The 43,905-nt window shown below is 69.3% G+C and carries 34 protein-coding genes; 21 read left to right on the top strand and 13 right to left on the bottom strand.

All coding sequences use genetic code 11. The features are described 5' to 3' along the window. Positions 1–151: 151 nt before the first annotated feature. Entirely contained in the window at positions 152–2,443 is a 2,292-nt protein-coding gene (locus tag KEG38_RS49535) for a glycoside hydrolase domain-containing protein (protein ID WP_272427938.1), read from the bottom strand. A gap of 141 nt (positions 2,444–2,584) precedes the next feature. Here KEG38_RS49535 and KEG38_RS49540 point away from each other — a divergent pair, with 141 nt between their 5' ends. Further along, positions 2,585–4,294 carry a M61 metallopeptidase family protein gene (locus tag KEG38_RS49540; protein WP_272427939.1) on the top strand — a complete coding sequence of 570 codons (1,710 nt, stop codon included), beginning with the start codon at positions 2,585–2,587 and terminating at the stop codon, positions 4,292–4,294. A gap of 48 nt (positions 4,295–4,342) precedes the next feature. Further along, complete coding sequence (locus KEG38_RS49545; RefSeq protein WP_272427940.1) at positions 4,343–5,890, top strand: hypothetical protein; 1,548 nt, start codon at positions 4,343–4,345, stop codon at positions 5,888–5,890. Between the two features lie 368 nt (positions 5,891–6,258). Here the strand turns inward: KEG38_RS49545 and KEG38_RS49550 are convergent, their stop codons facing one another. After that, the gene (locus KEG38_RS49550) at positions 6,259–8,937 is read right to left on the bottom strand and encodes a transglycosylase SLT domain-containing protein (RefSeq protein WP_272427941.1); all 2,679 of its coding nucleotides are present in this window, start codon (positions 8,935–8,937) and stop codon (positions 6,259–6,261) included. Positions 8,938–9,373: 436 nt separating this feature from the next. Between KEG38_RS49550 and KEG38_RS49555 the strand changes: the two genes are divergently transcribed. From KEG38_RS49555 to KEG38_RS49565, 3 genes are all read left to right on the top strand, one after another. Continuing rightward, complete coding sequence (locus KEG38_RS49555; protein WP_272427942.1) at positions 9,374–10,768, top strand: hypothetical protein; 1,395 nt, start codon at positions 9,374–9,376, stop codon at positions 10,766–10,768. Between the two features lie 515 nt (positions 10,769–11,283). After that, positions 11,284–11,646: a phage holin family protein gene (locus KEG38_RS49560; protein ID WP_272423051.1), complete on the top strand. Its 363-nt coding sequence runs from the start codon at positions 11,284–11,286 to the stop codon at positions 11,644–11,646. Between the two features lie 84 nt (positions 11,647–11,730). Further along, complete coding sequence (locus KEG38_RS49565; protein ID WP_272423050.1) at positions 11,731–12,015, top strand: hypothetical protein; 285 nt, start codon at positions 11,731–11,733, stop codon at positions 12,013–12,015. Positions 12,016–12,188: 173 nt separating this feature from the next. Here KEG38_RS49565 and KEG38_RS49570 read toward each other — a convergent pair whose 3' ends face one another. Next, entirely contained in the window at positions 12,189–12,341 is a 153-nt protein-coding gene (locus KEG38_RS49570) for a hypothetical protein (protein WP_272423049.1), read from the bottom strand. A 136-nt stretch (positions 12,342–12,477) separates the two neighbouring features. Between KEG38_RS49570 and KEG38_RS49575 the strand changes: the two genes are divergently transcribed. Next, positions 12,478–13,008, top strand: coding sequence for a hypothetical protein (locus tag KEG38_RS49575; protein ID WP_272423048.1), 531 nt, complete (start codon positions 12,478–12,480; stop codon positions 13,006–13,008). Between the two features lie 4 nt (positions 13,009–13,012). On the opposite strand, the gene KEG38_RS49580 is transcribed toward KEG38_RS49575, so the two are convergent. Continuing rightward, positions 13,013–13,399: a hypothetical protein gene (locus KEG38_RS49580; protein ID WP_272423047.1), complete on the bottom strand. Its 387-nt coding sequence runs from the start codon at positions 13,397–13,399 to the stop codon at positions 13,013–13,015. Between the two features lie 99 nt (positions 13,400–13,498). Here KEG38_RS49580 and KEG38_RS49585 point away from each other — a divergent pair, with 99 nt between their 5' ends. The 4 genes from KEG38_RS49585 (at position 13,499) to folD (ending at position 16,364) form a co-directional block, all read left to right on the top strand. Then, positions 13,499–13,984 (top strand): hypothetical protein, encoded by a 486-nt coding sequence (locus KEG38_RS49585; protein ID WP_272423046.1) that lies wholly within the window; start codon positions 13,499–13,501, stop codon positions 13,982–13,984. A gap of 70 nt (positions 13,985–14,054) precedes the next feature. Continuing rightward, positions 14,055–14,936 (top strand): hypothetical protein, encoded by an 882-nt coding sequence (locus tag KEG38_RS49590; protein ID WP_272423045.1) that lies wholly within the window; start codon positions 14,055–14,057, stop codon positions 14,934–14,936. 81 nt (positions 14,937–15,017) lie between these two features. Beyond that, positions 15,018–15,473 carry a thioredoxin gene (gene trxA / locus KEG38_RS49595; protein ID WP_272423044.1) on the top strand — a complete coding sequence of 152 codons (456 nt, stop codon included), beginning with the start codon at positions 15,018–15,020 and terminating at the stop codon, positions 15,471–15,473. Between the two features lie 27 nt (positions 15,474–15,500). After that, positions 15,501–16,364: a bifunctional methylenetetrahydrofolate dehydrogenase/methenyltetrahydrofolate cyclohydrolase FolD gene (gene folD / locus KEG38_RS49600; RefSeq protein WP_272423043.1), complete on the top strand. Its 864-nt coding sequence runs from the start codon at positions 15,501–15,503 to the stop codon at positions 16,362–16,364. Positions 16,365–16,672: 308 nt separating this feature from the next. Here the strand turns inward: folD and KEG38_RS49605 are convergent, their stop codons facing one another. Further along, the gene (locus KEG38_RS49605; protein ID WP_272423118.1) at positions 16,673–18,457 is read right to left on the bottom strand and encodes a serine/threonine protein kinase; all 1,785 of its coding nucleotides are present in this window, start codon (positions 18,455–18,457) and stop codon (positions 16,673–16,675) included. Between the two features lie 292 nt (positions 18,458–18,749). Between KEG38_RS49605 and KEG38_RS49610 the strand changes: the two genes are divergently transcribed. Further along, entirely contained in the window at positions 18,750–20,309 is a 1,560-nt protein-coding gene (locus KEG38_RS49610) for a hypothetical protein (protein ID WP_272423116.1), read from the top strand. A 21-nt stretch (positions 20,310–20,330) separates the two neighbouring features. Next, positions 20,331–20,879: a GNAT family N-acetyltransferase gene (locus KEG38_RS49615; RefSeq protein ID WP_272423114.1), complete on the top strand. Its 549-nt coding sequence runs from the start codon at positions 20,331–20,333 to the stop codon at positions 20,877–20,879. A gap of 458 nt (positions 20,880–21,337) precedes the next feature. Here KEG38_RS49615 and KEG38_RS49620 read toward each other — a convergent pair whose 3' ends face one another. From KEG38_RS49620 to KEG38_RS49645, 6 genes are all read right to left on the bottom strand, one after another. Continuing rightward, on the bottom strand, positions 21,338–22,702 hold the full coding sequence (locus KEG38_RS49620; protein WP_272423112.1) for an outer membrane protein assembly factor BamB family protein: 1,365 nt from the start codon (positions 22,700–22,702) through the stop codon (positions 21,338–21,340). Between the two features lie 11 nt (positions 22,703–22,713). After that, positions 22,714–24,042, bottom strand: coding sequence for a tetratricopeptide repeat protein (locus KEG38_RS49625; RefSeq protein ID WP_272423111.1), 1,329 nt, complete (start codon positions 24,040–24,042; stop codon positions 22,714–22,716). A gap of 123 nt (positions 24,043–24,165) precedes the next feature. After that, positions 24,166–27,507, bottom strand: coding sequence for a sulfatase-like hydrolase/transferase (locus KEG38_RS49630; RefSeq protein ID WP_272423108.1), 3,342 nt, complete (start codon positions 27,505–27,507; stop codon positions 24,166–24,168). Then, entirely contained in the window at positions 27,504–27,980 is a 477-nt protein-coding gene (greA, locus tag KEG38_RS49635) for a transcription elongation factor GreA (RefSeq protein WP_272423106.1), read from the bottom strand. Before greA ends, KEG38_RS49630 begins: the two co-directional genes overlap by 4 nt. Before the next feature lie 86 nt (positions 27,981–28,066). Next, positions 28,067–28,393 (bottom strand): hypothetical protein, encoded by a 327-nt coding sequence (locus tag KEG38_RS49640; RefSeq protein ID WP_272423104.1) that lies wholly within the window; start codon positions 28,391–28,393, stop codon positions 28,067–28,069. A gap of 5 nt (positions 28,394–28,398) precedes the next feature. Beyond that, positions 28,399–29,256 carry an outer membrane protein assembly factor BamD gene (locus KEG38_RS49645; protein WP_272423103.1) on the bottom strand — a complete coding sequence of 286 codons (858 nt, stop codon included), beginning with the start codon at positions 29,254–29,256 and terminating at the stop codon, positions 28,399–28,401. 79 nt (positions 29,257–29,335) lie between these two features. Here KEG38_RS49645 and KEG38_RS49650 point away from each other — a divergent pair, with 79 nt between their 5' ends. Next, complete coding sequence (locus KEG38_RS49650; RefSeq protein WP_272423102.1) at positions 29,336–30,844, top strand: sigma-54-dependent transcriptional regulator; 1,509 nt, start codon at positions 29,336–29,338, stop codon at positions 30,842–30,844. 321 nt (positions 30,845–31,165) lie between these two features. Here the strand turns inward: KEG38_RS49650 and KEG38_RS49655 are convergent, their stop codons facing one another. Continuing rightward, positions 31,166–32,437: a DUF4388 domain-containing protein gene (locus KEG38_RS49655; protein WP_272423101.1), complete on the bottom strand. Its 1,272-nt coding sequence runs from the start codon at positions 32,435–32,437 to the stop codon at positions 31,166–31,168. Positions 32,438–32,513: 76 nt separating this feature from the next. Here KEG38_RS49655 and KEG38_RS49660 point away from each other — a divergent pair, with 76 nt between their 5' ends. Both KEG38_RS49660 and KEG38_RS49665 read left to right on the top strand, forming a co-directional pair. Beyond that, entirely contained in the window at positions 32,514–33,449 is a 936-nt protein-coding gene (locus KEG38_RS49660; protein ID WP_272423099.1) for an AAA family ATPase, read from the top strand. A gap of 352 nt (positions 33,450–33,801) precedes the next feature. Then, complete coding sequence (locus KEG38_RS49665; RefSeq protein WP_272423097.1) at positions 33,802–34,653, top strand: hypothetical protein; 852 nt, start codon at positions 33,802–33,804, stop codon at positions 34,651–34,653. 318 nt (positions 34,654–34,971) lie between these two features. Here the strand turns inward: KEG38_RS49665 and dnaE are convergent, their stop codons facing one another. Next, on the bottom strand, positions 34,972–38,601 hold the full coding sequence (dnaE, locus tag KEG38_RS49670) for a DNA polymerase III subunit alpha (RefSeq protein ID WP_272423096.1): 3,630 nt from the start codon (positions 38,599–38,601) through the stop codon (positions 34,972–34,974). 281 nt (positions 38,602–38,882) lie between these two features. On the opposite strand from dnaE, the gene KEG38_RS49675 reads away from it, so the two are divergent. The 6 genes from KEG38_RS49675 to KEG38_RS49700 all read left to right on the top strand — a co-directional run bounded on the left by KEG38_RS49675 (position 38,883) and on the right by KEG38_RS49700 (position 43,686). After that, positions 38,883–39,965, top strand: a complete 1,083-nt coding sequence (locus KEG38_RS49675) for a hypothetical protein (RefSeq protein ID WP_272423095.1) — start codon at positions 38,883–38,885, stop codon at positions 39,963–39,965. Positions 39,966–40,389: 424 nt separating this feature from the next. Further along, the gene (locus KEG38_RS49680; RefSeq protein WP_272423093.1) at positions 40,390–41,004 is read left to right on the top strand and encodes an OmpA family protein; all 615 of its coding nucleotides are present in this window, start codon (positions 40,390–40,392) and stop codon (positions 41,002–41,004) included. Between the two features lie 119 nt (positions 41,005–41,123). Continuing rightward, on the top strand, positions 41,124–41,564 hold the full coding sequence (locus KEG38_RS49685) for a c-type cytochrome (protein WP_272423091.1): 441 nt from the start codon (positions 41,124–41,126) through the stop codon (positions 41,562–41,564). A gap of 13 nt (positions 41,565–41,577) precedes the next feature. After that, positions 41,578–42,051 carry a hypothetical protein gene (locus KEG38_RS49690; protein WP_272423090.1) on the top strand — a complete coding sequence of 158 codons (474 nt, stop codon included), beginning with the start codon at positions 41,578–41,580 and terminating at the stop codon, positions 42,049–42,051. Between the two features lie 338 nt (positions 42,052–42,389). Beyond that, on the top strand, positions 42,390–42,569 hold the full coding sequence (locus KEG38_RS49695) for a hypothetical protein (protein ID WP_272423088.1): 180 nt from the start codon (positions 42,390–42,392) through the stop codon (positions 42,567–42,569). Between the two features lie 34 nt (positions 42,570–42,603). Continuing rightward, entirely contained in the window at positions 42,604–43,686 is a 1,083-nt protein-coding gene (locus KEG38_RS49700; RefSeq protein ID WP_272423086.1) for a TIGR04552 family protein, read from the top strand. Positions 43,687–43,905: the final 219 nt, after the last annotated feature.

Here is a 43,905-nt window from a genome sequence, read left to right on the forward strand (position 1 = left end):
GGCTGTCTTGGCTGGCAGGGTCTGGCCTGTTCGATGAACTGCGCATCGCGCAGTTCATCGACCCCGGGTCCAGCCCCTGGCTGGTCCGGGTCCAGGGGCGGATAGCCCCTGGTGGGGCCTGGGGCAACGCCCCAGCGAAGCGCCTCAAATTTCACGGGACTGGCACGATGCTCATCCAGTTCAGCATGGTGTATTCGTCCTGCTGCCCGGCTTCCATCGTGACGTTGCCGTCGTTCACTTCGACGACGACCGAGCCGACGCGGTAGGGCTCGGCGGGCGTTGTGGCCACGGAGTCGAAGAGTGGTTGCCCCTCGATGACGACACGATGCTTCTCGTAGGTCCCATCGTACCAGCCGATCGAGACGGTGACCTCGTACTTGCCCTTCGCGATATCCCAGTTGAACGTGTCGGTGCGCCCGTAATCGTTGTAGATCACGCTCTTCTGCAGCTCGGAGACGGGCGCGTCCGCGAGGTATTTGTACAACATGATCCCCGGATCCCCGATGTGCGGACCGGACCAGCCGTAGCCTTTCTTCGCGTCGTAGGCCTCCCAGCCGATTTTGAGCCATTCGTGGCCGTCCACCACGAGCGGATTCTCGGCGGGCTGTCCGTTCGGGTCCTGGAAGTTGATGTAATAGGCGGCGCGTGGGTGGGCGCCTTCTGGGGTGGAGTCGAGTGTGGGGCAGCCGTTGACCTTGCCTTCGAGGTAGCGCCCGAGTTCGTCGCGCAGGTGCGCGAGGGCGGAGGCGTCACGCGTGAAGGACGTCGGCGACGAGACCGCGCTTGCGGCGGAGAGGTCGCAGCCCGCGGCTTCATCCGGCGTTGCGGGCATCGAGCCGCCGGCTGCGCGGAGCAGGTATTCGAAGTCCTCGGCGCCTTCCCGCAAAAGCTCCCAGCGAATGCTGCTCACGATTGCGCCGTCCTCGGGCGGATACAGGAGAAACCCGTCGCCGTTCTGGTTCGTGCCCTCGGGCCGCGGATTTTCGTACGGATTACTCCCCCAGCCCGTGACGGAGTAATAAGCGAACCCGCGGATCCGGTACTTCCAGGCGGCCCAGTGGGCGATACGCGTCTCGATGCCGGGGTGGTCGATCGTGATGGGGCTGAAATGTGGCGGGAGGTCGCCGTAGAGGAAGTACCACCACACGGTCTCGCCGAGCGCCTGGCGTGCCTTGGCGTAGTCGGGATCGAACTCGGAGAGGTTGGCCCACCAGAGATCGTAATGGCCGGATCCGATCGAGGCGTGCTCGGCGATCTCGAGCTTCGGCTCCTCGCTGATCGCGATCCGCAGGTTCGGCGCCGCCTTCTTGGCGAGGTTCGCGAGGAACGCGGCGACGTCGTAATCCTCCGGCCCCTGCGGCTCGTTCTGCACGTAGTAATAACCCTTGTCCTGCCAGCCTTTCGCTACGAGGTAGGCGTCGATCGCGGCGAGCAGCTTCTGCCATTCGGCGTTGTACTCGGGCGTGCCGAAGTGGTCCTCGCCGCGGTCCTTCCCGCAGAACGTCTGCGGCCGCGGCGTGGAGTTGTTGACGAACTGCATGATCTCGAACGAGGGAAACCCGATCCCGTTCCATCCGGCGCCGTCGATGTACGCGGGGCCGAGCTGGGAGAAGTCGTAGGGATTGTTCTCCTCCACGAACGATCCCGTCGCGCAATCGTAGTTGATGCCGCCGTTGTAATTGAGCCCGGCCGGCCAGGCGACGCCGGTCGGCACGAGGCGGTGCTCGTAGAAGAAGTTTTTCAGCGCGCGGACCTTGTCGAGGCTCTCGCTGCCGCCGAGGGCCTCGAAGCTCGTGTTCCAGTTGCCATCGAAGCCGAGCTTGTCCGGCAACTCGAAATCGTAGACGTGGAGCGTGACGGGCATGTCCTGCGTGGCGCCGGCGGTCGTGACGGTGAGCGTCGCGGTGTAATCCCCGGCGGCGGCCCCGGGCGGGACGCGGACGGTGATCCAGAACGGCTGGTTTTCCCCCGCGGCAAGGTCGTGCGAGGCGCCGAACGTCGTCGGGTGGAGCGGATCCGGGACGAACGGGCTCACGATCGCCGAGGGATCCGAGGGCTCCGTGATGCGGACGTACCCGACGCGGTGAATACGGACGTCGTCGAGCGTGCCCGGGCCGGTGAAGGGCGTGAGCGTGATCGAGGCTTTCCCGGCGGCGTCGGGGCGGACGACGATCTGAAACGGTTCGAGCTCGTTCTTGGCCGCGGAGATGCGGATGCCGTCGCCGGTGCGGGACGGCGGCGTGGCCTCGCGGAGGATCTTGTCCATGGGCGTCGCGGTCCAGAGCGTCGCGCCCGCGGGCGAGGGCAGGACGAAGGAGCGATCGCCGGACGGCGTGCAATCGGTGCAAGGCGGCAGCGGTGGCTTTCCATTGCCAGGCGGGCCGTCGGGAGAGCCGCAGGCGAGGAACGTGAGCGCGAGCAAGGCGAAGCGAAGGCGGGGCATCGGGACCTCCGCCCCCGATGGTAAGGCGGATCCACGGGAAAACGCGAGGGATCGGCGATCGCACGCCCGAGCGCGTTCCGCTCCCCGCCGGTCTCTGCTATCACCCTGCCCGCTCGCCCTGCCCGTTCCCTCCGGAGCGTCGTGCGTTTCATTCTGAAAAACCTTTCTCCTTTGGCGCTCGCCGCGGCGATCGCCGCCTGTGGCGATTCCGCCTCGGCGCCCGCGGACGCCGTCCCCGTGCGTCCTGCCGAGCCGCTCCCTCCCCTGCCCTCGCTCCCGGACGGCCTCACCGTGCGGCTCACGCCGCGGCCGGATCGCAGCGCGCTCGACGTCGAGGTCCATCTCGTCGGCCCCGCAGCCGCGCGCGCGAAGGAGCTCGCCATCGCGCGCGTGTGGGCCGGCATCGACGGCATGGCCGCGCTCCGCGGGATCCGCGTCCGCGACGGCGAGGGCTTGATCGCGACGCAACCAGGCCCGGACGAAGGCCCCGATCGCACGCTCGTGCTCGGCCGCGCCGCGACCTCGCACCTCGCGATCACCTATGGCGTCGCCTCCGCGCCCCGCGACGCCGCGCGCTTCGCGTTGCACCTCGATCGCGAGCGGCTTTCCGGCATCGGTCACACGTTCCTGCTCTTGCCCCGCACGAGCGAGGCGCTCGCCGTGCACGTGCAAATCCGCCCCGGCGCCCTCGCCCCCGGCGCCTCGGGCGCGAGCTCGTTCGGCGTCGGTGACGACATCGAGGATCACGCGACGCCCGCCGATCTCGCGAATGCCGTTTTCCTCGCGGGCCGGCTCCGCACGCTCGATTCGGCCGAAAACGAGCGACTCGTTCTCCTCGGACGTCCAGCCTTCGAACCCGAGGCCACGCTCACGACCATTTCCCGCGCCCACGCCGCGCTCGCGCGTCTCTTCGGCGGCGCTCCGCGATCCGGCGCGGCGAACACCGACGATTTTTCGTACCTGCTCGTCGCCGAACCCGGGCTCGGAAAAGGCCACGACGGCGCGCTCCTCGGGCGCTCGTTCGGACTGTGGATCGGCGACGACCGGCCCTTCGACGCCGCCGTCACGATCGCCGCGACGCACGAGCTTTCGCACCGCTGGATCGGCGGCGCCGTGCGCCTCGTCGCCGAGGGCCGCGAGCAGCTCTGGTTCTCGGAAGGGTTCGCCGTGCATTACGCCCGGAAGATTGCGCTCGCGGAGAAGCTCATCGGCGGGCGTGATTTCGCGGCGGATCTCGAACGCACGCTGGTGAACGCGGAGGCGGATCTGCCGGCGCACGCGCGCTCGCGGAAGGACTACCAGCGCGGCGCGCTCTACGCCGCGGCCCTCGACGCTGCGCTGCGGAAGGCTTCGGGTGGAGAGCGATCTCTCGACGATCTCGTGCGCGCTTTGCTCGAGCGCGCCGCGACCGAAAAGAACCCCGATCTCCCGGTCTCGGCGCTCGGAGAGCTCGTCGCGCGTGAGCTCGGCGCGGCGCGCGGCGAGGAGCTCGACTGGGTCATGGTGCGCGGTCATGGCGAAATCACCCTGGACGAAGGCGCCTTCGGGCCGTGTTTCCACCGAGCTCGTACGAAATCGAAGGTCTACGAGCTCGGCTTCGACGAGGCGAGCCTGCGCCGTACGCCCGCGATGATCCGCAGCCTCGTCCCAAGCTCCGCCGCCGCGCGCGCAGGCCTCGAAGAAGGCGCGCTCGTGCTTTCGTCGAAGGTGCCGGCCGGGCGCGACGAGGACACGGCCGAGCCCGTGGAGATCGTCGTCGCCGAGCGCGGACGCGGTCGCAAGATCCGGTTTCTGCCCGTGACCGAGCGTCAGGTCGTCCGCTGGGCAGAAAAACCGCGCTGCCGCGATTGAAGCACCCATCGACGGCGAACCCGGACCGGGCGTACCATCACGCCGGTCATGACAAACCCCGCTCCCGATGCATCGCCCCCGGAGGCGAACGCGTATGCTCCCCCCACGGCGCCGCTGCGTGAGCCGACCCCCGAGCGCGCGCCGCACGAGGTGACGCCCGCCCAGCGTATCGCCGGCGGCCTGCTCATCGTAAACGCCGCGCTCGTGCTCATCGAGGCGGTGGTCCTGCCACCCGATCCGAACCCGACGCCTCTCACGTCCCCAGGCCGGAGCATCCTGCCCGCGATCATCGACGTCGTGATCGGGATCTCTTTGCTCTCCAAGAACCGCAAGTTCTTGCCGTGGGCGATCGTGCGCGTGGCGTTCGGGCTCGTGGTGCTGACGGCGCTGCTCGCGTTCAAGGATCCGTTCCTCGCGGTGATGCAGGTCGTGGTGAGCGGATCGTTTTTGCTCCTGCTCGTCGGAGACGCCGGCAAACCGCGCATGGCCGTGGGCGGCGCGCTCTTCGGCATCTACGCGCTCATCAACGTGCTCGGTCTGTCGGCGACGCTCACCGGCTCGAACCCAATCGCCGCGCTCGTCTGGACCGCCCGCGGCGACGTCGAGAGCACCCCGGCGGGCGTGGTCACGGGCGAGGCATCCCATTACCGTCTCCGCGCGCCCTCGGATCGCTGGCGGCTGCGCAAGCCCGAGGCAGCAAAGAAGGACAACCCGCTCGCCGATCGCTGGATCTCGCGGCCCGATCTCGACGCGCACGTGCTCGTCATCGCCGAGAAAGCACCGGGCATGCTGGTGCTCCCGGACGCGCTCGCGGACGCGGTGATCCAGAACGGCAAGACCGCTGCGACAGCCTTCGAGCTCGTGGGTCGCGCGCCGCTGCGCACGCATCCGGAGAACGGACGGCTGGTCCACACGCGGTCGACGACGAGCGGGCTCGAGATCGAGTCGCTGACGGGCGTGGTGGCGACCTACGAGCGCGGCTACCAGATCCTCGCGTTCGCGCCGAAGAAGGCGTTCGCGGAGGCCGAGCCCGAGCTCCGCGCATTCGTGGAGTCGTTCGAGCTGCCGACAGACGAGAAGCCAGGCCTCCCGGCCGACGCCGAAGCCCTGCCGCCCGGGAAGCTCAAGGGCGTGGCCGCAGACTACAAGCTGACGCCGCCGAGCGAGGCATGGGCCCTGCGCAAGCCCGAGGCAGCGCAGAAGGACAACCCGCTCGCCGATCGCTGGATCGTTCGTCCGGACAAGGACGCACACGTCTTCGTGGTGGCCGAGCACGCGCCGGGCTCCGTGGTGGATCTCGAGAGGTACGTGGAAGCCGTGGCAAACACGATCGTCGAGCGGATGCACGGGACGATCGAGTCGCGCGAGCCGCTCCGCACAGACCCGAAGAACGCGCGTCTCGTCCGCGTCCGCGCCGAGGCAGAGGGCATGAAGCTCGACTATTACTACGGGCTCTTCGCGCGGGGTGATCGGGCCTTCCAGGTGATCGCATTCGCCCGGAGCGAGGTCTTCCCGAGCGTGAAGGACGAGCTCTTGAAGGCCGTCGAGACGTTCGAGATGCCGCCGGAAAACACGGCGGCGAGCGCCAAGCCTTGAAGGGGGGCGCGTGCGCGGGGCGTTGCCCCGCACCCCAGCAGGGGGCTGTCCGCCCCCTGCACCCCGGACCAGGCACGGCCTGGACCGAAGGCGGATAAACCGCGCGATGCGCGGTTTATCCGACGGGCCCGGGGCAAGACCACGGACGACCTTGCCAGCCAAGGCAGCAGCGCTGCCCCACCCTCCAGCAGAGACGTCCGCGCTGCGGTTTTGACTGGCAGGCCGTCGCCGGTCTTGCCACGACCTGTTCGATGAACTGCGCATCGCGCAGTTCATCGACCCCGGGTCCAGCGCTTGCGCTGGTCCGGGTCCAGGGGTGGACAACCCCTGGTCGGGGTCCGGGGTGAAACCCCGGCGCTACGTCACCATCACTTGGGCGCCGTCGTCACGACGACGCGGTGTCCACGCGCGAGCGTCTTGCGCAATGCGGTCCGCATCGTCTGCACGCTCATCTTGTCGAGCTCCTCGATCAGCGCCTCGGCGGCGCCTGGCGCGAGGGCCTCGCGGATCCGCGCGCTGTTTGCGAACTTTGGCGCGTTCTCCACGACGGGCCCGCGCTGGCTTGCGATCTCCTTCTTGAGCCCCGCCTTCAGGTGCGCGACCGCGTATGCGATCTCCACGGTCGTCGGACCTCCCTGGACGAAGGCGTCGATCTCCGCGTCGAGTCGCGGCTCCACTGCTGCGAGATCGTGGGGCACTGCGGGTACGACCTCGACCACGGCCACGCTTGCGCGGCTCCCCGCGTCGAGCATCGCGCGTACCTCGGAGGCATAGCCCTTCTCGACGAGTGCGCGATCGAGACGCCCGCCCTTCGAGCTTGAAAGGATCCACATCGCTACGCGCATCGCTGCGTGCTCGCGCACGTCTTGCTCGCCCGGTGCGATCCAGCCGTAGAGCGCCCGCGTCGCGGGGACCATTTGCTCCACGGTGAGCCGCTCCTCGCGCGGGTGCGGACCGATCGGCAGCGCGTCTTGCGCTGTGGGCAGCGTGGCGAAGACGCGCTTCGCGAGGTCCTCGATCCGCGCGCGCGTCACGTCGCCGATCACCGTGACCGATGCGCGCGTCGGGCTGCGCTCGGAGGCCATCGACTCTGCGAGGAGCAGATCCCGCGCCACGGCTGCGTCCTCGCGGGCGCCGAGCACGTAGCCTTCGAGCGGATGACCGGCTGGGAACAGCGCGTCACCGAGTGCGAGCCATGCCGGGCCGTATGGCTGTGATTCGAGCGCTCGCCGCCGCGGCAGCGCCGAGAAGCGCCGCAGGCTCGCGAGTTGCGCGCCCGAGCTCTCGCCGAGCAGGAGCCTCAGACGTCCCGCCGCGAGCTCGAGGCCGAGATCGAGATCCCGCTTCCCCACCGTGATCGTGTGCCGTGTCTCGCCCGCGCCTGCTTCGCCGGCTGGCTCGCTCGTGCCCGCGATCTTCCCCTCGTCCGGCGCGATGCGGATGGTGATCGCGATGCGCGGCGCCGAGGCGTCTTCGCGCACGCGCATGGCCACGCCGTTCGGCAGCACGAACCGCTGGAAGGGATCCGGCGGCGGCTCGATCCGTGTGGGCGGCGGGATGAAGCCGAGCTGCTTTTCCAGGGCCGCGCCGCCGACGCCCTTGGCGGATGCGGCCTGCGAGCGGCGCGCTTCGGAGGCGAAGACCGCGAGCGGATCGTCCGGACGATTCGGCTGCCAGCCGACGCCACCGCCGATCGAGACGAACGGCAATTTTGCACCCATCGGGCCGAGGGTCGCCATGCTCAGCGTGGCAGGGCCCTGGCCCGGAAGAACGAACTCGGGCAGGCGGTTTTTCCCGATCGGCGACGGGCGCGGCGGCAGCGGGCCGTCGTCGTCGTCGTCGCCCTCGTCCACGCCTGGGATCGTGGGCGCGCGCATCGCGCTCGCCTGCTCGGTGACGGGATCGGCGCCCGGATCGTCGACGCGTTCGTGCTCCAGGTACGCTGGGAACGCCGCGAGTGTTTGCTGCACGCGCTCGGCGGGCAGGTGGATGATGTAATCGCCGCCGAAGGGCGGCGTCCGATCGCGCAGGAGCTCGGGGTTGTACTCGCGGAGCAGGCGCGTGGGGATGCCGGCCGCGCGCGCGATCGTGCGCAGGCGCGTGCCCTCGGGCACGGCGATTTCGCCCATTTCCATCGAGGGATCGGCGTGGAAGGCGTCGAGCCCGAAGCGCGCGCGGTTGTTCGCGACGATCGCGAAGGCCACGATCTGCGGCACGTAATTCGCAGTCTCCTCCGGCAGGAGCTTCTGTTGCGCGAGCTCCGCGAAGCCGATGGGCGTCTGCGGCGCGCCGGGCGGGCGTGTCTCGGCGACGCGCGCCATGCCCCGGAGCACGGTCTCGATCCCCGCGTTGTACGCTGCGAGCGCGAGATCCCAGCGGCCAAAGCGCTCGTAGAGGTCACGCAGGTGCGCGACGGCGGCGACCGTGGAGCGCCGGAGGCTCCGGCGCTCGTCGACCCACTGCGATTGATCCAGCCCGTAAAGCGCGCCCGTCTCGGGCATGAACTGGAAGAGCCCGGCCGCGCCCGCGGGCGAGACGGCGCGCGGATCGAAGCCACTCTCGACCGCCGCGAGCCACGCGAGATCCTCGGGCAAACCGGCCTCGCGCAGGCTGTGCTCGATCATCGGGCGGTAGCGCCCGCTCCGCTGGTACCGGTCCCCGAAGAGCGCCCGGCCGCCGTCGGTCTTCGCGAAGAACCGGACGAAGCGCATGGTGCGGCGGGTGACGGGGATCTTCAGGTCCGGCATCGCCAGCGTGGCGAGCGCCGCGCCTTCGGGATCGTCGAGGTCGCCGTCGTTCGCCTTCTCGAAGTCCTTGGCGATGGCCGCGTCGAGGAGCCGGCTCTCCTCCTCGCCCGGCATGCGTCGGGGCACGGGCGCCTCGGGATCTTCGGCTGCGGGCTTGTCGAGGAGCGTGGGATCGCGGAAGGCGCGGTATCCCGCGGAGATCGAGGCGCGCATCGAGGGCGAGGCGAGCGCGCCGAGGATCCCGGCCACGCCGAGGAGGGCCCCGGAGAGCAAGAGCGCTCGCCTGACGCGCGGCTTCATCGGCGCCATTCTTCGCCAAGTCCGGGCCTGAGGGAAGACCCGTTTGGTGGAGCCGGCCTGGTCACTCGCGTGATCCGTTCGGATCACCCCCGTTCGAGCTTGGACTCCAGCTCCTTCACGCGCTTCGCCCTCTCTGCAGCCTCCTTGCGCGCAGCCTCGAGCGCGCCGCGGTTCTCCTCCCTCGACTGCTTCCTCACGGCCTCGACCAGCTCTTTGTCGAGGGCCGCCTTGGGTCCGCCTCCAGGGCTTTGCGGAGGGCATTCAAACTGGATCGCCAATGGTGTGTAAATTTTGGCTGTTGTCGCAATTAGGTGGGAAATACGCGCACCTCTTTATTGGAAAAGTCCGCTCTCGGGCTCTGAGGTCGCGTGCTCGCGCGGCGAGTTGGTGCGCGGGGCTTTACGTCGCGCATCGAGGCTTGCTACTGGGGCAAGCCATGGAACAAACAAGATTTTTTCCGGACCGTCCTCGAGCCATCACCGCTCTCGCCTTTGCGCTCGGCATAGCTGCGGTGGTGGTGGGCTGCTCCGATGACAACAATTCATCGACGCCGACCAGCAGCTCTTCCTCGAGCTCGAGTAGCAGCACCGGGACGGGCGGAGATGGCGGCGCCGGAGGCGGAGTCGGGGGTGCGGGCGGCGTGGGCGGCGTAGGCGGTACGGGCGGTACGGGCGGTACGGGCGGTACGGGTGGCGCGGGTGGCGCGGGCGGCACAGGCGGTACGGGCGGCACGGGTGGCGCGGGTGGCGCCGGTGGCGCCGGTGGCGCGGGCGGCCAGGCACCGATGAAGCCTGCGGACTGCGTGGACCTCCCGCTCGCGGGCATCGAGCTCCTGAGTCAGCAGGAGGACACGTTCAACACATCGGCCCCTGTGCCCGTCATCCGGACGCCGAGCTCGCTCGCAAACATCTCCGGAGACGCCGCGCTTTCCGACCGGCTCCGGTTCCTCTTCGACGGCGACCTCGGCGTCGGTGTCCACACGATGGACGGCGACCCGACCCAAGCGCTCCCCGACTTCAAGACGAAGTTCGTCCCGAACTGCAACGCGTGCGCCGTGTTCCAGGAGGACCTCGGGTCGGGGAACGCGTATCTCAAGACCTTCGCAGCCAAGTCGGGTCAGCTCGAGATCACCGCTCTCGTGACGCCGCACCAGACGGCCGGCGTCGCTCGGTATGTCGAGCTGCGTGAGGTCGTCAAGGACGCGACGACCGGCGCGTATAGCTGGGTCGAGGGCGGCCAATGCTACTGGATCCAGGAGGCCTCCTATGACGGTCGCCGTCCCAAGGGCTGCGTCCCCTACACGCCGAACGCCTGTCCCGCCGACCAGTTCTGCATGCCCACCAACGCGGTCGGGACCGACGGCGAGTGCGTGACCGGCGGAGCGAAGCTCGAAGGCGAGGCATGCACGCGGGTGAGCGACACGCAGTGGGACTCGGACTGCACGCTCGGCCTGCGGTGTCTCGACTCCGGCATGGGCGCCATCTGCCGGAAGGTCTGCGATCTGCATGCGGCCGCGCCCGGCTGTCCGGTCGGGACACACTGCGGCGGCGGCTACAACCTTTGCATGGACGTCGCGGGCCTTCAGCAGAGCGGCATCGACGATGCGACCCTGGGGCAGACCTGCGCTACGAACCCGAAAGCGCTCTACTGCGGCGGGGCTGGGCAGCCGGGGACGTGCTGGGACGACGACGGCGACGACGGCCCGATGGCCCCGATCTGCATCCCGTTCGCCTCCGCGCCATCGCAGTGCGTCGCCCCCAGGACGGCGGGATACATCGCCTACAAGAGCGGGATCGACCAGTCGACGCTGTTCTGCATCCCCCCTCCCTGAGCAACGGAGCATTGGTCTCATCACGAGGCGTTGCGCCGGGGCGCTGCCCCGGGCCCCGCGGGGGCTGTTCGCCCCTCGACCCGAACCAGGGCAAGCCCTGGACCATTTGGGGAAGAACTGCGCGATGCGCAGTTCTTCCCACAGGCCGGTGGCAAGACCATGGAGGTGCGTTCCACGCTGGCGACGGGCGCGTGGCCCGTTGAACCGTCAACGCCGCGGTCTTGGCAGGCAGGATCGTCGCCGGTCTTGACCTGGCCTGTTCGATGAACTGCGCATCGCGCAGTTCATCGACCCCGGGTCCAGCGCTTGCGCTGGTCCGGGTCCCGGGGCGGATAGCCCCGGGTGGGGCCTGGGGCAAAGCCCCAGCGCAGCGCCACCCAGATGAGACCAATGCTCAGCCCTGAGCAAGACCCCCACGGCGATCGTTGGGTTGTGCAGGACGCGCATGTGCGCCAAGAAGAAGGTCGGGACGGGCCTGCTCGACGGAGTGGTGACCGGCCCCTTTCGAGGTGCCCATGTTGAAGACGTTCCTCAGTCAAGCCATCGCGGCGGCGCTCGCGGTCCTGGTCGCAAGCAAGATCATGCCCGGGGTTCGGGTCCGCAAGGGCAACACGGCGATCGGCATCGCTGTCGCGTTCGCGGTGCTCAACCTGTTCTTCGGGTGGCTCTTGCGGGCCGTGCTCGCCGTCGTGCTCCTGCCCGCCGCCGTGCTCACGTTCGGCTTGCCCTACCTCGTGCTCGGCCTGCTCGTGAACGCGATATTGCTCTACATCACCGACAAGTTCATCGACGATTTCGAGATCAAGGGCTTCTGGCCGCTCGTCGGGACGGCCGGGCTGATCTCCGTCGCCGCGTGGCTTTTGCCGCGCATCTTTTGAGGACGCCCCTACGAAAGTGCGGGACGGCGCGCGCAATCGACGGATCGCGCGACGCCGCCCGCTGGCATCCTTGACGTGTTCAGGATGGCCCTCCACCACGCGGCTCAAACGGACGACGTCGCGCTGCTCGATGCGCTCCTGCATGCGTTCGACAGCAACGCGGAAATCGTCGACTTGCTCCTCGAGCGTTGCGCGGATCCGAACGCCAGGACGCTGAGCCAGCGCAGGTGGCAGGTCGGCAGGCAATACGTCATCGGCGCCGGAGCGAGCCCGCTCGACCTCGCGCTCGTCAATCGCCACGATGCCGTGGCAGCGCGTATCGTCGCCGCCGGCGGCGTTCGGACGACAGCGCAGGTCGAGCGATACTGACGCCCGCATCTCATTCCAACGCCCTCGCACCATTCAGGGCGGATCGTGGGGGCTCCCGCGACGAACCAATGAGGTCCACGTCGCCGGGGACAAACGGAAGGGCCACGCGGCCAACGTCCTCCATTATGCTGAGTATGGCATTCCCGAATACTTCATTTTCGATCGGGGACGCCTCACACTTCACGGCTACCGCGTGCCGTCGCCCAAGGCGCGCCGATGAGGAGCGCGCCCGCGCCGACCGCGCCGAGGTCGAGCTCGCGGCCGTGCGGGCCGAGCTCGAGCGTTTTCGTCGCTCCTGAACCCTGCCATCGCGCCTCTGCCGTCATCGACGGCTCGGCCCTTCATCGCAAAACGCCCCGGTCGGCCGCTCCCCTCGCCTCTTCGTCGACGCGCTTGCCCGGGTTGCGACGCGGCGCGGCGGGAGTACAGATTCCCTCGTCACGCGTCACGTCGGAGGGGGGCATGGCGTACCGGATGGAGGACCTGATCCGCGGGTCCATGCGTGGTGGGCTCATTTTCGGGTATGTCCCCGCGTCGCCGGAGCACGCATCTCCCGCGATGTACAAATCGGCCCTGAGCGCCGAGCTCGACCGCATGAAGGCCGCGGGGCTCGCGGCCGATGCGTGCATTTCGAGCGAGCTCGAGGAGCTCGACGAGGCGCGCTTCTCGCCCGGCATCACGCTCTGCGGCCTCGTCCCGGATCGCGTCGGGCCGCAGGATCTCGAGCGGATCCTGCGCTGCGTGAAGAGCGACGACCGTCCCTACTTCTCGAAGCGCTTTCGCGCCGATCCCGCAAAGCACCGAAAAAAGCCGCCCTCGCTCGCTCCGCAGCAACGGTCGAGCCTGTTCGAGCTCTTCCCCGAGGTGCACCAGGATTTCGTCCTGTTCATCTCGCACGAGCCACGCGTGGCCGAGCTCTTGCGGCTCTCCGCGCACGCAAGCTCACCGCTCTTCGATTACCGGCACCACTACCGGATCCTCGATCTGCCCTGAGCATTCAGCGGATCATGCACATCTCGTCCGCGGCGATGCAGGTGCCGAGCTGGGCACCGCTCGCGCCGCAACAGTTGCCCGTCAAACAATCGTCGTAGGTGAGGCAGCCGGAGCCCTTGGAGCACTTGAATCCGAGCATGCCGCAGGTCGGGCCGCCACAATCGACGCCGGTCTCGTCCCCGTTGGCGAGGCCGTCCATGCAATCGGGCGCCGCGCCGCCGGTGCCGCTCGTGCTTCCGCCGGTGCCGGTGCCGCCGCCGCCACCGGTTCCGCTCGCACTTCCGCCGCCGCTACCGCCGCCGCCTCCGCTTCCGATGTCGTCTCCGTCCGCCGTGCATGCGGCCGCGGTGACGAGGAGCGCTGCGAGGCCCCACCCGAACGCCTTGCCCATTTCCGAACCTCTCCAGTCCTGATCGCCGCGGACGGAAACGCGCGGCAGAGCCTATCACGGGGCTCTGTTCGCGGGCCGTTTTCATGAGAGAATCAAGCGATGGACGAAACGTTCCGCCAGCATGTCCGTGCCATCGCGGCGGAGGGCAAGGGTGAGCCTTTCGGAGGGCGCACCTTCCTCCCGCTCGTGACGCTCGACTCGGGCGCGCGTGTGGGCGTCGACGGCGATGGGACGTTCGTGCTCGCGAGCGCGGAAGGCGACACGATCACTCCGTACAGTACGGAAGACGCGCATGTTTTCCACGAGGTGCTGGAGTGGAAACGCGACGCCTTCGATGACAAGCTCGAAGAAGCCGGACGCGCGCTGGGGTTGCCGGAGCTTGCGGCCTCCCTCGCCTTCCCCGCGTTCGGCATCGTTCGCGCCGTGCTCGCGAAGAACATGCACTACACGACTCGCCTGGCGCTGTCGTGGCTCCTGCCGTCGGAGCTCCGCCAGGTGCAGGACGACATCCGCCGCGTGGCCGAGGACAGACAGTTGCCCACGGCCCTGCGGGATTTCGCGCGCAGGCTCCTGGTATCGCCCTGACGAACTTTTCGTTCCGGGACGAGCCCGACCGCGCTACACAGGTTCAGCGTTCGTGAAGGAAAGGAACCCCATGCCCGAGCCGTCTACGCCCCCGCCTCCGGGCCTGATCAGCGAGCAGGACGTGGAGCAGGAAATCCAGCGCCTCTTCCTCGCCCAGGCCGGATCGGGTCTCGTCATCCGCGTCTACGGCGAGGAGGGCGGGACGGCCGAGAACCTCGAAGCCTTCCGCGAGATGCTCACGTCGCTCCGCATGTACGACTACGGCTCCGCCGCCGGCGACGTACTCGTGGACGCGCCGAACCGTCAGATCCTGACGCGCGCACTCTCCGTCCTCGCTCGCGAGCAACACCAGAAGCGCATCCTCGATCACGTCCTCACGACGTTCGGTCGGCACCTCATCGATCCGCTCGCGCTGATCCTCGACACGAACCCCGAAGGCACGCTCATCTCACGTCTCAGCGTGCTCCGGGACATGTTCCTCGCGCAGATCGCAGAGCTCAAGCTGACGCAGGAGTCGCAGAGCATGCTCTCCGACGACCTCCGTAAGCTCCTGACGGACGAGTACCTGTCGATGGTCGCCGAGCACGAGGAGCGGGTGCAAAGGCCGCGCGTGCGGCGTCTGGCGCAGCAAAGTTTGCGCCTCGTCGGCTCGACGTTCCACAAGGCGCTCCGCGGCTGGCCCGAGCACGCCGAGCGCATCGCCTCGATGGTCGCACGTCGGATACACGGCAAAGTGCAACTCCGCGAGGTGCCCACGCTGATCCGCGATCAGATTTGCAACGCGATCGAGGAATTTTTGTGGGTCGAGACGGCGAACGAGATCGAGGGCGCGCTGACCTCGCTGTTCTCCGAGCACCGCGGCGTGATGAGCGAGCCGCTACGCGAGCTCGATCGTTCGCTCTACCAAGAGTTCGCCCAAGCCTGCTGGGAGATCATCGCGGAGTACTGCTAGGCGCCGGCACGGCCTTCGCATGGCGCGGGGCAACGAGCGTGCTGTCCATGCGCGCCCGTCCGCTCGACGTCGAGGTACCCCGTGATCCGCACTTGTCCGTCTTGCCAGACGAAGAATCGAATCCCCCCCGAGCGTCTGAGCGACACCGGTCGCTGCGGCGCCTGCAAATCCCCACTCCCGCCGCTCGCCGAGGCCCTGGAGGTCGACGCCCGGGAGTTCGGAGACATCGTCCGCACCGCGAAAGTGCCCGTCCTGGTGGATTTCTGGGCCCCCTGGTGCGGTCCGTGCCGGATGGCGACCCCCGAGGTCGCCCGCGCCGCCGCCCAGCGAGCAGGCAAGGCGATCGTGCTGAAGGTGAACACCGACGAGCACCCTGAGCTCGCCAGTCGCTACGGTGTCCGCGGCATCCCGCATTTCGTGGTGCTGCGCGGCGGCGAGCCAGTCGTGTCGCAAGCCGGGCTCGTCCGAGCCGCGCAGCTCATCGACTGGATCGACCGCGCAGCCGGGACCCCTCCCCGGCGCGCACACGTGGCCTAGCCCAGATTTCTGCCTAGACTCCGCCGCATGAGTGGAGCCCTCCTCGACGGGAAAGCCCTGGCGCAAAAGGTGCGTGACGAGGTGCGCGCAGACGTCGCGCAGTTCGTGGAAAAGCACGGTCGTCCGCCCGGTCTCGACGTGATCCTCGTGGGTGAAGACCCGGCCAGCGTCGTCTACACGCGCAACAAGGAAAAAGCCTCGAACGAGGTCGGGATGCGCGGAAGGCTCCATCGGCTGCCCGCCGAGACGAGCGAGGCCGAGCTGCTCGATCAAATCGCAGCCCTGAACGCAGACGAGTCCGTCGACGGCATCCTCGTTCAGCTCCCGCTGCCGAAGCACATCCGCGAAGATCGCGTGATCGATGCCGTGTCGCCAGCAAAGGACGTGGACGGCTTCCACCCGATCAACGCAGGGCACCTGGCCACAGGCAAAGCCGCACTCGTGCCATGCACGCCGACAGGTTGCATGCGGCTGATCGCGGAGACGGGTCGTTCGCTCGAAGGAGCACGCGCCGTCGTCGTGGGGCGGAGCAACATCGTGGGCAAACCGATGGCAATGCTGCTGCTCGGAGCAAACGCAACCGTGACGATGGCGCACTCCCGCACGAAGGATCTGCCCGCCGTATGCCGCGAAGCCGACGTGCTGGTCGTGGCCGTGGGGCGCGCGCGCATGGTGAAACGCGACTGGATCAAGGAAGGCGCCGTCGTGATCGACGTGGGCATGAACCGCGACGAAGTCGGCAAGCTCTGCGGCGACGTCGACACGGACGGCGCCCGAGAACGCGCCTCGTTCGTGACACCCGTGCCAGGCGGCGTCGGGCCCATGACCATCGCATGCCTGCTGCAAAACACAGCGCGCGCAGCGTGGGCACGGAAGGTGGCTGCCGGCTGAGGCGTGGCGCCCCGGGGTTTCACCCCGGACCCCAGCGGGGGCTGTCCGCCCCCTGCACCCCGGACCAGGCACGGCCTGGACCGAGGGCGGATAAACCGCGCGATGCGCGGTTTATCCGACGGGCCCGTGGCAAGACCACGAGCGGCGTTGCCGACCAAGACAGCAGCGCTGCCCTACGTGCTGGGAACGTCTTCCCTGTCGACAGCGCGCATCGCGCGCTGTCGCCCCGCGTCCAGGGCTTGCCCTGGTCCGGGTGCAGGGGCGGATAGCCCCTGCTCGGGTCCGGGGTGAAACCCCGGCGCTACGCGCTAGTCGCCGTACGGATCGTTCGGGTCGACCTTGGGCGCCGGGGCCGTCGGGGCTCCGCCCGGCAGGCGTGACGGCGGCCTCCACCACGGGGGCGGATACCAGAGGCCGTCGATGCGCTTCCAGCCGCCACCGGGGTTCGGCGGGAGAAACCTGTAGCCGCCGCCGTCGGGCAAGCCGCCGTCGAGAGCGTCGGAGCCTGCGTCGCCTGCGTCGGAGCCTGCATCACCCGCGTCGCTCCCGGCGTCGCCTGCGTCGGATCCCGCGTCGCTCGGCGCGCCTGCATCGAGGGCCAGCGCTTCGTCGCTCGGCGCGCTCGCGGAAGGTGCGGCGCTCGCGCTCGTCATGGCGGTCGGCGCGGGCACGACACTCGCAGGCGGCGGAGGTGGCGCGGGCGCGGGCGCGGTCTTCGGCGGAGGCAAAAGCCAGCGAAGCGCCGGTGGGACGAGCGGCTCGGCCCAGGGCAAGTGGCCGAGGCGCAGCGCAGCGCCCGCGCCGCCGAGCGCTGCGACGAGGGTGAGGCCGAGCCATGGCCAGACCGATCGCTTGCGCTTCGACGTGACGAGCGCTGGCGCCGCAGACGGCGGGGGAGGGGGCACGCTCGGGACGACGATCGCGGGCGGTGGAGGCGGCACGGACTCGCCGTCGTCGAGCGAGATCGGGATGATGCCTTCGAGCGAAGCGCCACGCGACGACGGCGTGCCGCCGCGCGACGACGGCGTGCCGCTGCGCTTTCGCGACACAGGCCCTTCGGCCCGCCGCGACGCAGGCGCCTCTGCGGCTTCGAGCCCGCGCGCATCCGCGGCCTGGATCGCGGCGGCGAGCTCGGCGCGGCGCTGCGACGACCGCTCGCCCATCAGTTTGCTCACGAACGAAGACACGTCGCCGTCGGTCACGGCCGCGCCGATGGCGTTCGTGATCTGATCGAGCGCGCGTTGCATCTCGGCGCAGTCGGTCCAGCGATCCTCGACGCGCTTCGCGAGGGCGCGCATGACCACGGCTTCGAGATCGGGGCGCACCGAGGGCACGAGCTCGTGGACCGGGACGGGCTCGGTGCCGACGATGTTGTCCATCGTCTGCTTGTCCGTGGTCGCCTTGAACGGGTGACGCCCGGTGATCATCACGTACATGAGGATCCCGAGCGAGAAGATGTCCGAGCGACGATCGAGCCGCTCGCCGCGGATCTGCTCGGGCGACATGTAGTGCGCTTTGCCCTTCATCATGCCGGGCACGCGCGTGATGGTGACGCTCGCCGTGGCCTTCGCGACGCCGAAGTCGACGATCTTCACGATCCCGTCGTACGAGACCATGACGTTCGCGGGGTTCACGTCGCGGTGCACGAGGCCGAGAGGGCGGCCGTCGTCGTCGCGCATCTCGTGTGCGGCGTGCAGGCCCGCGCAGGCGCTCGAGAGCATGCGCAGGAGCAAGGGGAGGGGGAAGCCGCCTTGGTCCTTGGCGTTGCGGTTGATCACGAAGAGCGACTCTCCGTTGATCCACTCCATCACGATGTAGAGCACGCCGTTCTCGTCGCCGAGGTCGAGGATCTCGGCGACGTGCGGGTGCCGGATGCGCGCCGCGAGCCGCGCCTCGTCGAGGAACATCGCCTCGAACTCGGGATCTTCCGAGAGGCCCGGCAGCATCGTCTTGATGGCGACGATCTTCTGGAAGCCGCGCGAGCCGACCATGCGAGCGGCCCACACGGCGGCCATCCCGCCCTGCGCCACGGGCATGAGGATCTCGTAGCGTCCTAGCGTGACGCCGGGCTTGAGATCTCGGTTATGAAGCAACAACGAGGATCCTCTGGGATGCGTCGTCCTCGGCAGCGGGACCGCGAAGGACAAGGGGAGCGAAGGCTACCGCGCATGGGAGGGTGTCACGATCGCCGCTCACGGCTCAAGAGGAAGCAGCGGAATCGCCATGCGAAGGCAATTGCGCGCACGGCGAGGAGGGCGAGCGAGGAAAATGCGAGCGGTTTCCGGCAGGGCCGCAGTGCGTCAGGGCGGGCCCGTGCGCGGCGGGAGACGGCGCGAGGAGAGTCGTGGTATTGGGCAAACTGCGAGGCAAACGAGCGCGACGACCATGGTTGATAGCCCGATCCCGCCCCCGAAAGACGACGACGACGAGGATGTCCACTGGGCGCTGTCGACGGCCTCCGCGCTGTGGGGCCGCGGGGAGCGAGCCGAAGCGCTGCGCTGGCTGAAGCGCGCCGCCGAGCAGGCCTCGGACGCGGACAAGGACATGCGTTCGCTCGAGCTCTTCAAAGCGGCCGCGGACATCGCGCCCATGCTTGCCGCGGCGCCCGCGCCCGCCCCGCAAGCTGCGCCCGCGCCTGCGCCGCAAGCTGCGCCTGCGCCGGAGCCGGCCCCCGCGCCGCCACCCGCGCCTGCGCCGCAATCGGCGCCTGCGCCGCAGGCTGCGCCCGCGCCGGAGCCGGCTCCGCAGGCCGCGCCCGCGCCGCTCCGCTCGACGCCACCGCCGCCGCCGGGGCGTCCGGGTCCGCCGCCGCTCCCGCCTGGGCGTGGGGTCCCTGGGTCTGCGCCCGCGCCGCGCGCGCCGCTCGTGACCCAGCCACCGGTCGCGCAAGCGCCGGCCCCGCATGCGCCCGTGACACGGAGCGCGCCGCCTCCTCCCTTGCCGCGCGGGGCGCGTCCTCCTGCCGTGCCGACGGCGGCGACGCCCGCGCCTCCCTCGGTCGGGCCGCAGAGCCACGTGCGGCCGAATACGGGTGGTCCCGTGCTTCCCGCGGGGGTCGCGCCGCGCGTGCCCGCTCCCGCGCCGGTCGCCGCCGCGCCTCCGCCCGCGCCTGCCGAGGCGCCCGCCGCGCCGCAGCCTGGCAAGGCGCCTGGCGCGCCGGGACCCCGCAAGCGGCTCCCGTCACGCACCGGCGCACGCAAGAGCGCCACCAACATGGCCGCGGTCGCGGATCCCACGCGTGCAAGCGCCCGCCCGCCGGCCCCGGCCGTGCCCGCGGCGCCGCCGGTCATCGCGGTAGCTCCCGCGCCTGCCACGGCCGCGCCGAAACGCGCCACCCCGAAGACGACCGTCATCGATCAGGCGTGGGGCGACTTCGGGCCCTCGGCGCCGCCGGTCGCGCCGCCGCCGCCGCCCCTCGAGGAAGAGATCACCGCCTCGCAGGCCCGCGGCGAGTTCGACATTCCGGTCGATGACCTCGACGGCGAGACGGCCGTGCTTTCGGGCAAGGACCTCGGCCGCATCCCGGTGGCGCAGGAGCCCGCCGCCGCACCTGCGCCTGCTCCGGTGGCCGCGCCTGCGCCCGCGCCCGTGGCTGCTCCGGTCGCTCCTGCCGCGCCCGCTCCGGCGCCCGTCGCGGCGGTCACGCCAACGCCGGCCCGGGTCGCTCCTGTCGGGCCCGCTCCGGTGCGCCCCGTGGCTCCCGCCATCGCAGCGGTTCCGGCCGCCGCGCCTGCGGCTGCACCCGCGCCTGCCCCCGCCGCTCCGATGGCCCCTCGCGTGGCGCTGGTCGTCGCGGTTCGGGTCGCGGTCGTCGGTCGGGAAGGGGAAATCCGGGTCGTCCCGCTCGCGCCGGGTCAGGCCCCGCCGCCTGGCACGGCCACGGCCCTGCTCGTTCCCACGGCAGACGAGGATGCCGCCGTGATCGGCCGCCTCGTGGGTCTCTAGACGCTCGAAAGGGGATCGCCCATGACGGACGCATCGGAACGAGTGAGGCCGCAACGCATCCGCATCACGAAGCTGCAGGAGACGCAGGTCAGCGACCTCGTCGAGCTCGAGAAGGCCTGCACGGCGATGTACCACGACCTCGGCTTCGACGCGGCCGAGGTGCCGCCGCGAACCTGGAACGACATCGCGCACCTGCCGCGGCACCACAACGTCTTCGTCGCCGAGGCTGATCACGAGGTCGCCGGTTACCTGGCCTGGCGCGACGAGTCGCCGGGCGTCGCGTACCTCGAAGAGCTCTCGGTCCATCCGCGGTTCCAGCGCTTCGGCGTGGGGACGCGGCTGCTCCAGCGGTTCGAGGAGGACGCTCTGAATTGTGAGCGATATGACGTGATCGCGCGGATGTTCGAGAAGGCCACGTGGGCGCAGGCGTTTTACGCGCACCATGGCTTCGCGCAGCTCGGCGACCAGGCGTCGCGGAAGGTGCTCGGGTGGCGGGAGGAGCGCTCGGGTGGGCGTCCGCTGACGAGGCCGGGCGAGGTCCTGATCTGGAAGTCGTTCCGGGCGCAGTGACGTCCGGTCGGTAGGTCGGGACGGCGCCGCGCGAGGGGCGGGGTGCGCGAGGAGGACGCGCCGAGGGAGACGTGTGTCTTCCGGGCGAGGTCGGCGGGTCGGAGTCTGGGGCTGCTGCGTGGAGCTCGGCCGGGGCTCGGGTTGGTCCGCGGCCGGGTCCGGGAGGCGTCCGTCGCCAGGTCCGGCTCCGCGTCCACACCTGTCCTGAGGCGGATCGCGCAAGTTGACATAATGTATCTTATGCGAAATTTAGATGAGCCCGGAGGAGGGGGATCCGAGCCGAAAACCGGCCTGAAACCAGGCGTTCATCGGGTTCGTCTGGACACACGGCGGCCCCGCGACGCGCGCGTGCACCTCGGCCGCGTGGCGCGATCGTCAACTGCGCCCGTTCCGTCCCCGCCGTTCAGGCTTCGGGCGTCGACATCCCCCCGGACGCCCCTCCGCCCCCCGCGAGCTCGTCAGCCGCCCTTCACGCCGAGCCAGCTCATCGTCGTCTGCGCCGGTGCCGGCGTCGGCGGCATGACCTGGACGCCGAGGAACGATCCCCCGTTGCCCACCACGAACGCCCGCACGCCGTACGCGGCCGGCGTCATCGCGAAGCTGCCGCCCGGCAGGAGCCCGTCGATGAGCCCACCCGTCACGGGCGAAAACAGGAACAAGCCGTACCGCGTCGTCCCCACGAGCAGCGCGCCGGCCACCGGAACCGGCGCCGTGATCCCGCCCTCCGGCAGGTTCCGCCGCCAGAGCGTCCGCCCGTCGTTCGGATCGAGCGCCCAGAGACCTGTGAGCCCGCTCGCAGCGAACAGGATCCGCTGCCCAGGCACGGACGGGGGTTTGGGGGCGTAGCTCGGCTCGTCCGAGCGCAGCCCCCGAGCGTTGACGAGCGGCCCGGTCCGCGGCGCATGCTCCGGCTGCTCCCACAAAACGAGCTCCGTCACCCCGACGGCCTTCTCGTTCACCCACGCCCGCGTGCCGTTCTCCGCGTCGAGCGCGTACAGGCCGCCCGCGTAGCTGCCCACGAACACGACCTCACCCGAGGTGATCCGTGCCACCAACGGCGTCGTGTCGACGTCCAGATAACGCGGCGCATCACCGCCGGTCTGCTGCTCCGCCTCGGCCGCGAGATCCACGGCCGGCCACTGCTCCGAGCCGTCCTCGAGGTCGTACGCGAGCACCACGCCGTCCGAGAACGCCGTGTAGACCTTGTCCCGCCCGAGCGCCGGACCCGCGTACCCGGCGACCTCCATGCCGAACGCCGGCGTCCGGTGCTGGTGCCACTTGAGCGCCCCGGTCGCCGCGTTCATCGCGATCAGCGTGTCGTTGGCGTTGGTGACGTAAATCACGCCGTTTCGGAGAACCGGCTTCCGGCTCACCTCGGCGTTCGTCGAGAACCGCCAGAGCATGCGGCCGTCGCTCGCGTTCACCTTGTAAACCGCGCCGTCGTTCGAGCCGAAGTAGACGACGTTCTCGTCGGCGTCGAAGAGCGGCTCGCTCTGGACCGGCCCCATCGTCTCGAAGCGCCAGATCGTCGAGCCGTCCTCGACCCGAAGCGCGTAGAGGCCGTTGTCGCTCGACGGGACGAAGACGCGCCGGCCCGCGACGTCGATCGCGGGCTTGCCGCGCTCGTAGACCTCGGCTTGCTGGCGCGACTCGGCCGTCAGCGGCCGTCGATACGTGATCGACAGCGTGCCGCCCGGGTGGTGCAGCCACGTCGGGACCTGCGGCGTCGCCGGGATGCTCAGGCTCTCGCAGCCGAAGAGCGGGAGCGCGAGGGCCGCGGCGGCCGCGAGAACGCCACGGGAGATCGCGACGGGAGCCCTCACGCGTCCTTCGATCACGGCGTCCCGCCCTGCTGCTGGGCCGCCTTCTTCTGGGCTTCCTCGACCAAGCGCCGCGCCTTTTCCTGGATGTCGGCCGGCATCGGCGCAGGCGCGCCGCCCCCGCCGAACGCAGGCATCTGCGCGGCCGCGGCGGTCGGATCGATCTGGACCATCAGATCATGCACCGCGCTCTTGAGGTACTCGAGCGGCTCGGGCTCCTTGCTGGGCAGCGCGAGTTTGTCCTCGAGTGGCTTCAGGATCTCCTTCGCCTTGTCCTTGTTGCCCTTGGCGAAGAGGAGGCGCGCCTCGTGGTAGGTCGCGAGGTCCTTGTATCCCTTGACGTCGATGCTCGCGAGCTCCTTGAAGCTCGCCATCGCGCCGTCGAGATCACCCTTGCCCTCCTTGGCGTACCCGATGCCCTCGGTGGCGCGGCCCTTCACGTCGGGATCCGCGGCCGCGAGCGGCGACGAAAGCACGGACGCGTAGGCTTCGATCGCCTTGTCCCACTCACGTTTTTCGAGGTACGTGCCGCCCTGGCCGAGCCGCGCGAGCAGCGCCGCGCCCGTGCCCGCGTACTTGTCGATGACCTTGCCGTACGCGTCGAGCGCGGCCTGCGACTTCTCGGCCTCGTTCTTGAAGACGCGCGTCGGATCGAGCTCTTTCTGATCGTCGGGGCGCTTGTCCTCTTCCATCACGAGCCCGCGATTCGCAGCCACGCCCGAGAAGAGATCCGCCGAGGCGTCGCCGAGCTTCTTGTCGACGCGCGACGACCAGAACGCATACCCGCCCGCGCCGACGAGCGCCGCGAGGACCACCCACTGGAGGACCCCGACGTTCGCCTTGAGCCACTTCGTGAGGGCCGAGGCACTCCGCGCCAGCGCGTCGTCGACCATCTCGCCCGCGTCGAGCGAGCTCGCGACGGGGCGGCGCTCGGCCGCGTCCGCTTGCTCGCGGCGTCGCTTCAGGAGCTCCTTGGCGCGCGCGTTCTTGTCGCGAGGCAGCGCCGCGTCGTCCTCCGCAGCCGCCGCGCCACCCACGCGCTTCTTGCGCCGCGCGAGTGCATCCTCGCGCCTGCGCGCCGCGCGGTTCGGCTTCGCAGCCTCTTGCTTCTCGTCCTCGTCGGGCTCCGCAGCCGCGTCTCCGCCCTCGATCGAGGCGTCTTCTTCGCCCGCGACGCCGAGCGCGGCGGCGACGCGCTGCGCGGCCTCGTCCGGCGCTTCCTCTTCGGACCCCGACGCGCGCGCCTTCGAAGGCTCGTCGTCCCCCGCGCCCTCCGCCTCGCGCGCGTCCTCGTCCTCGCGCTTCGCGCGGCCCTCTTCCGACTGCTTGTCCTCTCGCGACACGCCCGGGACTCTAGCCGCGCCGCCCCCGGCGTCAATCGGCCTCATCGCGGTTTCCGCGGGACTTCGCGTGCCGTTCCAGGGCCGCGCGGAGCGCCTCCGTCCCCTGCCCGTTCGTGACAAAAGTCACGGATTTTGCGGAGGATCTCCGTCGGTCGAGCCCTCGCCGCCCTTCTCGGGCGTCCACGGCTCGGGCGGCGGCGGAGGTAGCTCGGCGACGAGCGGGACGACCGCGCAGGCCGAGAGCTCCACGTTCTGCGTCGCGTAAACGACGAACTCGCCGTGTTGACCGGGGCGCACCTTCACCGCCGCGGGTAGCGGCGCGAAGACCTCCTGGGGCTTGTCGCCCGGCGGGACGTAGAGCGTCGCCGCGGTGCGCGCATCGAGCTCGGGCGCGCGCTTGGGAACGAGGCCGCCCGTCTCGCGATCGCCGCTGCTCACGAGGCGCCGCGTCCCCACGCCGAAGCGGATCTCGCCGGGCCGGTCGTCGTTCGAGCGCGCGCGGCAGAGGACCCGCAGCGCGTCGCCGCTGCCGTCGGACTTCGGCACGACCATGCCGACCGAGACGCCGCTCCGCCCGAATCGCCTGAGCTTCTCCAGGTCGCGATCGCGCGGGCCGCCGACGAGCTCGAGCACGTCCGCCTGGAGCGCGATCCGGAGACCGTTCGGGAGCGGATCGGGCACGCCGAGCAGGCGGATGAGCGGGGCGCGGAGCTCGGGGCCGGCGCCGAGCGCGACGAGCGCCTCGGAGAGCGCCACGCGCGCGTGCTGGTAGCGCTCGGTCGCGAGGTGCTCGGCGAGCGCGGGGCGGGCCGCGTCCTGGCCGATCGCGGCGAGCGCTTCGGCCACATGCGGGCGCAGGCGTACGTCGTCGAGGGCCGCGATGAGCACGGGCAGCGCGGATTTGGCGCGGATCTTCGCGAGCGCCGCGACGATCTCCTTCGCCCGCTCGAACGAGAGGACCTCGCGCTTGTCCGCGCGCTTGCCGTACGCCTCGCGGAACCACGCCACGAGATCGTCCTCGCCGCGGCCGTCGCCGCCCTCGGCGAGCGCGAGCGCCGCGAGGCGCCGCCACTTGGGATCACGATCCTCGAGCAGCTCGCGCGTGCGCGGCGCGCCCTCGCCGAGCCTCGTCAGCGTGAGCGCCGACCAGCGCCGCACCTCGTCGTCCTCGTCCCGCACGAGCGCGAGCCGCATCGTCGGCGAGACCTCGGGCCGTTGGAGGTCAAACAACACCTCGGCGGCCTTGCGCCGGATGAGCACGTCCGCGTCGTCGAGCAGCGCGGCGACGTCGAGCGCCGCGTCCGCATCCCCCGCGATCCCGCGCCGCAGCGCCTCGGGCCAACCCTTGCCCTCGCTGCGCAGACCGGCGATCTCGTACCGCCCGTGCGAGGCCTCCACGCCGCGGAGCTCGTTCCGCATGTCGGCCATGTCCGCCGCGCGCGCGCCCGAAAGATCCCGCGTCTCGGCCGGATCCCGCTCCACGTCGTAGAGCGCGCAGGCGCCGATCCTTCGAGCACAAACGAGCCGGAGCGAACCACGCGCCAGCATGGTCATCGTCTCGGTTTCGGCGAACGCGAAGCCTCGCGCGTCCTCCGGGCTCGTGGCGGTGCCCGCGAGCGCGCGCCCGAGATCCGCGCCGCGCACGCGCGCCGGCCGCGGGATGTCGAGCCCCGAGAGCACGGTCGGCAAGAGATCGACGAGCTGCACGGGAGCCGTCACGCGCCGCGGCGCGAAGAGCCCCGGCGCGTGCACCACGAGCGGGACGCGGACCTGCTCCTCGTACACCGTGGTGCCGTGGTAGCGGCCGCCGTGATCCTGGAACTCCTCACCGTGATCGGCGCTCACGATCACCACCGCGTTCGGCCGGCGCGCGCGCACCGTGGCGAGGATCGAGCCGAGCCCCGCGTCCGCCGCGGCGATCTCGGCGTCGTAGCGATCGATGTCACGATCGCCGAACGGGTGCTCGGGGTGCGTCTCGTAGGGCTCGTGCGGCTCGAAGAGGTGCACCCACAAGAAGACGCGGGCGTTCTTGTCGACGCCGTCGAGGTACGTCTCGACCTGCTTGGCGCGGCGATCGGCGCTCGCGAACTCGACCTTGCGGTACTCGAAGTCGAGGCCGCGCTCGCGGATCGGGCCGAAGCGCTCGGCATCGATGAAGAAGACCGCCGGCGGGAAGAAGGCCGCGGTCTTGTAGCCGTAGCGGCGGAGTTGACCGGCCCACGTCTCGGAGTCGGCGCCAAGGCCCTGGAGCACGAGCGGGCGGATGTACTTGCCCGTCATGAGCGAGGTGACGGCGTACGAGGTGTGCGGCGTCGGCGTGTACGCCCGCTCGAAGACCACGCCCTCGGCCGCGAGCGCGTCGATCGTCGGCGTGGTCTTGCGGCCGTAGCCGTACGCGCCGACGTGATCGGCGCGCAGCGCGTCGATCGTGACGAGCACGATGTCGCGGCCCGCGAGATCCACCGCGCGCCCCGCCTGCCCTTGGTTCACGACGAGCGGCGTGTCGTCGAGCGGCGGCGGCGGCGAGAGCGCGGCCGCGATCTCCACGGCGTTCGCGAGCACCGGCGCGCGCGTCAGGTACACGAGCCGCACGTTGTCCGCAGGCGCGAGCCGCTCGGCCGCCGAGGGCGCGACCGCCGCCGACAGCGCGAACAAACCGAGCGCGAGCGCCGCACGCGCGAGCTTCATGCCGAAGGGCGCGATCGCTCCTTCCGCATCGTCCGTGGCCCCAGGCCGTACGCGTCGCGGCGCATCCCAGGCGACCGGGACGAAGGGCGCGAGCAAGAGCACGAGCAGCGCGAGGCCACGATGAAACGCCGGATAGAGGCGCGGCAGGACGAGCAGGTTGACGAGCTCGACCGCGAACATCAGCGCGATCACGCCGAGGAAGACGCCCAGGCTGAACGTGCGTCGCGGCTTCGGCGCGAGCGCCCGCGCGACGAGCGGCCCGAGCACGAACGCGCCCGCGAACGCGACCCCCGCGACGATGCCCACGAACGGCGCGCGGAGAGGCCCTGACAGAAGGCGCCCCGTGGACACGCCAAACGCCACGGCGCCGGCAAATCCCGCCGCGGAGAGCGCGAGACCGATCCGACCCCATCGCCCTTCCGCGTGGCGTGCGCACTCGACGATCACCCCGCCGATCGCCGCGGCCGGCGCCGCCGCCGCGAACGCGATCGGCCAGAGCTTCCAGAACGCGAGCGTGAGTTCGTGGAGCCCGACGAGCTCACGCCGGAAGACGAGCCCGACGACGACCAGCTCGACCAGCAGGAACACGCCGATCGCGAGGTAGCCGTCGGCGATGCGCCATCCGAGCGGAAGATCTCCCGTCCGCGCGCGCGGCCGCACCACGCTCGCGCCGTCCCGGTCCGGCTTGGGTGCCGAGACCGCGAGCCGACCCTTTGCGCGGCTCGGTCGGGGCGCGGCGGGCGGGACGTGTGCGCCCTCCCCGCCGCGGTTCGTCATGCGTAGGTGATCTCGAGGATCTCGTAGGTACGCGGCCCGGCCGGCATGACGACGCGGACCTCCTCGCCGACCTCGCGGCCGATGAGCGCGCGCGCGAGCGGCGAGGACACCGAGATGCGGTTCTGCTTGATGTCGGCCTCTTCGGGCCCGACGATCTGGTAGACGACTTCCTCGTCCGTATCGACGTTCACGAGCTTCACGCGCGCGCCGAACTGGATCTTGTTGCCGCTCAGCTTGCTCGGGTCGATGACCTCGGCGCGGCTCAACGTCTGCTCGATGAACGAGATGCGCGCGACGATGAGGCCCTGACGCTCCTTCGCGGCGTGGTACTCGGCGTTCTCCGACAGGTCGCCGTGATCGCGGGCCACGCTGATGTCCTTGACCACCTGCGGGAGCTCGATCTTCTTGAGCCGCTCGAGCTCCTCGCGCAGCCGAGCTTGCCCTTCGGGCGTCATGGGCACCTTTTCAGACATCGCAACACCTCGACAAAGACGCTCGGACATGCCGAGCCGAACCTTGGATCCCCTTTAGCATGTTCACGCCGAAGCCGCGCCCACCGTCAGGTGGGGCCACGCCAGCGCACGATCCGCCGCGGCATCGCCCGCCCGGCGTCACGCGCCGCGCGCAGAGCCGCCTTGACCAACGCGGCGCCTGCTTTCTCCAGACCCGCGACGTCCACCCCAACGGCTGCGCCCTCGATCCGCGCCGTCACGTTCGCCCGCCCCTCGGCGCCGCCCTCGCTCGTTTGCTCGACACGAACTTCGAGCGGCAGGTCCGCATCGGGCAGGTGCGCAAACCCCCGGTACGTCGCGCCTGATTCTTCCTCGGCCGCGCGTTCCAGCGCGTACCGCACGCCCGCCGTGGGGCGCCTCTGCGACGCGTCCATCCGCTCTAGGTTCCCTGCTTGTTCGCCGCTTTTTGCGCGTCGAGCTCCGAGAGGAACCGCTTCGCCGTCACGGCGAAGGGCCCGCCATACTCGTCGAGCACCTTCTTGAAGACGACGCGCGCCTCGTCGGGCTTGTTCATCCGCATGAGCGTCTCGCCCTTGAGCACGAGCGCCTCGGGCTCGAGCGCCGATCCGGGGAAGAGCTTCAGCGCGTGATCGATCCGCGCGATCGTCGCCGGGTAGACGTCCTGCCGCAGGTAGAAGCGCGCCACGTAGAGCTCGTGCCGCATGAGCCGACCTTGCACGGCGTCGTGCATCTTGCGCACGTCCTCCGCGTAGCGGCTCCGCGGGTTGTCGCGCAGGAACGCGCCGAGCTCGCGGTAGGCTTCGAGCGCCGTGCCTTGATCACGCTCCTCCTGCGGCGGCAGGAGGAACGTGTCGTCGATGTCGCGGAAGAGCGACTTCGCGATGCGGTAACGCGCGTACTCGACGTCGCGATCCGTGCGGTGGTTCTGGATGAACTCGCGGTACGCCGAGACCGCGTCCGCGTACTTCTCCTGCTCGAACTCGACGTCCGCGATGCGCAGCTCCGCGAGCGTCGCGTACCGGCTGTACGGAAAGAGCTTGCGCACCTCGGCGAACAGGGCGCGCGCGTCTTCCCAGGCCTTGCTGCGGTAGGAGCGCATCGCCTCTTCGTAGGCGGAGCGCGCGTCGTCCGTGTAGGTCAGGGTCGCCTTGCGTCCGTCGCCGACCTGGAGATCACACCCCGCGGCCGCGAGGAGAAGCAGAGGCGCGACGAGGCCGAGGGCCCGGGCGAGCCTCGCCGAGGGCCTCGAAGACGTCGAACCGCAGACCTTGCCCATCCCGCGCTCCGTAGCCCTTTCGCGGCCGGCGCGCCAGTGCTTCCTGCCCCGCCGAGAGGCAGGTATGGATAGGTGCGGCATGGAAAGCTCGTTCGTTACGCCCCAGGCGCCCCCCGGCGAGGCCCTGGGAGCCGCGGTCGCCCCCACCGTCCTCGTCGTCGACGACGAGCGGAACATCCGTCGCACCCTGGATCTCGTCCTGCGCGGCGAAGGCTACGAGGTCATCGAAGCCGAGAGCGGCGAGCAAGCCCTGGAGATCCTCGCGAACGGCGGAAGGCCCGTCGACCTCGCGATCATCGATCTGCTCCTGCCCGGCATGGGCGGCCTCGAGCTGCTCGAGCGCATCCGGCGCGACGAAGCCACGAAGAGCCTGCCAGTCGTCGCGATCAGCGGCCACGCGACGGTCCACGACGCGGTGAAGGCCATCAAGCTCGGCGCGGGCGACTTCTTCGAAAAACCCGTGAGCCGCGAGCGCGTGCTCGTCAGCGTCAAGAACGCGCTCTACTCGTCGGAGCTCGCGCGCAAGGTGCGAGATCTCGAGGCGGAGCTGCTCGCGCGTTACGAGATGATCGGTCGCGCGCCGGTGATGCAGAAGCTCTACAAGGAGATCGATCGCGTCGCGCCAACGAAGGCGAGCGTGCTGATCACGGGCGAGAGCGGCACGGGCAAGGAACTCGTGAGCCGCGCGATCCACCGTCTCTCGCCGCGCATCGCGGGCCCCTTCGTCAAGGTGAACTGCGCGGCAATCCCGCGCGAGCTCATCGAGAGCGAGCTCTTCGGTCACGAGCGCGGCGCCTTCACAGGCGCGCAGTCGCGCAAGCGCGGCTTTTTCGAACAAGCGCACGGCGGCACGTTGTTCCTCGACGAGATCGGCGACATGGAGCCCTCGGCCCAGGCGAAGGTGTTACGCGCGCTGCAATCCGGCGAGATCAGCCGCCTCGGCAGCGAGCGGACGCTGCAAGTCGACGTGCGCGTGCTCGCAGCAACGAACAAAGATCTCAGCCGCGAGGTTTCGGCCGGCCGTTTCCGCGAGGACCTCTTCTTCCGTCTCGCAGTCTTCCCCATCCGCGTGCCCTCGCTACGCGAGCGCAACGAGGACATCCGTCCCCTCGCCGAAGCCTTCATGGCCTCGTTCTGCAAGGAGAACGGGCTCAAGACGAAGCGCATGGATCCAGCCGTCCACGCCGCGCTCGAACGTCGCAGTTTCCCCGGCAACGTGCGCGAGCTGAAGAACGCCATCGAGCGCGCAGCCATCCTCTCGGGCGACACAGTCACGATCGCCGACCTGCCCGAAGATCCGCACGCAAGCCCATTCGACGACGATCTCCAAACCCCCGAAGCGCAGGATCCAAGCGAGCCCATACGCACGCCCCCAGGCCCGCTCCCGTCTTCGATCGAGAACATCCCGCGCACAGAAGGCGGTCGCCGGCTGACGCTACGCGAGTTCCGCGATCAGGCCGAGCGTCGCTACATCATCGAGGTGCTGCAGAGTCTCGACTGGAACATCTCGCGCGCCGCGATCGTCCTCGGCGTCGAGCGCACAAACCTCCACAAGAAGATCCGCGCCTACGACATCCGGCGAGGATGACCAGAGCGTAGCGCCGGGGTTTCACCCCGGACCCGAGCAGGGGCTGTCCGCCCCTGCACCCGGACCAGGGCAAGCCCTGGACCTCAGGGGGAAGAACTGCGCGATGCGCAGTTCTTCCCACAGGCCGGTGGCAAGACCAGGCAGCAGCGTTGCCAGTTGAAGCCGTCTTGTTTGGCAGGGCCTTCGCCGGTCTTGCCTCGGCCTGTTCGATGAACTGCGCATCGCGCAGTTCATCGACGAAAGGTCCAGCGCTTGCGCTGGTCCGGGTCGAGGGGCGGACAGCCCCCGCGGGGTCCGGGGCAGCGCCCCGGCGCGGCGGCCTCAGGGCCGACCGGCGCCCCCCACCACGAGCGGCGCGATGATGTCGGCGACGCTCTTCGCGAGCAGCGGCGCCCCTGCTCCGCTCCGCGTCGACGCCTCGCGCAGGACGGGCTCCGCGATGAAGATCGCGAACGAGACGTAGTCGTAGAGCCACTGCGCGAGCATTGCTTCCGCTTGATCGGGGCCCACGAGCATCGCCACGTTCTCGATGATCTGTCCGTCGTCGAGCGTCCCGTCCGGCTTCGGTCCTGCACGCATGAAGAGCGCGTCGTAGATGCCCGCACCCGTCGCGAACGAGGTGAGGTGCTGCCGGACCTCGTCGCCGCGCTTCACGGCGTCGACCTCGCGCATCACCATCGACATCGCCTCGTTGAAGAGCGCGACGATCGCGGCCGGCCCGGTGGGCCGTGGCGCGCGCACCGTCACGCAGCCTCCTTGCACGAGCTGGAAGATCTGCCGCGTGACCTCGAACTCCCCCTGCCCCACCGCGCGGCAGATGTCCGCCACCGATCGCACGCCGTCGATCGCTCGGTAGACCTGCGCGAAATCGCCGTCGTTCGGCGGAGGCCGATCCGGCACGCGATCCGGCACGTGCTCGGCCGACGGGATGCGCTCGCGGAAGTAGCGCATCTCGTCCATGCGCCGCACCGCTTCCATCAGGAGGCCACTCACGGGCACGTTCTGTCGCGACGTCAGCCGCGCCTCGTCGAAACGATCGAGGAAGTAGAACATCCCGCTCTCGGCGCGGATCACCGCGTAGACGATCTCCTCGACCTGCCGGCCCATGAGCTGGAACAACGTCTCGCGCGAGATGTGCCCCATGCGCACGGCCATCTCGCCGAAGCGCACGTCGCCCGTCACGGCCTTCGCCACCTCCTGGAGCTGCTCCAGCGAGAGCGCGCCGTACCGATAGAGCACCTCGCCGAGCCGCTCTCCTTCAGCGCTCGAGTACGCGCCCACCACCGCGCCGTGCTCGAAGAAGATGCTCCGGTTCGTCGCGCCGTCGTAGATCGCGAGCTCGCCGGTCCACGCGCTCTGGCCGATCATCGACACGATGTCGCAGAGCGCGCTCGCGCTCGTGATCTCGCCGCAGAGCCGGAGGCTCCCTGCTTCGGGCGCGTCCGCGCGACGCATGACGACCACGTGCGCGGGTGCCGGCATCAGTCGGAACGCGCCTTGTCGCGCGCGCATCCGCTGGCTTGCCAGCTTGCCGACTGGGTGCGCCGTACCCGTGCCGTCCACGCGCACGAGATCGTGGCCGTCCTCGCCCATCTGCTCGGTTTATAGCAGGACACGAGCGGAACATGCCTCGGCTTTCCGCGGGGATGGCCATGCTACCGTGCTCCCCGTGACCGCCTCCCCCGATCCGATCGCCTCTCCCCAGGCGCTCTCGGCTGCCCTTGGCGGGGCGCGCTACCTCTGCGACCCGGCCACGGCCCTCTCCCTGTGGCTCGCCCTCCGCATGGAGCGCCCGCTCATGCTCGAAGGACCCGCGGGAGTCGGCAAGACCGACCTCGCCCGCGCCGCCGCCCAGGCCCTCGGCCGACCGCTCGTCCGGCTCCAGTGTTACGAGGGCCTCGACGAGGCCAAGGCCCTCTACGAGTGGGACTACGCCAAGCAAATGCTCTACACGCAGCTCTTGCGTGACGCGATCGCCGCGGAGACACACGGCGCAACCATCGCTGGGGCCGCGCAGATCGTGGCCAAGAGCGAAGCCTCCTTCTTCACCGAGCACTTCCTCCTCTCCCGCCCGCTGCTCGCCGCGATCCGCAACGATGCGCCCGTCGTCCTGCTCATCGACGAGGTCGATCGCGCCGATCCCGAGTTCGAGGCCTTCCTCCTCGAAATCCTCTCCGAGCTGCAGGTCACCATCCCCGAGCTCGGCACCTTCCGCGCCAAGCACCCACCACTCGTGCTGCTCACGACGAACGCCACGCGCGAGATGACCGAGGCGCTCCGCAGGCGTTGCCTGCACGCCTTCCTCGACTACCCATCCTCGTCACGCGAGCTCGCGATCCTCGAGCTCGTCGTCCCCGGCATCGATCGCACGCTCGCCTCGCACCTCGTCGCGTTCATCGGCGAGCTGCGCAAGATGGACCTCCGCAAAGCGCCCGCCGTGAGCGAGACCCTCGACTGGGCGCGCGCGCTCGTCCTGCTCGGCAAGAGCAAGCTCGATCCGGACCTCGTCCAGGGCACGCTCGGCCTCTTGCTCAAGCACCAGGAAGACAAGGTCTCCGTCGAGCCGCGCCTCGAATCGCTGCTGACGCGCGCGTCGGAAGGGTGACGTCTCGCCGGGGCGCTGCCCCGGGCCCCGCGGGGGCTACGCGCCCCTCGACCCGCGCCAGGGCAAGCCCTGGACCATTTGGGGAAGAACTGCGCGATGCGCAGTTCTTCCCACAGGCCGGTGCAAGACCAGGGACGGCGTTGCCAGTCGCGGCGGTCTTGCTTGGCAGCGTTGCTCGCCGGTCTTGCCTCGACCTGTTCGATGAACTGCGCATCGCGCAGTTCATCGACCACGGGTCCAGCGCTTGCGCTGGTCCGGGTCCAGGGGCGGATAGCCCCTGGTCGGGTCCGGGGTGAAACCCCGGCGCGACGCCCCTTACGATCCACTGCGCCCCTCGGGTACCTTCGGGCCCATGACATCCGCGCCGGCGACCTACACCTGGTCCTACCTTCTCCAGGTGGTCCCCTTGCCTACCCCGGAACAGGCTGCCCTCTACGCGATCGATGTTCCGCCGGGCGAGCTCATCGAGCGCGGCACGCGTATTCGGAGCGAGAAGATTCTCACGGATCTCGTGCGTATTGGCGGCATCGCGGCGGAGTTCTGGCCCAAGACCACGCTGGCGCAGAGAAAGCTCCTCCTCGGGTTCTCCGATGCGCTCCTGCGTGTCTTCGTGCATGCGGGCAAGAAGCTCGCGGATCTCGTGGAGCAACGGAACCTCTCCGTCGAGGGACGCGAGCGGAACCGCGCTGCTGCTGTTGCGATTGCCGAGACGACTTATGCCGAGGGGATGGCTGAGCGGGAGCGCCTTGCGACCACGCTCGAGGGCGTCGCGGACCATGCGCCTGGCCTCGCCGAGCGGGTGGACAAGGCGCGGAGCCGCGTCGTCGATGCGCAGACCCTTGCTACCTCGCTCGCTGCGCTCGTCGCGCTCGCGCGTGATCTCGTTGCCGAGGGAGGGTCCAAGGTGGCGCTTCAACTCTTTGATGGGGGGCTCACGGCTGAGGACCTCGATGAGAGCGAGGCGCTTGCTGGCCGCGTGAAGTCGACCAGCGAGAAGGCTGCCGGCGCGCGCACGCAGGGCGGCGTCACGCAGGCGGAGCTCGATCTGCAGGATGGGATTTGCCTGGCGTACATGGAGCGGGTGATGAAGGTGTGGAATCGCGCGCACGAACAGGATCCTTCGATCCCGCAGCTCTTGCCGATCACCACGCGGCGGCTGCTTGGCACGACGCGGCGGCGGGCTGCTCCGACAGAGCCGGCCTGACGCACGGTCACACTGTCGCGGGTCATGGCGGACCTGTCGCGAGCCATGGCGGACGCGTCGCAGGTCATGGCGCATACGTCGCGAGCCATGGCGGACCCGTCGCGAGCCATGGCGGACGCGTCGCAGGTCATGGCGCATACGTCGCGAGCCATGGCGGACGCGTCGTGAGCCATGGCGGAACTGTCGCGAGCCATGGCGGACGCGTCCCGAGCCATGGCGGACGCGTCCCGAGCCATGGTGGACGTGTCCCGAGCCATGGCGGATCCATCGCCAGGCCATGGCGGATCTGTCCCGAGCCATGGCGGATCTGCCGGCGACCTAACGCAGCTCCGCGACCTTCTCCCCGAACAGCTTCTCCAGGCGCGCGAGCATCTCGTCGCTCGGCGTCACCGTGAGATCACGCCCGAGCGCGAGCACTGCCTCGGCTCCGTCGTCGAGCTGGATCAAGAGGTGCACCGGGCAAACGCCGCGGCTCGACGCCAGCACGTCCCGCAGTTTGCCGATGTGATCCCGCGTCGCCTTCCGCGCCTGCACGCGGATGCGCACGCTCTTCGTCTCCGCGCGGATCGCGTCCGCGAGCAGCACGACCTCGTCGAGCATCAGCGTCGGCTCCCGCGGCGCCGCCTGCTCGTCCTCGGCGCCCTCCTCCACTTGCGGAAAGCTCACCTTGCCCGACACGAGCACTGGCTCGTTGCCTTGCAGGAGCGTGCCATACGCCTCGATCTGCTTGTCGCGCACCTTCACCTCGACGCGACCGCTCGTGTCTTCGAGGTGGAAGAACGCGACCTTGCCGCCGCCGCCCTTGAAGATGCGCTCGCGATAGCCCTCGACCATTCCGGCCACGCGCACCTTCGACCACGGATCTTTGTGCGGGAGTGCGCTCGCCGCGATCACCTCGAAGCGACTGAGCTCCGTGCCGTATCGATCGAGCGGATGCCCCGAGACGTAGAAGCCGAGCGACTGCTTCTCGCGCACCAGCATCTCGCGCAGATCCCACGGCTCGCATTGCGGGTACTCGTCGAGCTTCTGCTCCGTCGTGGGCGCCGCCTTCGCGAAGAGACTGAAGAGCGACCCTTGCCCGCGCTCACGATCCTTGCTCGCGCTCCGCGCGCGCTCGAGCGCCTGGTCCAGCGCGGCGAACGCGCGCGCCCTCGTGATCCCGCGCGGCACGAGCGTCGCGTCGAACGCCCCCGACTGCGTGAGCGCTTCGAGCACGCCCTTGTTCACGCGCCGCGCGTCGACGCGCTGGGCGAAGTCGAACAGATCGGCGAACGCGCCGCCCGAGGTGCGCACTTCGAGCACCGCCTCCAGCGCCGACTCGCCCACGCCGCGGATCGCGCCGAGGCCGAAGCGGATCTTCGGATCGTACGGATCGGCGTCCTTGATCTTGCTCGGCGCCTTCCGGCCGACCTTCTTCGTGGCCTTGCCCGGCTCGCTGTAGACGACCGAGAAGTCGATGTTCGACTCGTTGATGTCGGGCGGGAGGATGTCGACGCCCCAGGCGCGGCCCTCCGCGATGATCCGCACGACCTTCTCGATCTTGTCGCGATCCGCGGTCATCAGCGCGCAGAGGAACTCCACGGGGTAATGACGCTTGAGGTACGCGGTCTGGTACGTGATCAACGCGTACGCGGCCGAGTGGCTCTTGTTGAAGCCGTAGCCCGCGAAGAACTCGAGCAGACCGAAGATGCGATCGGCGTCCTCGGCGGACACGCCCTTCTTCAAGGAGCCCTCGACGAAGATGGACTTCTGCTTGGCCATCTCCTCGGGCTTCTTCTTGCCCATCGCGCGGCGGAGCAGGTCGGCGCCGCCGAGCGTGTAGCCGGCGAGCTGCTGCGCGATCTGCATGACCTGCTCCTGGTAGACGATGACGCCGTAGGTCGGCTTGAGCAGATCGTCGACGAGGTCGTGCATCTTCGCGATGGGCTTTCGCCCGTGCTTGCAGTCGACGAAGTCCTTCACCATGCCCGTGCCGAGCGGGCCGGGGCGGTAGAGCGCGACGGCGGCGACGATGTCTTCGAAGTTCGTCGGGCGCAGGTCCTTGAAGAGCTGCTGCATGCCGCTCGATTCGAGCTGGAACACGCCCGTCGTCTCGCCCGATTGCAGGAGGTGGAACGTCTCCTCGTCATCGAGCGAGATCGCGTTGATGTCGAACACCTCCGCGCCTGCCTTGCCCTTCTGATCCGGTCGCGCGTGGATCAGCCGCACCGCGATGTCGATCACGGTGAGCGTCTTCAGGCCGAGGAAGTCGAACTTGACGAGGCCCGCCTGCTCGACGTCGTCCTTGTAGTACTGCGTGACGAGCGCTTCGCCGTTCCGGAAGCACGGCACGTGGTCCCAGAGCGGACCCTCGCTGATCACGATGCCGGCCGCGTGCATGCCGGCGTGCCGCGTGAGCCCCTCGAGCTTCTGCGCCTGCGTGAGCAGCTCGCGCACCGAGGGATCACTCTCCATGTGCGCCTTGAGCTTCGGCTCGATCTCGATCGACTCGGGGATCGTGTACGTCTGCCCCGGCCCCTTCTGCGGGATCAGGTTCGCGATCTTCTGCGCCTCGGCCGGCGGGAAGCTCATCGCGCGGGCCACGTCCTTGATGACGCTCTTCGCCTTGAGCTCGTGGAACGTCGCGATCTGCCCGACGCTATCCTTGCCGTACTTCTCGGCGACGTACCGGATCACCTCGTCGCGCCGATCCATGCAGAAGTCGACGTCGAAGTCCGGCATGCTCACGCGCTCCGGGTTCAGGAAGCGCTCGAAGAGCAGGTTGTACGGGATCGGATCGAGATCCGTGATGCGCAGCGCGTACGCCACGAGCGAGCCCGCGCCCGAGCCGCGGCCCGGGCCCACCGGGATCCCCATCTCCTTCGCCTGCCGGATGAAGTCCCAGACGATCAGGAAGTAGCCGGGGAACTTCATCCCGATGATGACGTCGAGCTCCATGTCGAGGCGCTTGCGGTACGCCTCCTGGTCGACCGTCTTGCCCCCGCGGCCGAACTCCTCGAAGCGCTTCGTCAGCCCCTCGTGCGAGACGTGCCGGAAGTACGAGTTCGTATCGAACCCCTCCGGCAGCGCGAACGTCGGCAGCATCGGCTGGCCGAGCTTCAGCTTGAGCCCCGCGCACCGCTCGGCGATCTCCAGCGTGCTCTTGATGGCCTCCGGGTGGTCGCGGAAGACGTGCGCCATCTCGTCCGGCGACTTGAGGAACATCTCGAAGCTCTGGTGATGCGCCGCGAACGCGTCCGCATACGAGCGGTTCGCCGCGATGCACGAGAGGTAGAGGTGCCCTTCGCCGTCGTCGCGGCTGCCGAAGTGCGCGTCGTTCGTCGCGACGATCGGCAGGCCCCGATCCTTCGCGAGGCGCGTGAGGATCCCGTTCAGCACCGGCTGCTCGACAAGCCCGTGATCCTGCAGCTCCACGTACAGGCTGCCCGGCTCGAACGCCTCGACGAGCCGACCCATCGCCGCGCGCCCTTCGTCCTCGCCCTCCTCGAGCACGCGCTGCGCGAGCACGCCGCCCATGCAGCCGGAAAGGCCGATCAGGCCCTTGTTGTTCTGCGCGATGAAGTCGAGCGACACGCTCGGCGCGGCGCCGCTCATGGGCGTCACGTGGCCCTCGGACACGATCCGAACGAGGCTCTTGTAGCCCTCGAGGTTCGACGCGAGCAGCACCAGGTGATCGACCGGCGTGTCGTCCGTCTTGCCGCTCGGCACATCGTTTCGCGCAGTGCGCGGCCGCGCGACGTTCACCTCGCAGCCGAGGATGGCGCCTACCTGTGCGTCCTTGCACGCCTTGTAGAGCTGGATCGCGCCGAACATGTTGCCGTGGTCGGTCAGCGCCACGGCGCGCATTCCGAGCGCCTTCGTCTTGCCGACGAGGTCCTTGATCTTGAGGGCCCCGTCGAGCAGCGAGTACTGCGAGTGGACGTGGAGATGAACGAACTCGGCTGCCACGATCGATCTTGCCTCGGCGTTGCTTTCGGCTCGGGCGAGCTCGCTTCAGGATAGGCGCGCGTCACCCAAACGAGGCGCCTGTTCGTGATGCTTCGCGTCGCTGGTGAAGCTGCATCGTACGGCTTCACTCTGGCCGTGTGCGGTGCGTCGCGCCCCGGGATCGCCCTTGCTGAAAAGGCAACGGCATGGCTAGCATGCGCCCCGTCCACGGGCACTCGACTGGCTGCCGTGCGCTTTGCGAACGACCCGGGTTCGGGTTCGGGAAAGTGAGTCAGGTTTCTATGCTTCGCACTCGTCTTCTCACTGCGGTTTTCACGGCGACTTCGCTCGCGGTTCTCGGGGGCTGTGGCTCCGACACGGTCTCGGAAAAACCCCCGGCGCCGCCGCCCGAGGATCCCGTGGGGCTCGCGCCTCCGGAGGAGCCCGCTGGTCTGTCCGCGTGCGAGGGGCCGGGCAAGGTCATGGCGATGAGCCAGATCTTCCTCGGCGACACGAAGCGTGACGGCACGCCGGATCCCACGGGTGGCTGGAAGGCGTTCGGCTACGACCTCGACGGTCGCGCCTCGACGAAGGCGTCGGTCGGCCTCTGCAAGCCGCGCGCAGGCGGCTCGCCGGCGGTCGTGTATCCGGATGGCGACGAGGGCCGGGACAACTCGTTCGGCAAGAACATCCTGCCGGTCATCCTCGGCCTCGCGTCGGACATCAGCGCGCAGGCGAACGAGGCGATCGCGAACGGCGAGTTCACGATCATGCTCGACATGGCGACGCTCGGCACGTCGTCGGACTGCAACAGCCTGACGTCGAAGCTCTACGGCGGCGCGGACCTCGGCGCTCCGCCGAAGTGGGACGGCACCGACCAGTGGCCGCTCATCCCCGAGCTGCTGAGCAACGAAATGGATCCGACCTCGGCGAAGATCGTCTTCCCGAAGAGCTACGTCGTGAAGGACACGTGGGTCTCGGGCACGAAGGGCACGGTCAAGCTCTCGCTCTCGATCAGCGGGTTCACGATCGCGCTCGACATCAACAGCGCGGTCATCACGGTGGACCTCAACGCGGAGCGCAACGGCGGCACGAACGGCACGATCGCCGGCGTCATCGAGACCGAGGCGCTGATCACGGAGATCTCGAAGGTCGCGGCGGCGTTCGACGAGTCGTTCTGCGATAAGGACTCGCCCACGCTGCAGAGCATCCTGAACCAGATCCGCCAGGCGTCCGACATCATGAAGAACGGCACGCAGGATCCGGCCGTGGAGTGTGACGGCATCTCGATCGGCCTCGGCTTCGACGCGAAGGCCGTGCAGCTCGGACCGGTGGCGCCGAAGGGCGAGCCCCCGCCGGATCCCTGCGCGATGCCGATGCCGTGAAGGCTCACGTCGGACACGAGGGGCCGGCCCACGGGGTCTGCCCCTCGTGGCCCGACGTTGCAGGACGGAGGGCGCATTCGGCGCACGCCAGCGGGGGGGAATGCGTGTGCTTCGGCGGCGCGCGCCCTACAGTTTGTCATGGGGGGATCGTGTTGAAGGGGGACCGGGCGTGTGGACGGCGGGAACGTGCCCGGGTGAGCCGTTTGGCCCGCGAGAAACGTCGAGGGGCAAGAAGCGGGGGCGCGTAAGGCGTCCGCATGCTGCGACGTTGGGTGGGGGATCGAGCGGTGGAAAGAAAAACTCCAAACCGCCTGAAGAAACCTGATAGAAGCGCGTCCAAGACCCGTTCGGCTCGACGGCTGCCTGCACGCCGGTGAACCATGGCTTGGCCGCGGCCCGTGCTTCTCGGAGGAGATCAATCTCTATGCAAAAGTTCCTGGCTCCCGTTCTGTGCACCGTGCTGATGGTCGGCGCCCTCGGCGCGATGACTGGCTGCACGGCCTCTGCGTCCGTGGGTAGTGGTGCGGAGACGCCGCCGCCCCCGCCGCCGCCCCCGCCGCCCCCGCCGCCCCCGCCGCCCCCGCCGGCCGCGCCGCCCGCGGCGGAGCTCAAGACGGAGGGCAACAAGCTCGTTCTCCCCGGCGCCATCGTCTACAAGACGGGCAGCGCGGAGCTCGAGCCGGTCAGCTTCCCGATCCTCGATCAGGTCAAGACGTACCTCGACTCGAAGCCGAACGTGACGCTGCTCCGCATCGAGGGCCATACGGACGCGGACGGCGACGCGGCGAAGAACCTCGACCTCTCCGCGCGGCGCGCGCAGTCGGCGGCGAAGTACCTCGTGGGCAAGGGCGTCGATTGCAAGCGCCTCATCGCGGTCGGGTTCGGCGTGACGAAGCCCGTCGCCGACAACAAGACGGCCGAGGGCAAGGCCCAGAACCGCCGCACCGACTTCATCAACGCGGCGCTCAACGGCAAGCCCATCATGAAGATGCCGGTCGACGGCGGCGCGCCCAAGGTCCTCGACGCCTGCGCGCCCTGACGATCCCGCGTCTCCCCTCCTCTCCCACCGTCCTTCCCCTCCCCTCCCGAACCCCGGGGTGAGGCGAGACCAGCCGCCGAAAAACGCTGGCCAATCCGCCCCGGGCCCATCATCCCTTCATGGCCATGCGCCCGCTCGTCCTCACGTCGCTGCTCCTCGGCTCGTCGCTCGTCTTCGCGGCGGGGTGTGACTCCTCCTCGCGCGACGTGCGCGAGTGGAAGCCGACGGATCACGATCAGCCCCTCGGTCAACAGCCCGGGCAGGTCGCCGCGCGTCCTCGCAACTCCGCGGAGCAGGGGCCCGATCAGAGCCTCGTGGAGATCGCCTGGCAGCGCAACTGCGCGAGCTGTCACGGTCAGCGCGGCAAGGGCGACGGGCCGCAAGGTCCGATGGTGCGCGCGCCCGATCTCACACGATCGGACTGGCAGGCGCAGGTGACGGACGATCAGGTCGCCGAGGTCATCCGCAAAGGTCGCAACCGGATGCCGCCGTTCAGCAACCTGCCCGATCAAGTCATCATGGGCCTCGTCGGCCGCATCCGCGCGAACCGCTCGCCTTGATCCGCGCCTCACGTTGACTTCCCCTCTCCTGCTCGTCACGTTGCGGCCGATGCAGCGGGAGACGACGACGGACGAGGAAACGCAGCCGCAGGCCGAAGGACCGGCGAAGCCCTTGTTCACGCCTTCGCCGCGGCGGCGACGGCTCCTGTCGTTGCTCCTGCTCGCGGGCGGCGGCGCGGCGTTCCTGTCGCTTTCGCCGCACTGGCCCAAGGAGCGCTCGGTCGATTTTCGTCTCGACGGCGAGACCGGCACGGTCGTCGGCTTCGATGTGACATGGTCGCGGGCCGGCGGGGAGGCGGAGGCCGTCAGCGGCAGCTCGTTCCACTTCGAGCCCGGGCGCGCGCCGAAAATCGTCCACACGTCCGTGCACTTGCCGGATGGTTCGTATGCACTGGACATCCGCATCGACCGCGCGGATCGCAGCGACTCGATGCAGCGCACGCTGACACTCGGAGACGCCGAGCAGATCACCGTGCCGCTTCGCTGAGGCAGAGAGCGTCCTTCAAGCATCGCCTGCGTCTCGCGGGACACGGTTCGCGGGTCGAGAAACGACCTGCAAATCAGCCATCAAGCGTACGAATTCGCTCGGTATTTCTCCGTTCGTGCCGGTGAGGCTTCGTGCGGGAACGGAACGTGTGACGAATTCGCTTGATGCGGCGCCCCAGACACCGCTACTTCTTGGCCCGTTGGCTTGGGGTGTGGCAGCTTATCCTACATGCTCTTATCTGTCGCCGATGAGCGCACCCTGTCGTTCCTGGACAGGGGCCGCGTCGCGGCGCCGGAGGGCGACCCGAGGGACGGGTCGCCTGCACTGATGGAGGACCGATGAAGATCACGCCCTGGTACCTGGCCGCTCTCGCTCCCTTCGCCGCGATTGGGTGCAGTGGTGCATATCTCGGGCACGCGGCCGTCGTCGTTCTGACGATCGGTATCTTCTTTGGCACGCTCTCGCTCGGCCGGACGCCGAACGCTCCCCCGCCCTCGCCGCCGAACGCGCGTGCGTGAACGCGCGTCGGTTCGGCACTGTTAACCTCGGGTCATGACGTACGACACCGTCGGCTCTCTCAAGGGCCTGGACGAGTTCTCCTTGATGGACCTCGAGGCGGTGCGTCTCATCCTGCGAGGCGACTCCGTCGTCGACTGGCACAGGCTCCACGTTCGCGACGAGGAAGAGGCGCGCACGCTCCTGCGAGCGCAGGAGTTCCGGCCCGAAGAGCCCGCAGATCGCGCGCGGCTCGAGGCGATCAAGAACGAAGCGATCGCCTATCTACGTCGGCACTTCGAGTTCCCGATCCCCAAGCCCGTCGCTCGCTGCTCCGTGGAGGAGCTCTTGGTGCTCGCCTCGGGCAAGGGTCACAGGCAGCTCTGCGCCTGCACGATCCTGAAGGCGATGCACATCATCCATCACCTCGAAGGGCGCGAGCTGCTCTTCTCGATCCCGATGTCCGACCAGGATGTTTTTCACCTGGTGGAGGAGAAGGTCTATCGGATCGTGGGCGGGATGCTCGCGGCCGGCTTCCCCATCACGGAGTTCATCGGGGGGCGGAAGAACAAGGACTCGCTCTACACGAAGCTGCTCTCGAAGACCGACACGACCGCAGCGGCAATCTACGACAAGCTGCGGTTCCGGATCGTGACGCGGGAGGCAGACGACATCCTGCCGATCCTGCTGTACCTGTCGGAGCGGCTGTTCCCGTTCAACTACGTCGTGCCCGGGCAGAGCACGAACACAATCTTTCACTTCCGTAGTTACTGCGAGCGTCACCCGTTCCTGCGCATGCTGCTTCGCGAGCTGCAAGCAGGCGTGGATGACGGTCTGACGCTCAGCAACAACACGTTCAGTGATCAGAGCTATCGCGTGATCCACTTCGTGGTGGATCTGCCGGTGCGGCTGCCGCCCGAGATCATGGAGCTGGCGCCGCCGGCAGCGTGGGCACTCGGTCCAATCGTGTTCGTGTTGTGCGAGTTCCAGCTCATCGACCGCGAGACGGAAGCGGCGAACGAGCTCGGAGACGCGAGCCACGCGAAGTACAAGGAGCGGCAAAAGGTGGCCGTGATGCGTCGGTTGAAGCTCGGCGGGCGAGCGCCGACGCGCGTGCCGACGACGAAGCGGAATCGCTAGGGAACGTTTGCGCCGGGGTTTCACCCCGGACCCGACCAGGGGTTGTCCACCCCTGGACCCGGACCAGGCACGGCCTGGACCGAGGGCGACAGCGCGCGATGCGCGCTGTCGACAAGGACAACGTCGCCAAGCGACACGTCCGCGTCGCTGTCTTGGTTGGCGAGGTGGTGGGTGGTCTTGTTTGGGCCCGTCCGAGAAACCGCGCATCGCGCGGTTTCT

The organism is Polyangium jinanense, from assembly GCF_028435265.1.
Classification (GTDB): domain Bacteria; phylum Myxococcota_A; class Polyangia; order Polyangiales; family Polyangiaceae; genus Polyangium; species Polyangium jinanense.

Excerpts from the sequence above, each read along its gene's own strand:
- KEG38_RS49535 (WP_272427938.1), bottom strand. The coding sequence starts at position 2,443 with ATGCCCCGCCTTCGCTTCGCCTTGCTCGCGCTCACGTTCCTCGCCTGC.
- KEG38_RS49545 (WP_272427940.1), top strand. The coding sequence starts at position 4,343 with ATGACAAACCCCGCTCCCGATGCATCGCCCCCGGAGGCGAACGCGTAT.
- KEG38_RS49550 (WP_272427941.1), bottom strand. The coding sequence starts at position 8,937 with ATGAAGCCGCGCGTCAGGCGAGCGCTCTTGCTCTCCGGGGCCCTCCTC.
- KEG38_RS49555 (WP_272427942.1), top strand. The coding sequence starts at position 9,374 with ATGGAACAAACAAGATTTTTTCCGGACCGTCCTCGAGCCATCACCGCT.
- KEG38_RS49560 (WP_272423051.1), top strand. The coding sequence starts at position 11,284 with ATGTTGAAGACGTTCCTCAGTCAAGCCATCGCGGCGGCGCTCGCGGTC.
- KEG38_RS49565 (WP_272423050.1), top strand. The coding sequence starts at position 11,731 with ATGGCCCTCCACCACGCGGCTCAAACGGACGACGTCGCGCTGCTCGAT.
- KEG38_RS49570 (WP_272423049.1), bottom strand. The coding sequence starts at position 12,341 with ATGACGGCAGAGGCGCGATGGCAGGGTTCAGGAGCGACGAAAACGCTC.
- KEG38_RS49575 (WP_272423048.1), top strand. The coding sequence starts at position 12,478 with ATGGCGTACCGGATGGAGGACCTGATCCGCGGGTCCATGCGTGGTGGG.
- KEG38_RS49580 (WP_272423047.1), bottom strand. The coding sequence starts at position 13,399 with ATGGGCAAGGCGTTCGGGTGGGGCCTCGCAGCGCTCCTCGTCACCGCG.
- KEG38_RS49585 (WP_272423046.1), top strand. The coding sequence starts at position 13,499 with ATGGACGAAACGTTCCGCCAGCATGTCCGTGCCATCGCGGCGGAGGGC.
- KEG38_RS49590 (WP_272423045.1), top strand. The coding sequence starts at position 14,055 with ATGCCCGAGCCGTCTACGCCCCCGCCTCCGGGCCTGATCAGCGAGCAG.
- folD (WP_272423043.1), top strand. The coding sequence starts at position 15,501 with ATGAGTGGAGCCCTCCTCGACGGGAAAGCCCTGGCGCAAAAGGTGCGT.
- KEG38_RS49610 (WP_272423116.1), top strand. The coding sequence starts at position 18,750 with ATGGTTGATAGCCCGATCCCGCCCCCGAAAGACGACGACGACGAGGAT.
- KEG38_RS49615 (WP_272423114.1), top strand. The coding sequence starts at position 20,331 with ATGACGGACGCATCGGAACGAGTGAGGCCGCAACGCATCCGCATCACG.
- KEG38_RS49630 (WP_272423108.1), bottom strand. The coding sequence starts at position 27,507 with ATGACGAACCGCGGCGGGGAGGGCGCACACGTCCCGCCCGCCGCGCCC.
- greA (WP_272423106.1), bottom strand. The coding sequence starts at position 27,980 with ATGTCTGAAAAGGTGCCCATGACGCCCGAAGGGCAAGCTCGGCTGCGC.
- KEG38_RS49640 (WP_272423104.1), bottom strand. The coding sequence starts at position 28,393 with ATGGACGCGTCGCAGAGGCGCCCCACGGCGGGCGTGCGGTACGCGCTG.
- KEG38_RS49645 (WP_272423103.1), bottom strand. The coding sequence starts at position 29,256 with ATGGGCAAGGTCTGCGGTTCGACGTCTTCGAGGCCCTCGGCGAGGCTC.
- KEG38_RS49650 (WP_272423102.1), top strand. The coding sequence starts at position 29,336 with ATGGAAAGCTCGTTCGTTACGCCCCAGGCGCCCCCCGGCGAGGCCCTG.
- KEG38_RS49655 (WP_272423101.1), bottom strand. The coding sequence starts at position 32,437 with ATGGGCGAGGACGGCCACGATCTCGTGCGCGTGGACGGCACGGGTACG.
- KEG38_RS49665 (WP_272423097.1), top strand. The coding sequence starts at position 33,802 with ATGACATCCGCGCCGGCGACCTACACCTGGTCCTACCTTCTCCAGGTG.
- KEG38_RS49675 (WP_272423095.1), top strand. The coding sequence starts at position 38,883 with ATGCTTCGCACTCGTCTTCTCACTGCGGTTTTCACGGCGACTTCGCTC.
- KEG38_RS49680 (WP_272423093.1), top strand. The coding sequence starts at position 40,390 with ATGCAAAAGTTCCTGGCTCCCGTTCTGTGCACCGTGCTGATGGTCGGC.
- KEG38_RS49685 (WP_272423091.1), top strand. The coding sequence starts at position 41,124 with ATGGCCATGCGCCCGCTCGTCCTCACGTCGCTGCTCCTCGGCTCGTCG.
- KEG38_RS49695 (WP_272423088.1), top strand. The coding sequence starts at position 42,390 with ATGAAGATCACGCCCTGGTACCTGGCCGCTCTCGCTCCCTTCGCCGCG.
- KEG38_RS49700 (WP_272423086.1), top strand. The coding sequence starts at position 42,604 with ATGACGTACGACACCGTCGGCTCTCTCAAGGGCCTGGACGAGTTCTCC.